This window comes from Exiguobacterium sp. s193 (assembly GCF_018618755.1).
GTDB lineage: Bacteria > Bacillota > Bacilli > Exiguobacteriales > Exiguobacteriaceae > Exiguobacterium_A.
In genome coordinates, this window is sequence record NZ_JACSMR010000004.1 from 1 (window position 1) to 57,671 (window position 57,671).

Consider the following 57,671-nt stretch of genomic DNA (forward strand, 5'->3'; position numbering starts at 1 on the left):
TCTCCATAAAGTGTTTGACTTGCTCGTTTTTGTGACTAAAAGTCACGTTGACGAAGCTTGCGCTTCATTCATTGTTTGTATCCGAAGATACGTTTTTTGCCTCATCGTTCAGTTTTCAAAGTTCGTCGTGTCGTGTTAGCAACTTTAATAGATTAACAGGTTGTTTTGATTATGTCAACCATGTTTTTGAAAAAAATTTTTCAGCCCCAACAAACCGTTTATAAAAGGCGTCTCGCTGGAACATTTATTAATATAACAACAAAATTCGACAAACACAAGCATTATTTTAAAAAAACTTTACAAAGGATTCAAAAACCCTTTGTAAAGCCTTTAAAGTCTTAACATACTGATTGCGGTAAAGACAATGTTTGCCGGTCGTTCCGCCAAACGTTTCATCAGATACGTGTACCAATCGACACCATGCGGCACATAGATGACCACCCGATATCCCTCATCGACTAATTCCTTTTGACGATTCGGCCGCATCCCTTGCAGCATCTGGAACTCGAATTGATCGAATCCGATCCCCTGTTGATGTACAAAACGAATGATTTCTTGGATCATGTCTTCGTCATGTGTCGCCACCTGCGTATAACATCCTTGCAACAGGTTGTGTTTAACCAGTTGTAAATAGGTCGCGTCCACGGTTTCTTTTCGTTCAATATAAATATCTTCCGGACCGGTATACGCTCCCTTGACGACACGAACGGTGGATTGCAAGCGTTCGAGATCAAAACGTGTCCGGTATAAATTGGCTTGCAAGGCAATCCCGACATTTGAGAACCGCTGTCGCAACTGTTCAAAGACTTGGATGATCGTCTCACAAACGGCCTCTTCTTCCATATTAACTGTCACACGCATCCCAAACTGTTCTGCCGTTTCTAAAATTCGGGTCATTTGTGTAACCGCGATCCGCGGATCGAGACGTAATCCGACTGATGTGAGTTTCAGCGAGACTTGACCATTCAGTCCCTCCTCTGAAATTCGATGGATGACTTTAATGCATTCATCAGCGATCGCTGCCGCATCGCGTTCCGATTCAATGAATTCACCCAAACAATCGACCGTTACCGCCCGTCCATCTTCATTAAACGTTCGAACTGTGTCGATGGTTTCTTCCGTCCGTTGCCCACCAACAAAAAACGTTCCACCTAAAGGTAAACCAATCGCTCGTGCTACACGAATGAGGCGTTTATCGACAGCCAGTCGTTCAAATATCGGACCTGTTAGGTTTTTAAGCACGTTCATCACCTCCTGTTTGTTGATTCCCTTCTCTCCATGAAAAAAACGCCTTTCTTCTATATAGAAGAAAGACGTCAGCTTGATACGAAAACTTAGTGTAACCAGATGAAGTATGCCAAGAAACCGAGTGACATGGCGTACATGATTGGATGAACTTCCTTTGCACGTCCTTTTGCGATCATCGTGATTGGGTAGAATAAGAACCCGAACGCGATTCCCGTTGCGATCGAATACGTAAGTGGCATCATGATGACTGTCAAGAATGCCGGAACTGCGTACTCGAACTTCTTCCAATCGATTTGGAGAAGTGAGGATGCCATCAACACACCGACGATGATGAGTGCCGGTGCTGTGACCGGTGCCGTAATCACGGCGAGAAGTGGTGAGAAGAACAAGGCAAGTCCGAAGAATAAGCCGGTTACGATTGCCGTCATTCCTGAACGACCACCTGCTGCGACACCTGCACTTGATTCAATGTATGAAACCGTTGTTGATGTTCCAAGGATTGAACCGGCAACTGTTGCTGTTGAGTCGGCAATCAAGGCGCGTCCTGCACGCGGGACTTTATTTTCTTTAATTAATCCTGCTTGGTTCGCGACGGCGACGAGCGTTCCCGCTGTATCGAAGAAATCAACGAAGAAGAACGTTAAGATGACGACTGCCATCTGGACAGTAAAGATTTCATTGAAGTGAAGGAAAGCTTGTCCGAATGTCGGTGCGATACTCGGTGGAGCTGAAACGATTTCACCAAGGCTTGACGGAACAGGAATCAATCCGAAAATCATTCCCGCGATTGCTGTCAAAATCATTCCGAAGAAGATGGCGCCTTTGATTCCGCGTGTCATTAAGATTGCTGAAACGACTAAACCGAACACGGCAAGCAATGTCGTGCCTTGACCCAAGTTACCAAGTGAGACGAGTGTCGCTTCGTTTGCGACGACGATTCCGCCTGTTTTCAGACCGATGAAGGCAATGAATAAACCGATACCGGCAGCAACTGCCATTTTAAGTGGTTCTGGAATCGCATTGATGATTGTTTCACGAATCCCTGATGCCGTCAGTACCATGAAGACAAGTCCGGATACGAGGACACCGGATAATGCCGTTTCCCACGGGATCCCCATGCCGATGACGACACTGTAGGCAAAGAACGCGTTCAGTCCCATACCGGGTGCGAGAGCGATCGGATAATTCGCGAGTAAGCCCATCGTGACCGAACCGATGATTGCGACGAGTGCGGTTGCTCCGAAGACTGCTCCGGCATCCATTCCTGCGTCCGCTAACGTATTCGGGTTAACGAATAAGATGTACGCCATCGCAAAAAACGTTGTCATACCTGCGATGAACTCTGTCCGCATGTTCGTACCGAGTCCATTGAAGTCGAAGTAACGCGCGATCGCGTTCTCCTTTTGTTTTGGTTGTTGCGGTTTCATCTGTGTGCTCATGGTTGCCTTCTTTCCAAATAAGCCGTCTCAAGAAACGAAAAAAACGGCAGTTACCTAAGCGGTAAAAGCCGTTTCTTTAAGCGCACACCGGAAAATCAGTGCACGCCGTAGTAGGAACCTTTAAGGTGTTCCTGTAGAGACTTCCGGGCCATATCCCCAGAATTATACGGCATTATTTTTTGTTTTTTAGTAGATGATTTAAAATAAGAACAGACACATCGTAGCACGGTCTAAATGCACGGTCAACCATAAAAACGAAATTTAATGTCTTATTTTATCCGAACGTTCGGTTTTGAAAGCGTTACAAAAAACTCTTCTTCCTAATTTCTCAGGAAGAAGAGTCGTAAAATCATTCCCACTCAATCGTTGAAGGTGGTTTCGACGTCACATCGTACAGGACGCGGTTGACGTTCTGAACTTCGTTGACGAAAATGTTGGTAAACCTACCTTTTAACAATAAAACCATTAAGTTTCTATATATACGGACTCCAATTATTCATGTTATTTCTGTACTTCAATAGTATCAGGTCACTTCCATGAAAAGCAATTCATCATCATACAAATCCCAAAACCGATTAACTCTATATCACTTTTATGGGATATAATTACTTATTGAACACAATGTAAAAAGGAGGTACTACAATAAATGAGCAAATCATTATTATCTATTGGAACTTCTTACGGTTGCTTCACTATACAAGCTCACGATAAATACATAGCTGCTGATAATAAAGAAGTTATTAAATATGAATGTCGATGTAAATGCGGCAACATATTTAATCTTAGTGAAGAACGCTTGACGAGAAAAAAGTGGCGTGACTGTTACGGTTTCAAAAGAAATCAGACTTGTTCTTTAAAAGTAGAGCGTGATAACAAAAGAATACAATCATATCCTAGAGTTAAAGGTAAAAATTATGATAATGACTATTCTTATAGTACACATGAATCATTAGATATCTTAGAATGCATAGATGAAAACTTTGAAGGCGAAATCATTGTACATGACAAAAGAAGGAAAGACGGAGGACAGGTAAGACTTTATAAACTTTATCGTTGTCGATGTCACCTTTGTAACAAAGAATTTGAATTTAAATCCTCAGATTTTGAAATAAAAAACGATAGGTATGGACGAAGAGCGGAAGAGGGATACTATTGCGACGCTTTCTGTGACTGCCATATAATTTCTTCATTTCAATGGCGAACTTTAAAAATCCTAACAGAATATAACGTACCTTACAAAGTTGAAGTTTCATTTCAAGATTTATACGGGATAGGGAACAAAAATTTATTACGTTACGATTTTGCAATCCTCAATTCAGATAAAAGTCTAAAATATCTAATTGAATGCCAAGGAGAACAACATTATACACCCGTTTTTGAATTTGGTGGCGTATCTCAACACAAAATTCAAATTAAAAATGATGAATTAAAACGTGAATATGCGAAGATCAACAAAATACCTTTAATCGAAATCCCATTCACATGCAATACCTACTTAAAAGAAGTTGATTACTTAAGGACTGTTGCAGTTATTTAATATGATAAAAAAGCTAAGTAAATTTAAATTAGATAAAGGAGAAAAATTATTTCTATGAACAGTGAAGTACTATTAAATGGATTGTTCGCTTTGTTAGGTGCTGGGATTGGTGGAGGCGCATCGATATGGGCAACTAGAATACAGTTAAAGAAACAAGACGAACAGAATAAGATAAATGATAAAAAAAATGAACAACTAGCTAAAGATGCTAAAGAAGAAAAAAGGGTGCTTACTAAAAATATAATCGAAACATTTTTAATAAATGAAATTAATGATAATTTAGAAAAGATCCTTTGGCTGGAACCATCTCTTATCGAAGGATACGGTAGTCAATCTCATAAAAGTGTAATGACTGGTTTTAAATATGAATCACATGAATTTGAACAAGTAAAACTTAAACTCATGGAGATAACTACAGTCGAAACTTTAACTGTAATAAAAATCTATCAAATGTTTTATATGCTACAAAACACACAAATCGATTCTTCCTTAAGTAGATTTAATGAAAAAGAGTTTAATTATATAGTAGAAGCATACAAATTGGCTGATGATTTTGTATTTACTTACTTCGAAAAAAAGTTAAAGCATTATGGAAATTAAGAAAAAATTTTAGTATTTATCTTCAGTTTTAAATATTTATATTAATTATCACTACTAATAACCGTCTTTAATTTAAGAAGAAACGTAAGTTAAAGACGGTTATTCAATGAAAAAAATATAATATGATTTCACTACATTTTAATTAATAAGTTCAACTTTTATTCATTTTTAATTTCTTAGATAGTTCTTCTATAGTTAATACTTCATTCTTTCTTCTATGAATCATTCTATGACAATTAGAGCATAATGGTACTAAGTCTGTTTTAGGATTTACTTTTATCGCTTTACTTAACGTGCTTAAAGGTTTAATATGATGGATTTCAATGAAGTCTTTTCCATGCTCTCCATACATCATCTCAAAATTAAAATTACACACTTTACAACTTAAACCATGTTCTTGAATAGCAAGCATTCTGTTTCTAGCGTTTCGCTCATAACGTTTTCCATAATATTCTCGAGAACTACCTTCAATACCATAACCTTCTTCTACTTTTTCCGCTTCAATATCTAAATCAATAACTTTACTCAATTCTTCATCTTTAGATAATTTCAATAACTTTATAGAAACTGAATAATCTTGATCGTCGTTTTCTAAGATGTTAATAACCTCGTTAATACTTTTCCCTTTAAAAATCCCTCTATACTCTGCTTTCATACCTAAATAATAAAGAATGTTTGCTGAATTTCTCCCTTTTGTGTTTCCACTTGTAATCCTTAGTATATTTTTATCTAGCCATCTATGTGTTTTAGAATTTATTAAATGTTCATATAAAACTTGCCCTTTAAGTTCATCAGAGTATTTTTTAAACTCCCTATCTCTATTGTTAGGTTTAAGTAATGGCAGATTTATAGAATTTGCAGCTTTACCAAACTCTTTTTCAATGATTTTTATCTCACTTTCAAGAACTTTCATCTTAAATGTTTTTCGAAGTGACGTTCCAAAGTATTCCCTAATGTAATTTTCAAGATTTATGTTCTCATAGGGAATAAACCATCGCGACAGACGATGTTCAGTATCCCCACCATCTGTCTGAGTAATAGCATCTTTATCACCAAACAAAATACCATTCATGTCTTTATAGCCTATAAATTTGCTCGGTGCTATTAAATTATTCTCATGAATGTAATACCACTTTTGAAATCTCGAAAGACTTTTTCTCAATTGATCGTATTTCTGTATATCTGTATCAAATCGATTCATGTTTTTATCAATATCTTCTATAGAATCAACTAAAGAAAAACGAGTATTCAACTCTTCTTTCGAAATATTGTAGTGTGCATACCAAAATCTTCGTAAATAACTACCGTCGTTCTCAGAAAGTAAATATAATAATTTATTTTCTAAGTTCGATGAGATTAGATCATATAAATATTTCTTCTCATTAAAATCTCTTATTTTAATTTTTTGTTCAAGATCAGTTTCAAGAATTTTTATTTTAACGCTCTTTTTATTTTTTAAAATAGAAATCACTTTAGCTCTAGCAAGTATTCCAAAACTATTTTTTGCTTTATCATATGCACCGCATATGAATAACTCATCCTCTACCTCTAAAGACTCATTGTTCTTTTCTTTAACAACCGATAAATCAATTTCTTTATTTTTACTTAAATATCCAAACTCGATAAATCTATTAGAAAGAACCCATACTTTCACAATTTCACTCCTCATCTTTATAGTAATGTATAGTTATTATATCCAATTTATAAAATTATTAGTGAGGTGCTTTCTTTGAATTTAAAGTCATTTAAAGATGATCCACTGTATAGTGACGCGTTACAGTATTGGATCAACATATGGGATTCTATCGCAGACGACATAGAACGAGGAACTTTCGGTATTGAAATAATCAATATTCGCATTGTTTTGTTGGACATAATTAACGAATATACATTAAATAAATTTGAAAGTGATAATAACAGAAAAGTATATATACACTTAATCGAGCGATTTTTAAAGGAAAAACATTTAAAAGTTTATCGAAACGAGCTGCTTATCTTGAAAGGAAAGCTAGAAGAAAAAGACAACGAAGGAACTCACGTAGTAGCTAAAGAGTTATCAAAAAGAATCGCTAAAGAAGTTTTCTCAAACCTATTGTTTGAAGAATTATTAACAATTATTAAGAATAAAAACTTTAGCAAACAAGATAGGATTAAAATCACAAAGCTTACCAAAGATATTATTATCGATTTAATCACTTCTGGTACTCAAATCCAAGACATAAAGAATTTTATTAACGATCTATTCAAAACATATATTGAAGAAGACGGGGAAGAAATACTAATTTTGTTTAAATATGTACCAGAAAGATTGTCATTGAGCGAATCAAAAGAATACATTGATAATCTAGACATAGAAAGTCGTTTGAAAATATTTCAAGAGAATCTGACCCCTAAAAACTATGAATACTTATATGTATTTCCTGTTTGGGGAATGATAGCTCCTCTTACTAAACTAGAAGTAAATAAAGTTTTAGAGTTTTCATTATATGATCCTGATAGAAATCTCATCTTTAAGGATTATGCTTTCGATGAATCATTTAGCTCGACAAACTATTCATCAATCACTCGAGAAGAAAATACAGTATACAAAAGTAGATGTAATGCTTTTATAAAGATAAATGCAACTACTGATAACTTGGCAACAAAAATTGCAAAAGAAAAATTTTCGGAATTGATAGATATTATTAATTACAACTTTGACAATAAACAACATATCATTTTTTCAGATGGTCAGTATTTTGTGCATAGAATGGATAAAAATCATAGTTTGACAGCGCTTAATTTTTCAAATAACAATAAAGAATCGATGAAAAAGTATAGTAGAGACTTTCCCATTTATTGCGACCCTGAAAAATTAACTGACCTCGAAGATTTTTCAACTATTATTAACTCCCTTAAAAAGCGCGATATGTATGTAGAAATGAACTCTATCTTAAGTGTGATAGAGCTAATAGCAAAATCGAGAATGGAATCAGACGAAAATAAACTATTAAACTATTGGATTTGTATCGAAACTCTTTCAACTATTTCAAAAAAAACAAATGAGAATACTTTTAGTTTCATTAAAGAAGCGATATCGAACATATATTTGATAAATGAGCAATTCATGCCAATCAAGAGACTTTACCACTCAATAGACTTTTATCTTAATCCTTTTTTTCACAGCACAAATAAAAATGAGATACCCAATGATTTTCTCGATCAAGTGGGCTTAAATAGAAATCATCACGAGGAATCTTCAGTATCTATTATCCCGTTTTACGAAAGAATGAATGAGCTTCCTTTTGGTATAAAAGACATACAATTGTTAGATATGATTGAAGATACGATTGATTTTTATAAAAGTAATAAAGTAGCTTTAACTCAAATTCAAGATAAGAAAAAAGAAGTTGATTTAACTATTGATTATATATATAAATCAAGAAATCAAATTGTTCACAATGGTTACGTAGCCAAAAATATTGTACCTTATCTCGTTGAATTTGCAGGGGGTTATGCCATATCTCTTTTCCAAACAATTGTATCTGTGTATTCAAGCGGTGACTTCGATTTACAAAATCATTTCATTAAAGAAAAATACAAACGACAATTACTAGAAAAGAAACTTTCTGAAAAGGACTTCTTTAATATCCAATTCGAAGAGTAAGGACATATGCGCTTTGACGTAGGTTTTTTGGCAAGACATATATATATTCACTATCATCTGTCCTGCCAAAAACCTTATTAATTAAAAAAGATTGCTACATACTTTATTTGTCTTAAACAATATCTATTATCAACTCACCATTGATTGGATTAGAAAGATTTTTTGCATAAATAGTATATGACCATTTAAAGCTCTTCCCTATTACATTCTCGCCAAAGAAAACTCTCAAGTCTTCATTAAAAACTTCCATAGGTAATTGATGTTTCAAAGAACCAATATTTTGTTGAACAGTATAGACATCTGATTTTTTTTCAACATGTGGATAGTAGAGTTTCGCAGAATTAAAAGGGTTCGCAGCAATTGAAATTACTTCATTTGGTTTTGGTTTATCAATCAACTCTTCCATAACATCACCAGAATCAATAGGAATTTCAAGCATTATCAAAACGTCTTCTAAGTATTTGTTCCCCCTATTTACCACTGTGAGATTTATCTTTTCAGCTTTTTCCTCGCCCATATAATACCAGTCATGTTGGAGATATTTTTCCTCTATATTTTCTAAATATTTTTTTAGATCTTCCGTACTTCTTTCTTCATAAGGAATATTTCGAAAAGGAGAGTAAATGTTAGGGAACCCACTTGATATTCCTCCAAACGTTTTGTTACGGGTAGTAGATTCAGGATTCGTTCTTTTACTTAAAATAGATTCGATTTCTGCTTTCACTTCTTCCGAAGGGAACTTTGCATTCCTAACACCCTCTATTCTAAGTCTTGAATCAAAATCTTTATCAAAGCCAATTTCAATTTTATCGCCTAAGAAATTATCCAATTTAAATCGCTCTATTTCATCATAATCTCTTCGTATCATACGACTTTGTTGGCTCCCATTTCTAATAAAGCAATCCCCTTTTTTTAAGTTTCCATAGTCTTTCTTCATCATATACGGAGCATTTATACAATTATCTATTTCAATAACACCCAAAAGATTCCCATCAAATTCAAAAGGATAATAAGAGAAATCGATAGTCGGCTCTATATTTTCTCTTATTATTTGTTGAAAAGTTGCTTGGTCTACTATTTCTTCACTTGGAATAGAAAAAAATTCTTTTGTTCCGTCAAGATGATCTTTCACACCAATAACTATATACCGCTTCCCTTCACTTGGTACATTCGCCATCGACATTATATCTTTTATTAATTCTGGATATTTCATTCTATGATATTGCTCTTGTTTAAAATCAAGTTTTGAACCTTCTCGTTCGTATCTTATAAGTCGTTCAATGTTATCCAATGTATTTCCCCCTGAGTCTTTTTATTTATTATAAAAAGATCGCTAATATATTGCTTTTTATACTAACAATTAAAATCACATAATAAAACTTTAATTTTATCCTCTAATTTCTGCTCACGAGCACACGCAGTATTCCAGTTAAATTCATCTCTATAGAGCGGATTCTAAGTACTTTGCGCACGTGAACGAGATTTAAACAAAGAGTGTGGGGATGAGAGTGCTACTCCATATATTTATACTTAAAGTAAAATAATTGGTCAAAAGTACCCCCTCTTAAACCAGAGTACTAATCTAGTAAGCTTTATTCCTTTAACCCTTCTCTCTCAAGCAATCTATAGATCGTACCTGTTCCTACTCTAAACGTCATCCGAATATCGTTGATTGATTTGCCTTGCTTATAGGCAGCAATGATAGCCTTCATTCTCTGTTCTTCTTTTCCACCCTCAATTAATTTTGTTTTTTTACCTCTGTACTTACCTTCACTTTTAGCTATCTCTATCCCTTCTTTTTGACGCTGCTTGATCATTTCCCTCTCAAATTGAGCCAAACCCGAAAAAATCGTGAACAATAATTCACTCATCGGATTATCATCGGACAAATCTAGCCAGCTATCTGTAATAGATTTAAGTTTCGCTCCCTTGACCTTCATTATTTCCACTATGGTTAGAAGATCTTTAGTAGAGCGGGACAATCGACTTATTTCATGCACGATTACTACATCACCTGTATTAAGACTATCTAACATTTCATTTAGTTTTGGACGTTCCATTGAAGCACCGCTAATTTTTTCAATATAAAATTCTGTACATCCGTTATCACTCAAAGACTTCTTTTGTCTTGAAATGTTCTGACCTTCACTACTTACTCTGATATATCCAATAGTTCTCACAATATTAACCTCCAAGGTAGCAGTTATAGTTTAATTTTACTTATTATTAACGGTAACAGTCAAACGGTAAAGAACAGTACGAATAAAACCCTTGGTATTAAAGGGTTTCTATTTTCTAGTATTCGTTACCGTTTAGGTGTAGCCTATCGGTATTTCATATAGTAAATACTTAATTTATTAAAGCTTATTTTTAATTCGCAAGAAGCTAATAAATCTTTTCTATTATTATAAAGAATATCAAGTAATTCTAAAATATCATGATTTAGACCATGGTGTATTTTCCGATGACAGTTTGGACATAAAGATACTATATTTGCTTCTACGTCTAAACTCATTTCGAAGTCTTCACTAAAACTCATAGGAATAAGATGATGTGCTTCCATGTAGTTTTCTTTATACAAATAAGATGTAAATGTTTCGTGATTACTATTTATTTCACATTTGTAATTAGCCAATAATAAAGATCTTGCAGAAACCGATGTATCCCTTCCATAAGCTGATACAGTACTTTTTTTCTTAGATTTTTTAGGCTTCGGCTCGTATACTACCTCATTAAAATTATACTTAATATTTAAAACTTCTTTTTGTATTTCACTTTGAAAGTTAAAATCTTCTTTTTCCTCAGCTATAACTTCTATATTCTTTTCGCTTTTTAATCGAGTTTCACTTATTTTGTTTGTTTTTTTATTTAAAAGCGATAATTTCAGATTTTCTTGAAATAAATTAAACGTATGATTTAGATATTCTAAAAAATACGTTTCTGATGGATCAAATTTTTCCACTTGTTTTCCTACGATTGAAAATATTAACTCGTTTCCATGCGCTACTCTAAAGTGATATCCGTTATGATTAGATGGAAAACTCCATTTTTTATAATACTCTTCACTACTATTTGAATTGCCTACTACCCACGGATCAACTTTACACTTTATATGAATCGCAAATCCCATTCCTCTTTTATCATCTATGCTTAAAATCCTTATCCAAATTGCTGGATTTTCTCTCCAACGTAAATGTTTATACCTCTCGTTATGGTTTTTATCTATTATGTTCGTAGCCTCTGTTCTACTACTAAAATTTCCAGAACCTGAACTAAGTTTAAAATTTTCAGTCAAAAAATGCACTACACTTTGTTTTTTTGATGCAATCAAAATATAATTTCCTTCCATCCTATAACCCCCTAAAAAAAGATAAAAAAGATCACAGATTTAACTATGATCTTTTTTTTATGTTAAAATTCTCGATTAACTTTATGTTTGGTTAAATCTCGAGTTAATCTTTGTGTTTCACCTAAAGTTAATCCAGAATTTTAAAATTCGTATTACTTATTGGTGTCGTTTCGTTGATTTTATCTAACGTGCTTCTTTTACATATTATGTAACCATATCCTTTACCTTCAATTCCAAATGATTCTTTTAACTTTTTATTTAACCTAACACTGTTTAAATCATATCCTTCCATCATTTCCCCTAAAGAATTTTTTAATTGCCTTTCTTTAAAGCTTTTTTGTCCTTGAAAAGATAACTTTACATTCTCTAAAATTTCTTTTTCAGTTACCCAACCTAATTCATTTATTTTCTCTAAAGTAACTTTTACTATGTACGACGTCACATTTTCGTTGAGTAAAGGTATTTCTTTATTTTTATCTTGTGGAAAAACTTTATTAGCTTCTTCAATACCAAAGTTTTTTAAGATACCTTCATAGTTTACAGCTTTCGAAGTCATTTTATTTTTTTTCCATATCTTGCTTCGTCGTTCAAGCTCTTCAAAAAAACATTCATAGTCATCTGATAAATTTAATTCATATGTAGAGTTAATATACTTGTACTTTTTTTCTTTCTGTCTTCTTATTTGTTTTTCTAACAGTTCAGTTGGTACTTCATGTCTTGGAATTTTTCTTATAAGAGAAAAGAGACTAAACATATTCATTTTATTACCCGCAACACTGCGACTATTACTAAAAATTTTAGAAAGTGTATCAACAGAGTAATTAAAAAAGATTTTTTCGTTTTCATATTTGGGTAAATGCAACTTCACTAAATCAAGTAAGGTTACAACATTATCGATTCTATTATGCGGAGCAAAAATCTGATAAAAGTTAGGGTACCTATGTTTTAATTCTTCTGATTTTAATAAACTCTGAAACCCTTCTATTTTTAACCTATGTCTCATCTGAACATCGTTTTCGGTTATTTCAACGTTATATACTTTACTTAAAAATAATAATGCTTCTTTTTCTGATACGCCTGCCAGCTTCATTGTCACTTCAATAATACTCCCTTTAAAAGGCATATCTTTAGAAAAACATTTGTATAGCCAGTGACCATTAGAAGCATCTGATTTAAATATGCTCGCACTGGGTTCACTTTCTTTATGAAGAACATCTAAAAAGTTTCCTTTTTCTAAAACACCTAAAAAAGCTCGCAAATTTTGTTGTTTCAAATAATTTAAAAGTTCTTTTTTAGTGTTCACATTTTTGTTTACAAGTGTACTTCTCAAAATTCTATTTAAAGTTTTGCTATCTCTTTGTTTAATGAGTTGAACATTGCTAACGGATGTATTAGATTTGTCCTTCGCTTCAAAATGTTTCATACGTCTCTTTGTTTTTAGTGTTTTGCAGGTTTTTGGCAAGATATATATATATTCACTATCATCTGTCTTGCCAAAAACCCTTACTTCTTTTTCTATGTAATCATTCACTGTTATTCTATTTTCATAGTTTAATTTAAATTGTTGTTTTCCACCGTAAAACAGTCGTATGCAATCTTTACATGCATTGTCAGCCATAGGATATTTTTTTAACAGTCTTTCTAACAAGCACTCTACTTCGAAATAATTAAACGAAGGTTCATTTAAAATAAATATTACTCTAAACTTGTTTGCTTCGTTTGTATGAGAAAATGTTGTGTAAATGAAAGCAGCACTATCTTTAAATTCATTAATTGCGTCTTTCAATTTCATTCCATTGTCAAAGTCAAGACCAATCACTTGTTGAGAATACCAATGTTCTTTACTACGTTTCACCTGACCATTTACGTTTCGAAAACAAGCAGGTGCAAATGTTTTACCTGCCTCTAGCTCCCTAGCTAGATCCTCAACAGAAATATTCACATCATTCTTTATCAATCTGTTATTCAACTTACCAATTTCTCCACCCTTGGGCTTGGATGAGTATTCATATGTATCTAGCATTAATTCCATAAATTCATTCTACCTCTTTCGATAATCTTTTTTCGCTTCATTTTTTGCTCTCCTTTTTAAAAGTTCTTTTGACAAAATCAAATTTGTATTATATTATTGAATTAGGTATATATAAATACATATAAAAACCTAATAGTTCTATTAATATACCACCTCTATTTATATGTGTCAACAAAATAAATATAAAAAAACCACTTTATGAAAAAGTGGTTTTTTTTACATTTATACCATTCAATGGACTTGTCATGCGTCCGATATTTAAAATATCTTCTTGTTCCAATCCTCTTAAATACTTCGAAGTAATCTGCGTATCAAAATGCCCCATCAATCTACTAAGACTATAAATATCAATTCCGTTTTTTAGCTGTTTTTGCGCATAATAGTGTCTGCAATCGTGTGGACTGCAACGCACTTCTTTCCTGACTCCCACTCTTCTACAATGCTCTTTCAGTATTTGGTTGATCCTCGATCTAGATAACCGTTCAGCGCTTTGATCTAGAAAATAATACTCACCTATCTCATCATCAAGTCTATGGTAAAATCGTTCTTTCTTAATTGCTTCAAACTTGCGCATGTATTTTCGCATGAGCTTCGAAATGTAGATAAGACGTTGTTTCGAACCCTTTCCATGAATAAGAATATGCTTTCTTGAAACATCGTTTGTTTTAATATCACAAAGTTCGCTCACTCGTATTCCACTATCAAATAAAAAAATTAAAATAAGCTTATCTCTAATGTTCGAGTATGTGGCTTCCTCTACATCGTTCAGTATCCGGCTTACTTCTTCGTCATTGAATGTCAAGATCACTTTTTTATCTTCTTTTAAGTTCTTGATTCTACGCATTGGATTTTCGTGCTCGCTTAAATACTCTTCTTCGACCAACGAATTAAAGAATACCCTCAGAGTGGCTATACTGCCGTTTATGGTGCTGTTTATCTCCTTTCCAGTACCTTGACATGTCTGTATAAAACTTTTGATGTGAGCGGGCTTTACACTCTCTAAATCATCAATCTGAAATTCCTGCTCTAAATAGATCCTCCATTTCGTTAATCTAGACATGCATACTTTGATATAAAAATGCTTTTTCCCTTCAATTCTTTGATTTAGCTGAAAATCATCAATCAGTTCAATTAATTTGACCATCAAAAATACTCCCTTCTATTTGCGAAATAACACAAATAAAAGAGAGTATTTTTAGAAGTCAATAGTCGTAGGTGATAGGAATTGAAATCAGCTTATAGCTTCTAAACCATTGGTATATAAGGATTTATAGCCACTTACTAATTTCAAATCTAATTCTTACTCCCACTCAATCGTTGAAGGTGGTTTCGACGTCACATCGTACAGGACGCGGTTAACGTTCTGGACTTCGTTGACGATCCGAACCGAAATCTTCTCGAGCACGTCCCATGGGATGCGTGCCCAGTCCGATGTCATGCCGTCAATCGACGTAACAGCACGGATGCCGACTGCATAGTCGTATGTCCGCTCGTCACCCATGACACCGACTGAACGAAGTGGTGGCAAGACCGTGAAGTACTGCCAGATTTCACGTTCGAGACCGGCTTTTTTGATTTCGTCGCGGAGGATGAAATCTGATTCACGGACGATTTCAAGTTTCTCGTCTGTGATTTCACCGAGGACACGAATTCCGAGACCTGGTCCTGGGAACGGTTGACGCCAGACGATTTCGTCAGACAAACCAAGTTCTTTACCGAGTGCACGGACTTCATCCTTGAACAACGTGTTGATCGGTTCAATCAACTTGAACTGCATGTCTTCCGGTAATCCACCAACATTATGGTGCGATTTGATTGTTTGTGCCGTATCCGTTCCGCTTTCGATGATATCTGTGTACAGCGTTCCTTGGGCCAGGAAGTCCATGTCCGTCAATTTCGACGCTTCTTCGTCGAAGACGTACACGAACTCGTTACCGATGATTTTACGTTTTTGCTCCGGATCCGAAATCCCTTTTAATTTGTTCAGGAAACGGTCCTGCGCGTCGATTTTGATGACGTTCATATGGAAGTGATCGGCAAATGTCTTCATGACACTTTCCGCTTCCCCTTTACGTAACAAACCGTGGTCGACGAACATACATGTCAACTGATCGCCGATTGCTGCGTGAATGAGTGCTGCGACGACGGACGAGTCGACACCGCCTGAAAGCGCACAAAGGACTTTTTTGTCGCCGACTTCTTCTTTAATCTTCGCGATTTCGATTTCGATGAAGTTTTCCATCGACCAGTCGCCTGTACACTGACAGACTTCGAACAGGAAGTTTTTCAAGAGTTCTTTCCCGAACATCGTGTGGTTGACTTCCGGGTGATACTGGACACCATACATTTTCAGCTCTTCGTTTTTGATTGAAGCAATCGGGCAGGAAACGTTTGTCCCATCGACGACGAAACCGTTCGGAACCGTTGTGACGAGATCACTATGGCTCATCCAGACCGTCTGTTCGAGTGGCAAGTTCGCATACATCGGGGACGGATCGTTCAGCGTCAATGTCGCTTTTCCGTACTCGCGGTGTCCGGCACGTTCGACTGTCCCGCCGAAGTGTTGCGACATCAACTGCATGCCGTAACAAATACCGAAGATTGGAATCCCGAGTTCGAAGATTTCCGGATCACAGCGGTACGCGTCTTCTGCGTAGACACTGCGTGGTCCACCGGAGAAGATGATACCGGCCGGTGCGATGTCTTTGATTTCCGCTGCCGTAATCTTGTGCGAATGCAGTTCACTGTAAACTCCGAGATCACGGATGCGTCGTGTGATCAATTGGTTGTACTGCCCTCCAAAATCGAGGACGAGGATCATTTCTTGGTCCAAATGTGCTTCCAAATCTATTCCCGCCTTTCAAGTTTCATGCGTACCCCTATGAAAAAAGCCCACTCTTCCCCCATGGATAAAATGGAAAAAGAGCAGGCCGCTTCACAAAAAAATGTATACGAAGGGTCTGCTCCTTCATAGTCAGGTCGTTTAAGGTGACCCGGTAGAGACTCTCACGCCATATTCGCGAGTATATACAAAGGAGATGCATGTATGATTTACGTTGTTCTCATTGTAACTGTATCAATTCAAAAATATCAACCCTCTACGCGACGAATGATATTTTCGAAATATTCACGTTTCTTCTCGAGCGACAACGTTTCTCCTCCATAAATCATCCGTTCATAGGCATCGGTCAACGGGCGCATCGCATACGTTTCATAATACTCATCGACTTCATGCGCGAGTTCCGCAAGTGTCCGGCCGTCCTTGTAGTGGAAGCCCTGTTTATCGAGACGCCGCAAAAGATAACGGTACATCCGTCGGAACCCTTCCGGCCGGTTGATTTGGCTACGGAAGAACAAAATCGCGAACGTCCGTAGGAGTGGTTTGCGGAATAAATAAAGGAAGGTGAGCGCAAGGACCGTACCGATGATTGGCCAGACAGGAATCGAGCGTTGCGGTGTCTGCTCGGTCGTCGTCGTTTGTGTGTCATCGAGTAGATCTTCCTGCGGACGGTTCGGTGTCGCCGTTTCCGGATTTGATTCCGTGTCGCGTTGTGGATTCGCTTGTTCCGTCTCATTGTTCGTTTCTTGGTTAATCGTGTACTGACCTGAACCATCGAAACTTACCGTCGGTTCGAGCGGGACCCAGCCCGGACCTTCGATGTAGACTTCGACCCAGGAGTGGGCATTTTTATTTCGGACCGTATAACTCGTGACAGCGGCACCGATGACATCCGATTCCCCACCGGTAAAGCCTTTGACCCACCGCGCCGGAAGTCCGGCTGCCCGCAGCAGGACAGTCGCTGAAGTCGAGAAGTTATCACAGTACCCGAGCTTCGTCTCAAATAAAAACTGATCGACGTAATCTTGATTTTCTTTCGGGACTGCAACCTCTTCCGTATTGTATTCAAAGTTTTCTTGTTCGAAGTAGTTTTCGATTGCCTTCGCACGCTCCCACGGTGTCTTTTCATCGGCAACGATTTCCGCCGCCAAGTCGCGGACACGGCGTGGTAAGGTGCGCGGCAATTGAAGATAACGATCCTGTTCCATTTCCGATAACTGGATCGGCTCATCTGTCTGAAGCAACTTTTCCGTGAACAATGGATAGGCGTACTGGATTTGATAGTTTTGCTGACGTGTTGCATCATCGAGATATGAAATTTTTTGGTTTTCCGGGTTGATTAAAAGATTTTGTCGTTGTTCATTCGCCGTCAAGCGCACATTGTCGCCGTTATACGGGACGAACGGCAATTCGCGGGCGAGCTTGAACGTCGCGCTCTCTTCCCGTGTCTTGACGTCTTTTCCGAAGTGCGAGAAGAAGCCGCGTCCATCAATTTCAGGATTCGATTCTGATAAGACCCAGCCTTTTCCGGTATAGATATCTTTCGTCTCGACCCGCCAGTACCGGTTCCCTTCGCTCTCGACCTGGAAGACTTCACGATCATCCATTTGGAATGGACCACCCAGTTGTTCATCACTCGAGCCATAACCGACTTTTTGAATCGTGTTCGAAGGTGTACCGCTTCCTTCAAATCCATCCGTCCAGTCATACCAGCTGTCCTGCCACGTTGCCGTGATGACCGGACTTTGGACGGCTGTTGCGACCGTCGCCCCGACGATGAGCAAGGCACTGATCGGTCGGACGTACGAAGCGACCGGACGTTCATTGATTTCTGTCGCATACAACAAAAAGAGTGCCAAGAGAATCGGATAGAGGATGAATTGATCACCCGAGTAATCGGTCCACGTATCACAATAGGCGATGAAGCCAATCACCCCGAGTGCCAAACCAACGACGAACCCCCGATTCGGAAACGTCCGGCGACCGAGGTAACCAATCAAAAAACTGATTAAACCAATCGATACGGCAAAGGCAGGGCGTCCCGGTAACTCGCCATTGATGACACCTGAGACATCATCCATGATTTCGCCAAGCAGCAACCACGGTGCCTCACCCGGTGTCAAAATGAAATAAAACGACACAAGTAGCGCAAGCAGACTGCCGCTCAAAAACCAACGGCGTTTCAAGTGCGACACTAAAAGTGGTACCAGGAGCATCGGTAAGAACGGAACGATGCTATCGAACGTCGTCAATTCGAGTAACGGCGGCATGAAGCAGGCGAGGAGTGATCCTGCCAGGAGGTTCCACATCAGGCGTCGTATCATCGCCCATCCCTCCTTTCCGGTGTGTAGACATGAACGGTCGCCTCTTGCCTGATTTTAGACATCCAGATTTCATTGTTTGATTCAAGATTCGGGGTGATGAAGAGGACATTTCCACTCAGCCGTAATGCTTTCGAAGAATATTCCCACGACTCGATGAAGGACCGGGTCCGACTCGGTTGTGCCGTCATCAGGTAATGCGTCAACTTCGCCCCTTCGAGTGGTAACGACAGCGATTGGACAGCATGACCGACGAGGTGGATGCGATAGTTCATCCGTCGTTTATTGAGTTGATCAGTCGCATCAGCAAGCATCGAGATGCTGCGCTCGAACTGTGCGTCACCGACCGTTCCCTCGTCAAAGACGATCGTCGTCTCGCGTTCTTGTTCGCGCTCGAACGTCTTCGTCATCAAACCTTGTCGTTTCGCCGTCGCTTTCCAGTCAATCTGGTTCATCCGGTCACCACTGACATATTCCCGGACTCCGACGACAGTAAAGGACGACTGGCGTAAATCGAGCGAAACGGGTGAAATCCCGCCGTCGCCCCGGTCGTCTTCATGAGGCAATTGTGTCGCGAGACGTGCCGGTTCAATCGCAAGATGCGTTTCGATCGGGTACAGTTTTTTTCGCGTGAAGACCCCGAACGGATCCGTGATTTCAATCACGCAACCCGGAATCTGATACAGTCCGCGGCGAATCGACGGGAGGACATATTCAATCTGTTCCGTCTTCCGGTAATGGGCCCGTAACGAACGACGCACGTCCAGTTGTTCCGCGCTCAGTGTTTCCGGGACTTCTTCCGTTACTTCGACGGTTCCGACCAGAAACGGATACTTTCGCCGGACTTTCAAGGTGACCGGGATATCCGTCCCGGCAATCAACATCTTATTTGAGACATCCCGTGTCGCAACAGCTTGCGTGACGGGCCAGATTAAAAAAATCGTCCAGTAGACCGTCAAACCTGCCATGACATAAAACAAGATTGACGCTACATTTCCCCCATCAATCCGGGCATAGAGCCATAATGCCGCGACCAGGATCAGCAAGACGGCATAACGCCAGCCGATTTGCCATCGCTTCATAAAGACTCCACGTCATGTTGGATTGGAACAGCGACTTCTTTTTTCACTTGTTCGAGGATTCGTTCGGCCGACTGCCCATGGTACCGGGCGTCTGCCGTCAAAATTAATCGGTGGGATAAAACCGGCGTCAACAGGTGTTTGACATCATCCGGTAACACGAACGTCCGCCCTTCCATGTATGCCCAGGCTTGTGCCACCTTCATCAAGGCAATCGAGGACCGCGGACTCGCACCGAGATAAAGCATGCTGTGTGTCCGTGTCGCTTGGACGAGGTTGACGATGTACTTTTTGACCGGTTGCGACACATGGACCGCCTTGACTTCTTCTTTCATCCGCAGTAATTCATCACGCCCGATGACGGATTCAAGTGTCTCGATCGGTTCTTCCCGTTCAAACCGGTTCAACAACTTCATTTCCTGATGAAAATCCGGATAGCCCATCTTGACCTTGACTAAAAACCGGTCGAGTTGCGCTTCCGGCAGTGGATAGGTTCCTTCATGTTCAATCGGATTTTGTGTCGCCATGACAAAGAAGGGATTCGGAAGCGTATGGATTTCTCCGTCTACGGTCACGTTCGCTTCCGCCATCCCTTCGAGTAATGCCGATTGTGTTTTCGGAGAGGTCCGGTTGATTTCGTCCGCAAGAACGATATTTCCCATCAATGGACCGGGGCGATATTCAAATTGACTCGTTTTTTGATTATACATGGAAACACCCGTCAAATCGGATGGCAATAAATCAGGTGTGAACTGGACACGTTTGAAAGTAAGACCAATCGAACGGCTGAAGGCACGGACGAGCATCGTTTTCCCAACACCCGGTACGTCTTCAAGCAAGACGTGCCCTCCGGCAAGTAATGCTGCTAACGATTGTGTAATGACATCTTCCTTGCCGACGATTACTTTTTCTACATTATCGATGATCGCTTGGATTTCGCTCGTATATGTTCGCATTGTCAGGCCCCTTGCTCTATAGTAGTTGAATTTTCTGACTCTTTCTATCTTCTCATACCTGCCGTGCCTTTGGAAAGGTATATGAGTCTCTCAGTACGCACAAAAAAGGGGGCGCCGCAGAGCGACTCCCCCTTTGTGTTTCAGGAACGATTACATGCCGTAAACCGTTCTTGATTCGTGCAAGGTGCACGTAAAACACGGGTTCAATCCGTGTCTATTTATTCCGTTCGTCAAGTCCGGTGATCCTCTTCTACTCGAAGCGACATGCGATCGTTCCCTCTACATTGATAATCATTCATGTGCATCACCATCCTTTCATATAATGAATATTACCGAATCTATTCGAAGTTAAACCTACTTTTTTGATTATTTTTTTCGAAAACGATAATAAGTCGTTGCTAAGGCAAGAGCGAGAACTAGTCCTTTAATGATATTCAGTGAGTAATACGGGACAGATAACATGACGAGCCCATTCTCAAGAATCCCGACCAGACAAGCTCCGACTAATGTCCCGAGTGCGTTCGGTTTCCCTTGTCCTGCAAACGACGAACCGATGAAGGCAGCCGCGACCGCCGGCATCAAATAACCGGATCCGGCATTGATTTGAGCAGAGCCGACCTGCGACGCAAGCAGGATTCCCCCGACTGCCGCGAGTATCCCGGCGATTACATAAGCCAGCCCCCGGTAACGCTGCACCGGGATCCCCGTCAAATGTGCTGCTTCCGGGTTTCCACCGATGATATATAAAAAACGCCCGTGCCGCGTATGATTCAAAAACAGATGTGTCACGGCAACGATGACCAACATGATGAAAATGATCCACGGCGCTTGACTGATCGTCAAAAATTTTTCCGGAATCATCCCGACCGTCGGTGTCCCGTCGAGCCGCGGCATCCCGGAACTGATTGAACCGCCGCCGGTATACGTCATCGCCACCCCTTCAAAGATGAACATCGTCGCCAGTGTCGCAAACAAGTCGGGAATCTTAAATTTGACGATTAACAGTACATTGACTAGCGCAACGCTCAAGGCAATTAAAATCGCCAAGCCGATCGACAGACCGAGCGGGAGGCTGTACCAGACAAAAAAGGAGACGACGAGCGAACTGGCAAATGTCGCCGTTGAACCGACCGATAGATCAAAACCATTCACAGTCAGCGAGACGGTCAAACCAGTCGCAATAATCGTTACGATCGAGATGCTCCGTAAAATATTAATCAGGTTCGCACCCTGTAAAAAGCTTGGTGCCGTCACGGCAAAAAAGACGATGAGTGCCAGGATTGCGAGGACGATCCCCCAGTCATTCAAAACGTGTAACAATCGTTTACCCGCCGTTTGCCGGTCCGTTTTTTGTTTCTGTTCCGTACCTGGTTCATGAAGTACTTCATTCATGATGTTGTCCCCCCTGTCGCATACAACAGTAATTGTTCTTCCGTCGTCTCCGAGGTTTTGGTCTCAAGTACGATTTTCCCATCATACATGACATAAATCCGGTCAGTCACCGCCAGCAATTCATCGAATTCACTGGAGGCGTACAGAATCCCCTTTTTTTGCTTGGCCAGTTGATCAATCACGTCAAAAATTTCCCGTTTCGCCCCAACGTCGACACCTTTCGTCGGTTCGTCGAACAGCAAAATCGATGCGTCGGCGAGAAGCCATTTCCCGATTGCGACCTTCTGTTGGTTCCCGCCGGATAAGCCTTCCACGCGTTGCGTTTCATCAATTGTTTTAATCGCCAATCGTTTGATGATAGCGTTGGCGGCAGTCCGTTCCTTTCCGGTCTGGACCCAACCGAACCGATTGACGAATTGTTTGAGGCTTGCCGCGGTCATGTTTTGATATATCGGATCCTTGACAAGGATACCTTCTTTCCGCCGTTCTTCCGGGATCAGACCAATCCCGCATCGGACCGCTTCATGCGGTGACCGGATGGTTGCCGGTTCGCCGCCTATCCGAATCTGTCCCGCCACAGTAGGAGTCGCTCCGAAAATCGTCTTACAGAGCTCGGTTTTTCCCGCTCCGACGAGTCCGGCAATCCCGATCACTTCTCCTGCATGAACCGTCAACGACAGCTGATCTAGCTGCCCAGTGACAGTCACTTGATCGAGTTCGAGCAACGTTTGCCCAACGGTTCGGGTTTGCCGATCCGTCTGTTGTAAACGTCTTCCAAGCATCTGTTCAACGATTTCCTCTTTCCTTTGCCCGGCTAAAGCTTGACGGGCGACCAGCTTCCCGTCACGCATGACGGAAATCGATTCACAAATCGCAAACAGTTCCTGAAGGCGGTGTGAGATAAAAATCACGCCTAATTGTTCGCGTGTCGCGAGTTCCTTGATGATTCGAAACAGATGTTCCGTCTCCCGTTGACTGAGCGGCGCCGTCGGTTCATCGAGGATTAAAAAGCGACTCTCTTGAACGAGTGCCCGGGCGATCAAAACCAATTGCTTGTCGGCAAGACGCAGTTCACTGACCCGTTGCCGGACATCGATGGAAGACTGGAGTTTTCCGAGCGCCTCCAGTGCAATCTGTTCAAATCGGCGTTGCCGGATGACCCCTTTAAGCTGTCCGTTCGTCAACAAATCAAGACAAATGTTTTCTGCGACCGTCAAGTACGAAATCAGTGCCGTATCGACCTCTTGGTAGACGATTTCAATTCCCGCCCGTTTGGCTGCGCGCGGCGAATCGATCGTCAACGGTACACCGTCAAACAAAATCGTTCCATCGTACGCCGCATGTGCTCCCGCCAATACCTTCATCAGCGTCGACTTACCAGCGCCGTTCGCTCCGACAAGGGCATGGATTTCCCCGCGGCGGACGGAAAAGTCAACATTATCGAGCGCTTTGACACCCGGGAACTCAATCGAAATCCCACGCATCTCGAGTCGTTTTTCCGCTTCCAGCTGCATCATTTCGCAGCATTCGCTTTCCGCAGTCTTTCCATCCACGGTTCGTCAAACTTTTCGGATGTACTCCAGCCCTTGATGATCGTATCGAGATTGTACATCGTCGTATCAGCTTTGAGCGCCTTTTGCTCGACTAATTTAGCGTCCAAATCAAAGCTGTCCGGTGTTTTTTCACCTGCCAGTTTTTTCGCGAGCAGGCGCATGTCCGTCTGTCCGATTAAATGCGGATCGACGGCACTCGTCGCCACCCAGTTGCTGCCTTTCTCACGCATCAGGTTGATATCCTGATTGGAGACATCGATTGAAATCAACGGGATTTCCTGACGTTTGTTGTCCTTTAAGGATTTATAGGCGCCTTTCGCGACTTCATCCCATGCTCCCCAAACGGCATCGATGCTCCCTTTCGGATATTTGGCGAGAATCGCGTTCATCTTCGTCGCGATATCGCCCTGGACATCCTGGAAGTTCGTTGGTCCGACCGTTTCAAGCGTCTTAATTTTGCCACCAGCTTCGTACGTCTTATAGATTTCCTGACGGCGATCGAGCGGTGCGAATCCTGGACCGAACCACAACTTGATGACCCGGACCGGTTTATCGTCCTTCACTTTCGTCACTTGATCGAGTGAAAGTTTTGCCAGTTTGTGATCATCCTGGAACGTCTCCGTGATGCCTTTTAACGTCTGATCTTTTTTCTTCGTCACCGTATCAAACGTCACGACCTTAATCCCTTTGTCGATGGCCGGTTTAATCATGTCGTAGGCATAATCCTCTTTTCCGTGCGAGATGATCAGTCCGTCATAATCCTGCTGAACGGCTTGCGCGACCAGTTCCTTGAACTTGACGTCATTCCCTTCCGAAATAAACGTATTGACCTTAAAACCAAGCGCCTCCCCTTCCGACCGGGCACCGTCCAAAAATTGTTTCGTATGATCATCGGACGCCAGATTGCGGATGACGGCAATCTTGATGTCTCCTTGGACACTTTCCGGCACACCGCTGATTTTTTTCGTCGGTGTCGCTTCACTATTGGCGCAAGCAGCCAGCAAGACCGCCGGTGCGAGCAAAAATGCTAATTTTTTCATCTCGATCTCCCCTGTCTGTTTAGATGACCTGTTGTCCGATTGCCTGTTCGATCGTTTCCACGCTCGGCCGTTCAATGACACCGAGTTCCGTGATGATGGCGGTGATGAGCTCGTGCGGTGTCACGTCAAACGCCGGATTAAAGACCGCTACACCCGCTGGCGCCGTCACCTGTCCGGCAAACTGTGTCACTTCACGGGCATCACGTTCCTCAATTTCAATCTCGTCGCCTGATAAACTCGTTAAGTCAAACGTCGACAGCGGTGCCGCGACGTAAAATGGAATCCCGAAGGCACGTGCGAGTAATGCCAGCTGGAACGTCCCGATTTTATTGGCCGTATCCCCGTTACGGGTAATCCGGTCCGCGCCGACGATGATCGCCGTGATCTGCTTTTCCTTGATCGTATGCGCGACCATATTGTCCGTGATCAAGGTGACGTCGATTCCTGCCCGTTGCAGCTCCCACGTCGTCAAGCGTGCGCCCTGTAACAAAGGCCGGGTTTCCGATGCATAGATAGATAACGGGATGCCTTGTTCCTTTGCGAGATAAAACGGGGCCAGTGCCGTCCCGTACGCCGCTGTCGCAATCGATCCGGCGTTACAAATCGTCAACACTCGGTCTCCCGCTTGCAACAATTCCAACGCATGCACACCGATTTGCCGTGACGTCTTGGCATCGGCTTCATAAAGGGCGATTGCTTTTTGTTCCAGACGTTTCGGCAGTTCAGCGAGCGTCGTCGCTGAAACGATGAGCTGGTTCAGTTCGTCAAGCACGTTCCGCAGATTGACGGCGGTCGGTCGGGTTGCGAGTAAATCCGCCGATACCGTCAACAGTTTTTGTTTCACTTCGTCAAGCGATCCCGTCGTCCGGAACGCTTCCTGTACGAGGACGAAACCACCAAACAAACTGATTGCCGGCGCCCCTCGGACACGCAGTTGTTTAATCGCTTCAACCGCCTGTGCCAAATCATGAATGACTTCATACCGTTCTTCTTGAGGAAGACGGGTCTGGTCAAGGATTTTTAAGCACGCCCGCTCATAGATGACACTACGGATAAACTCGCTCATCGGCTCAGTTCCTCCGTTACGTCAAAGTTCCGCAGATCCGTAAACGTCTTACACTCGCCGCGCCGTTTAATCAATACCGTCCCGAGGCGTAGAGCATGACGTTTCCGTTCAAGACGTGTCGCAGCATCTTCAATTTGTTCGAGATCAGCGACAGGTGCCAGACCAATCGTTCGCCGGATCAGTTCGCAACCTGCGAAACCGAGCGCGTCTTGAAGAATCGTACTGAGGACATCATCGACCAGTCCGGGTACCGTCCGGAAGGGTTCGACGGCTTCCCGTTCCCAGAGGGCCGTAAAGGTTGAGGCAAATGTCAGCCAAAACGTATCGATATCCTTCACTCGCGCCTCCCGCAACTCGGCATAGTTCGGATATGCCGCAAAGCAGAGATGGGCGATGAACTGACCGACATCAAACCCGAATGGACCGTAAAAAGCGAACTCCGGATCGATGATTTTTGTTTCGTTCGCTGAAGCAAAAATGCTTCCCGTATGTAAATCCCCGTGCAATAACCCTTCCCCTTTCGTTATGAACAACGTTTCGAGTTTCGCGACTTCCCGTTTCAACTGTTCATCCTGCCAGAGTTGCCGGACGTCTGTTTCCAAGCCACTTTCGATGTTGTTCGTTTCCGCGTCGTAAAATGGATCCGTAAAGATTAACTTTTCCGTGATGTCACATAAGTCCGGATTGTAATAGTCACGTGCGACCTGCTTTTTCCCGACCGGACCGAGCGCAAAATCTGACGTGAAAAATAACGTCCGCGCCAAGTAAGAACCGACATGCTCTGCAAGGAGCGGATACGTTTCGCCGGCGAGCAATCCCATCCGAACGATTTGCAGGTGCGACAAGTCCTCCATCACCGTATACGCTTCTTCATGACTGGCATGAAAGACCCGCGGGACGAACGGAATTGCGTGTTTCGCAAATTCCTTCAGTGCCAACTGTTCAATCCAGGCCCGCTCGAGCGATAGGGGCCAGCTTTCCCCGACGACTTTTGCATAAGGTAACGCCTGCTTCAAGATCAAACATTCTTTCCCTGCCTGAATCCGAAAGACTAAGTTCAAGTTCCCGTCGCCGATTTCTTCTGCCGTCGCTTCTTCCTGCCCGATCAGTCCGAGTTCCCGGACACGTTTAATTGCATCCTGTTCTGTAAATGCTTGATATGCCATCTTGCTTCCCCCTTCATTTCTACACAAAAAAAACGCCGCTTTTCGTCATAGAAAAGAGGCGCGGGGTATCATCCGTCCTCTTATCTCTCAGACGAATGTCTGTTGGATGTAGCACCGTGCCGGATGGTCGGTTGCTGCGGCGTCTTCGGGCCAATTCCCTCTGCCAACTCACGATAAGAGTCATATGTGGTTGTTGTGTTCGATGTTGATTCGAATCTTACGCTCGTCTTGAACAATCTGTCAATTCGATTTTTTAGGGGAACTCCGCCTAAAAAGATGCCATCTATAGAAGGTTATTTTGAAAAAAATAAATTTTCAAAAAATTATTTGACATCACGTCCATCTCATGTGAAAATTGCAATTAGATTTCACAATTTCATCCAATTCTTATCAAGAGCAGACGGAGGGACGAGCCCTATGATGTCGCAGCAACCGACCAGTTGGCACGGTGCTAATTCTTGCAGCTAACACGCTGACAGATAAGAGTCCACGCGCAATTTTTCATGGTCTCTTGTCATTGACGAGGGACCATTTTTGTATTTTTTAACAAGGGAGAGACGACGATCATGGCGTACATTACCGCAACTTACCAACTCGGCGTGACCGATCAGTTACCAAAACGGGCAGAGCAAATCGCCCTCGGTCTGACGGTCGGCTCATGGACCGATTTGAATCACTTGGAACAACAACAGCTTGAATCCTTTAAAGGACAAGTCGTCCATACGGAAGAACATGACGGGAAAGGATATGTCACGATCCGTTATCCGGAACACAACGTCTCACGGGACTTTTCGGCGATTTTGACGACCGTCTTCGGCAAGCTGTCACTCGACGGTCAAATCAAACTGACGGATCTTCAGCTTCCCGCTTCGTTCACACCGGATTTCCCCGGTGCTAAATTCGGCATCGAGGGCGTCCGCCAATTGATCCAAGTCCATGACCGCCCCCTGTTGATGAGCATCTTCAAAGGCGTCATCGGACGGGACCTCGTTTTTTTACGGGAACAACTGGAAGCCCAGCTCGCCGGCGGGATTGATCTCGTCAAGGATGACGAAATCTTATACGACAATCCGCTGACACCGGCACTCGACCGGGCGCGGATCGGACGGGAAGTCCTCGATGCAAACTATGAACGGACCGGTAAACGGGCCCTTTATGCGATTACGTTGAGTGGTCCGGTCTTCCGCTTGAAAGAGCAGGCGAAACGACTGGTCGAAGCCGGAGCGACAGCCCTCCTGCTCAACACGTTTACATACGGGCTTGATGTCTTGCGGGAACTGGCAGCCGACCCGGAAATCCCGGTCCCGATCTTTAATCATCCGGCGTTGAGCGGTGCCTTGATCGCCAGTCCCGAGTACGGGATTGCCGCCCCGGTCCTGCTCGGAACGTTGCCGCGGATTGCCGGTGCCGACTTGACACTGTTCCCGTCGCCGTACGGAAATGTCGCCCTCGCCAAAGACTTGGCCCGCGGGATTGCCGTCGAAGCGACCCGAATCGGTGAGACTAAAACCATTCTCCCGGTCCCGTCCGCCGGAATCCACCCGGGTCTCGTCGCCCAGCTTGTTCGTGATTTCGGCGTCGATTCCGTCATCAATGCCGGGGGCGGTGTCCACGGTCATCCGCAAGGTGCTGCGGCCGGAGTCATCGCTTTCCGCCAGGCACTCGACGCAGCACTGGCCGGCGAATCACTGACAAGTGCCGCCCGCCGGCACGAGGAATTACGTGTCGCCCTCGATGCTTGGGGGATCACGAAATGACAATCCGGATTTTATGTGACTTTGACGGAACGGTAACCGAGCACGATAATATCATCGCCTTGATGCAGGAGTTCGCTCCGCCGGAAAAATTTGAACCGTTAAAACAAGGTGTGCTCGAACGGTCGCTCTCGATTCAGTCCGGCGTCGGACAGATGTTTCAGCTGCTTCCGTCCAGTCAAAAACAGGACTACATTGATTTCTTGATGAAACGGGCGGTCATCCGTCCCGGCTTCGACACCTTGCTCGCCTTTGCCAAATCAAACGAAATTGATTTTTCCATCGTCAGCGGCGGGATCGACTTTTTTGTCCAGCCGATTCTTGCGGATGTACTGACGGACGAAGCGATTTATTGCAACGGCAGTGACTTCAGCCAGGAGACGGTTCGAATCGAATGGCCGCATTCCTGCGACTCAGCCTGTACAAATCAATGCGGTTGTTGCAAAACCTCGATCGCCCGGAAGCTGAAGCAGAACGGTGACACGATCATCGCGATCGGCGACTCCGTAACAGATTTTGAACTGGCTAAGCAGGCGGATCACGTTTATGCACGGGATTATCTGATCACGCTGTGTGAACAGCACGGTATCCCGTATACGCCGTTTGAAAACTTTTATGACATATTGAATCATTTGCAGACAAAGGTGGTGTACACATGACCTTCTTAAAACGATATGAAGAATTACGTGCCGTCAAACAGGAACTTGCAGCACGCGACTGGTTCCCCGGCACAAGCGGCAATCTCGCCATCCGGACGGCCGATCAACCGACTGAATTTCTCGTGACGGCAAGCGGGAAGGACAAACGGCAGGATACACCGGACGACTTCGTCCATGTCGACGCGTCCGGTCAACTGATCGGCGAACAAACGGGCCGTCCGTCTGCCGAAACGTTGCTCCACGTCGAGGTCTTCAACCGAACGACTGCCGGGTGTTCCCTTCACGTCCATACGATTGCCAATAATGTCTTGTCCGAACTTTACGGGGACCGTGGTGAAATTCGCTTTTCCGGTCAAGAAATCATCAAGGCGCTTGGCCGCTGGGAGGAAGATGCAGAAGTCATCGTCCCGATCATTGAGAATCACGCTGATATTCCGACACTCGCTACTGCCTTTTCGAAGCATGTCACGGCCAATCAAGGTGCGGTCCTGATTCGCAATCACGGTATCACCGTGTGGGCACCGACCGCTTTCGAAGCAAAAAAACACTTAGAAGCATACGAATTTTTATTCAACTATACACTTACCCTACATTCTTGCCGACAGGCAATCCATTAAGAGGAGGAAACACGATGGCAACAGTATTTTTCCAACAAACAAACGAACGGTATGTCGACCAACAAGAGGTTTCAACCTTTCTCGCTTCACGCGGTGTCCTATATGAACAGTGGGATGTCTCGAAATTACCAAGCGACCTCGTCGAGAACTTTACCTTAACAGATGACGATAAACAGACAATTTTAACGACATTCGCGGATGAAATCAAAGATGTTTCGGAACGTCGTGGTTACCAGACAGCCGACATCATCGCCCTCTCGGATACGACACCGAATCTCGATGAATTACTCGTCAACTTCCAAAAAGAACACCATCATACTGATGACGAGGTCCGCTTCATCGTCAGTGGTCATGGCGTGTTTGCAATCAAAGACGATGAAGTCGGCTATTACAACATCGAGCTCAATCCCGGTGATTTGATTTCCGTTCCCGTCAATACACGCCACTACTTCACACTCCAGGAAGACCGGAAAGTCGTCGCAATCCGGATTTTCGTCACGACGGACGGTTGGGTGCCGATTTACAAGCGGGACGCCCTGTCTTCAGCAAACTAATTCAATCCGGTCCGGCCCAAATCTTTTAGCAATAGAGGACCTGGGCTTTTTTTGTATTGAAGTGTCGTCTGACAAACACGTTTGAGGAAGGTGCCTGTACGGGAGCATTTCCTATTCTAGAAACATGCCGTTTGTTTCACTCATCTCCGATATAATGAAGAAAAGGACTCGAAAAGGAGCTGACGTGTATGATGATTCGTCTCGTTCAAGAAGCCGACTTACCGGACGTGCTCGCCATTTATAATGAAGGAATTGAAGACCGCATCGCGACGCTCGAGACGGATACGAAGGATTTAGCCTTCATGCAGCAATGGTTCAACGAACGTTCTGAACGACACGCGGGTTACGTCGCCTATGAAGGAACAAAGATTCTTGGCTTCATCTCCCTTGACGCCTACAATCCGCGTCCCGTCTATCAGTCCGTCGGTGAACTGTCCGTCTATATCACACGGACGCACCGTGGGCAAGGAATCGGAAAACGATTACTTGATATCATCGAAGAACATGCAATCCTTCACGGCATGCATAAGCTGATTCTCTTTACGTTCCCTTTCAACCGGATTGGACAAAAACTCTACATCAAAGCAGGATTCCGAATTGTCGGTACCTTTAAAGAACAAGGGATGTTAAACGGGTATTACGTTGATGTCCTGGCGATGGAAAAAATCCTTCCTAAACCGGATTGATGATCGTTTGGATTAAAGGTCCAGCAAGTCGGGAATACTAGACGAGGAAGATTCGTACAAGAAAGGAAGATTGCCTGTGAACATCCAGCAAATTCGAAATGCGACACTCGTCTTGACCTATGCCAACCAAGTTTTTTTAATTGATCCTTTCCTCGGTGAAAAGGGTTCGCTCCCGCCGTTCGACCATACACCGAACACGCACCGAAATCCGCTCGTCGACTTGCCGGTCGATGTCTCGACCTTACTCGACCCGGATGCCGTCTTCGTGACACATCTTCACGCCGATCATTTCGATGATGCTGCCAAACAGCTACTCCCGAAGGCGGTTCCGCTCTATGCCCAAAACGCGACGGACGTTTCTGTCATTCAAGAGGCCGGATTCACGGACGTTCAGTCGTTCGACCAAGGCGTGACACTGCGCGATGTCAAAGTTTACCGCACGAATGGTCAACACGGCGTCGGCGAAATCGGGCAACGGATGGGACACGTATCCGGTCTCGTCTTTACACATCCTGATGAACCGACGCTTTATATCGCCGGTGACACGATTTGGTGCGACGACGTCGATTCTGCAATCGATACGTATGCCCCCGATGTCATCGTCGTCAATAGTGGTGCGGCCCAGTTCCTGACAGGTGAACCGATCACGATGTCGGAACGTGATTTATTAGCGGTCCACAAGGCAGCGGCTGAAGCGACGATTGTCGTCTCACACCTTGAAGCTGTCAACCACTGCCTCCTCCGCCGCGATATGATTGCTGACTTTTTAGCAGCAAATCATCTCTCTGCCCACTTTTTGATTCCGGACGATGGCGAGACGATTTCATTTTAAGCCTCTCCTTCGAGAGTCGTACGAACACAAAAAAAACGGACGTTGTCCACTTCCTTGACAGGAAGAGGCACAGCGTCCGTTTTTTTCACGTTCACGCTTGCGGAATGACAAGACCGAGTAAACGGGCGAAGGCGATAGCCTGGTCTTCCGTCACGATTGCCCCTGTCAAAAAACGTGGATCAATCGTGATCCCCGAGACATCCGCTTGTCGTAAATCAAGTCCTTTTAACGGCGTTTCGACCCACTGACTTTCCATCAATTCAACATCCTCAAACCGTAAATCGATGAGTTTGCCTTCGAAGAATTGTGTCTCCCGCATCGCCGTCTGCTCAAACATCACTTGTCTGAGCGATGTCCGGATCACTTGTAAATAATTCGCCTGGCAGGCTTTTACCGTGACATGATCAAGTGTCGTTTCTTCTAATTGAACCCCTGTCAGGCGACAGTCCTGAAACAGAACACGATGGAAACGACTATCACGGAACTGACAGCCCGTCAAATCACACTGCTCAAACCGGACATTTTCAAAGGATGCACGCTCAAACACGAGACCCGCAAACGATACATTCCGAAAACAGACTTGATTGGCATCGATTCGTTCCGTCAGCTCAATCGGCAACGCTTCTTTTTCATACAGCGCTTGATACAAATACGGATCGTCAATTTCAACTTCTGTAAATGCTTCGGGCGCCAATGTCTTTGGCAATTCCGGCAGATGGATGACCGGTTTTTTCTTCATACTCCCACAACCCCTCTTCTTCTCAGTCCTTAGTGTACCAAACCTGTTGTGCGAAGATTACGCAAGAAGCTGATTTTTTAGCGATACCTCGCTCTAAAAAGTCATGACTGCTACTCACTTTTTCATTTTTTTGATTTGAGACACTTTGAGACCGTGCTATAGTCAAAATAAATAAAATAAGAACATTTGTTCTTAAAGGAGTGATTTTCGTGTCTTCTGATGCGGATTTTCCAAATCAACGTATTTTTTGTATCGATAGCGTCTCTTTTTATGCCAGTTGCGAGTGTCATTATCGAAATTTACCACCGCTCACAACAAAATTAGCCGTCGTTTCCGATTTAAAGCGAGGTGGCTCCGTCATTTTAGCGGCGAGTCCCGCCTTGAAGGCCCTCGGTATCAAAACGGCAAGTCGTCTCTATCAAATCGAACAGCTCCCATATAAGGACCGCAAACAGATTCAGCTCGTCGAACCACGTATGTTATGCTACATGAAAACATCAATCCGTGTCCTTGACGTACTCCATCAATTCGGGCCTCCGGAAGCAATCCGGGTCTATTCGATTGATGAAAGCTTCATTGATATGACGGGCACGGAGCGGCTTTTTGGTGATGATTTTGAAGCAGCCAAACAGATTCAGAACGCGATTTTGGAACAAACCGGAATCCATGTCCGAATCGGGATCGGTCCCAATAATGTCATCGCGAAACTGGCACTTGATTTGCTCGGAAAAAAACAGGGCATTGCGCGTTGTGGTTATGCCGACGTCCCGCGTCTCTTACACGACTTTCCAATCCGCAAGATGTGGGGGATCGGCAACCAAATGGAGCATCACCTGAATCGTTTAGGAATTGAAACGATTGGCGATTTAGCAGACGCACCGTTAGAGATGCTTCACGAACGATTTGGCGTTATCGGCGCCGAGCTCTGGCATCATGCTTGGGGAATCGACCAATCACCGACGACGGTTGATCCGACCGCTTTATTTCGTCCGGCGTCATCCAGACAAAAAACGATTGGTCATGGTGTGACGCTGATGCGTGACTATTACGAATACGACCAGATTCGCCTTGTCTTAAGTGAGCTTGCAAGCGATGTCGCAGCCCGCGTCCGTTTTTCCAATCAACTCGGCTGGACCGTTCACCTCGGTGTCCGTTACTCAAGACATGTCGTCCGGGCAGGATTTTCAAAGCAACTCCGCCTCCCTTATCCGACTTCAGACGAACGGATTATCCTTCGGCACATCCTTCAGCTGTTTGAGCCGAATTGGCTCGAACACGAACCAATTCGCTTTTTGTCTGTTTCGCTCGGTCAGCTCGTCCCGGACCAAGGGGCCCTGCAACTGTCGTTGTTCGAAGACAATGCCCGTGTCTGGAAACGCAAACGTTTATTGAAGGCCATCGATCACGTCAATCTCCGCTACGGAAAAGGAACGATCCGGCTTGCCGTCGCTTTTCTTGATACGAGTGTCGCCAAACGCCGCCTTCGTTTCGTTGGTGGTCATCCGGGGGGTGACGGCGATGACACGTTATCATGACCGGGGCAATTTGAAATGGATTCCGTTTTTGATGCCCGAGTACATCCAGTTGTTACATGACTACTATGTAGAAAGTCATCGTTTGACACTACCGCCAATCGATGCCCAGCTTCAAGAATCATGGCAATTCGTCCTCGAAGAAGCATTAATGGAAGGAAAAGAACTCGAAATCACGTATTATAAGGAAGGAAGCTATCTCACGCTGACTGGATTCATTGAACAAATTAATCGGGAACAGGGCTTATTATACGTCCGCAGTCAAAAATTGACGGAAATTCCGTTGATGCGACTAGTCCGGATTGAAAACGGGTAGGAATGACAGTGGGCTTCATGTATGCACTTATCTTTTGAATCATGAGTTGAAGGAAGGAATGTTCGTATGTTGGAATGGTTTACTTCACTCCCTGTCGTGATCCAGGCGCTACTCGCCGGGATGATGACGTGGGGGTTGACCGCACTCGGTGCGGCGCTTGTTTTTGTCTTTACGACTATCGAAAAAAAGGTCATGAATATGATGCTCGGCTTTGCCGCCGGTGTCATGATTGCAGCATCCTTTTGGTCACTGCTCGCTCCAGCGATTGAATTTACGGAGCAAGATGGTGGGATCGCCTGGTTACCAGCAGCAATCGGTTTTTTAGCAGGTGGTTTCTTCGTCCGCTTGCTCGATTTCGTCACACCCCACTTGCATTTATCCGCTCCTCTCGAAAGCGCGGAAGGTCCGTCGACCGGTCTCAAGAAAACGACGTTACTTTTCTTAGCCATCACGTTGCACAATATCCCGGAAGGTTTGGCAATCGGTGTTGCCTTTGGAGCTGCCGCGCTAAACATGGACGGCGCGACGGTCGTTGGCGCCTTGACGCTCGCACTCGGGATTGGAATTCAAAACATGCCGGAAGGGGCCGCCTTGTCGATTCCCCTCCGTGGCGAAGGTATGTCACGCCGGCGTGCCTTCAATTACGGTCAAATGTCCGCCATCGTCGAACCGATCGCGGCGATGATTGGTGCGGCTGCTGTTTTCTTCATTCAACCGTTACTGCCTTACGCACTCGCCTTTGCAGCCGGGGCCATGATTTTTGTTGTCGTCGAGGAATTGATTCCTGAATCACAAGCTGAAAACGGCTCGGATTTAGCAACACTCGGTTTAATGGTCGGTTTTACCGTCATGATGATTCTTGATGTCGCCTTAGGCTAAAAACAAATGGATTGCACAAAAAAACTCCTTCATCGCCGGTGAAGGAGTTTTCAGATTGATGTTGGAATGACTTTTGAGTCCACACCTTTCAACGTGGACCTTTGGTTATTTTTTGAGGATGCGCATCGCATTTAAAACGGCCAGGACGGTCACACCAACATCCGCAAACACGGCTTCCCACATCGTCGCAAAACCAAATGCACCAAACAGGAGGAACACGGCCTTTACGCCAAGTGCGAAGAAGATATTTTGATAGACGATTTTTCGTGTCGCACGGGCAACCTCAATTGCCTCGGTCAATTGTTTCGGTTCATCTGTCATGAGGACGATATCTGCCGCTTCGATGGCCACGTCACTGCCAAGTCCGCCCATCGCGATTCCGACATCTGCCCGTGTCAGGACGGGTGCATCATTGATGCCGTCGCCAACAAAGGCAACTTTTCCATCCGCTTGTTTCAAAATCAGTTCAAGTTGCTCGACTTTTTGATCGGGCAACAACTCTGCATGGATTTGGTCAATTCCAATCTGACGACCAATCGCTTCTGCCGTTGCCCGGCGGTCTCCTGTTAACATAACCGTTTTCCGCACACCAAGTGTTTTGAGGCGAGCGAGTGCTTCGACGGTACTGACTTTGATGTTGTCGGCAATCCGGATGTATCCGAGATATACGTCATTGCGGGCGACATGGACGTATGTCCCGTCTTTCGCTTGATCAAGCGTCTCATAACCAAGTTCTTTGAACCAACGGGCATTCCCGGCACGAATCGTATCCGTTCCGAAGCGACCGACGACTCCCGATCCTGCGACTTCCTGATATGCTTGAACGGATTCCGTCACTTCACCATAACTTGCATACGTCCGTTGGATGGACTTTGCAATCGGATGATTCGAGTGCTGTTCAACAAGTGTTGCCACTTTCAATAATTCTTCGTCTGAACAAGCAACCGGGCGAAGCTCCGTCACTTCAAAGACCCCTTCTGTCAGTGTTCCTGTTTTATCAAAAACGACCGTGTCCAGCTGTTGTAATGACTCGAGATGATTTCCACCCTTCACGAGAATCCCTCGTTTTGACGCAGCACCAATCCCACTGAAGAAACCGAGCGGAATTGAAATGACGAGCGCACAGGGACAACTGATGACAAGGAACACAAGTGCCCGGTAAATCCAGTCTTCCCATGTCGCGTTTGCTACAAAAAGTGGTGGCAGCACGGCGAGCAATGTCGCAATCCCGACGACCGCCGGTGTGTAGATCCGGGCAAACCGCGTGATGAATTTTTCCGTCGGTGCCTTATGGCGTGAGGCATTTTCAACGAGATCAAGAATTTTCGCGACGGTCGACTCACTGTAGAGACGGTCGACTTGAATCAACAGTCGCCCATCTGTATTGATCGTCCCTGCAAGAATCGCATCGTTCGTGCAGACACGCCGCGGAACCGATTCTCCTGTTAAGGCAACGGTATCGATGAATGCTTCGCCGTCAAGAATCGTCCCGTCGAGCGGAATCTTTTCGCCGGGACGGACTAAAATCCGTTGACCGACTTTTACTTGCATCGGGCTGACCGTTTGTCCGTTCTCAAGCATCGCCGTCTCGGGGCGAATGTCCATCAAGGTTGCAATCGATTTACGCGATTGATCGACTGCCCGGTGCTGGAAGAATTCACCGACTTGATAAAACAGCATGACGGCGACGGCTTCCGGATACTCGCCAATCAAGAAGGCACCAAGCGTCGCGATGACCATCAAGAAATTTTCATCAAATACTTGCCCTTGACGAATATTTCGGATTGCGTTTCGTAACACATCCCAGCCGATTAAGAAGTAGGCCATCGCAAATGAGATAAGTTCAATTGAGCTCGGTAAAAAGAAGGCACTGACAAAGGCGAGAGCCCCGACACTAAATTGGATTTTTTTCACTCGCGTCAAAAACGGACCATGATCATGCACATGATTTTCGTCAGATGGAACATCCCGGGAAACTTGGACGTCCGGCTCTAACTCTTGGACACGCTTGACGACCGCATCATATGTCGCGTCACGCGGCACTTCCCCTTGGTAGGTCACATATAGCTTTTGCCCGGCAAAATCAAGATTCGCTGCTTCGATTCCGTCGACCGTTGCTACACCACGCTCGACCTTCGCCGCACAATTGGCACAATCAATTCCTGAAATCCGTAAGCGTTCTGTTTTCGTTTCCATTCTCCCACCTCATTCAAATGTTCGTTTGATTATAACTTCATCCTACTCTTTTTCTGACCATTCGACAAGGTAAATCGTTATCGGTCTTCCGCCCGATATTGAGATTAGTTCTATCTCGGAAGAATGAAACATGATATGTTTTTAGATAGTAAAATATAGAAGGAGAATATCATGCATATCTTAGAATTACTTAAAGCACTTTTACTTGGTTTCGTCGAAGGGATGACGGAATTCGCTCCTGTCTCTTCAACCGGTCATATGATCATCGTCGACGACATGTGGCTCCAGACAACGGACTTTCTCGGAAAATACTCCGCGAACACATTTAAGATCGTCATCCAGCTCGGATCGATTCTTGCCGTCATCGTCGTCTTTTGGAAACGGTTATTCAGCCTGATCGGTCTCTATAAGATTGAAGGCGAGCACGATGCGACGGGCACACACAAATTAAAGCTGCGTCACGTCTTAATCGGACTGCTTCCTGCTGCTGTCCTCGGTTTATTGTTCGAAGATTTCATTGATGAAAATCTCTTTTCAATCGATACCGTCATCATCGGTCTCGCCGTCGGAGCTGTCTTGATGATCGCAGCGGATAAACTCGGTCCAAAAGAACCGAAAACGACGACGCTCGACCAAATTACTTACCGCCAAGCAGCACTCGTCGGATTGTTCCAATGTATTTCACTTTGGCCAGGGTTTTCACGGTCCGGTTCAACGATTTCCGGAGGGGTCTTCCTCGGGATGAATCACCGGACGGCGGCTGACTTTACATTCATCATGGCCGTACCAATCATGTTCGGAGCAAGTTTCCTTTCGCTCGTCAAGAACTGGGAGTACATCGAAATGGCTCACCTCAATTTTTACATCGTCGGTTTTGTTGCATCGTTCGCGTTTGCGCTACTATCGATTCGTTTCTTCTTGAAACTGATCAATAAAATCAAGCTTGTCCCGTTTGCGATCTATCGCCTTGTCTTAGCTGCGATTCTCGCAATCGTCGTTTACATGTAAGAAACAAAAAAACTATCAGTGATTTACTGATAGTTTTTTGTTTTTTTGAAACTTATTAAAACGGATTAGGGTATATAGTAGTTGAGATACAGAAAAAAAGGAGTGGACGAATAATGGCACGTAGAAATCGTGGAGGTTCTAAATTACCTCTCATCATTGGAATTGCTGTTGTTGTCATCATTGCTTTCTTAGCAATCGGACAATACAACAGTCTCGTAAACGTCGAAGAAGACGTTTCGAACAAGTGGTCACAAGTCGATAACCAAATTAAACGACGGGCGGATCTCATCCCGAACCTTGTCGAGACTGTTAAAGGTGTCGCTGGTCAAGAAGAAAAAGTTTACGGTGATATCGCCGAGGCACAAGCTGGCCTTGCTCGCGCTGCTTCAACGGAACAACGGATTGAAGCCGACCAACAAGTCACATCTTCCCTCCGTGGATTGATTGCCTTACAAACGACGTATCCGGAACTTAAATCAAGCGAACGGTTCCAGTCGTTGATGGACACGCTTGAAGGGACAGAAAACCGTCTCGGTATCGCGCGGAAAGATTACAATGATTCCGTCACAGTCTACAATAAGAAACGTCGTAGTTTCCCGACTTCGCTTTATGCTTCGGCGTTTGGTTTTGATAAAAAACCATACTATGAAATTTCAGAAAGCGACCGCGAAAACCCAACGGTCGATTTCAACAGTGATTCGAAATGATTTGGCGAAGAACGCGTCTCCTTCTGAGTGCGTTCCTCGTTTTCTTCCTTCTGACTCCGACTGCCGAAGCCGTATCAGAACGCACGGGCGCAGCTTTCTTCATCCAAGATGATGCACAGTTGCTGACCGCGTCGGAAGAAGCGGAACTTGCTCGTCTTGGTCAGGAACTCGAACAATATACGACTGCACAAGTCGTTTTAAAAACTGTCCCTGACTTAAAAGGACAAGACTTGAGTACGTATGCGAACGAAACCTTCCGTGCCCAAGGAATTGGGCAAGAAGGAAAAGATAACGGTGTCATGGTGGTCGTGGCGCCAAACGAAAAAAGCCGCAATTTCCGGATCGAGGTTGGTTACAAGCTTGAGGGTGTCCTGACCGACATCACGGCAGGTCGGATCCTCGATCAATACGCCGTTCCCTATCGCGACGAAGGTGATTACGGAAAAGCAGCTTCAGAAACCTATAAAGCCGTCATCAGTGTTGTCTCGAAGGAACAGTCACTCGAATCGCAAGATCCGAAACAAACGTCTTCTGAAGACGGGCTGAGTCTTTGGGTCAAACTCGTCATCGGTGCAGGCCTTGTCCTGTTATTGTTCTTGGATATGAAATTTACAGGTGGCATGTTCTTCTTCGCGATCATCAACATCCTGTCAGCCGTTATGCGTGGCGGCGGTGGTGGCGGTGGCGGAAGTCGTGGGGGCGGCGGTAGTTCCGGCGGCGGCGGGGCAGAAAGGTAGGAGCAAATAATGAACGGATTTTACATGGTTCTGATTTTTTACGGCATGATGACCGTCGTTGGCTTCTTTTCGATGTGGTCCGATAAACGTCGTGCGAAACAACATGCACAACGGACGCCGGAAGCTACGTTGCTTTGGATTGCCTTTCTCGGAGGTGCCCTCGGTTCATTACTCGGAATGCAGCTCGCGCGTCATAAAACACGCAAACCGAAGTTCCAGTTACTTGTCCCGCTTGCACTGTTACTACACGCCACGGGATGGATTTTGTTCATGACCGCATGATCATTTGAAATGTTGCTTCAACCATCCGATAAAGAAGATAGAGGATTCGATTTTGTTCGAATCCTCTATCTTTTTTTAGTTTGGTCAATAGAACACTAAATGTTTGAATCCAAGTTACATTTCCATTATCTTTGGGTAAAGTATTTAACCAATTTAATAAATACATCTTTTCAGGTGTATCTTCTACGAAAGGTGGAAAATCATTTTATGTGGCATCCTTGCGCTGAATGTACAACAACAATCCGTTTTATCGAGGCTGGCTCCCTACATATCCAGTCGAACATTCCTCAAGTTTATTCGTATACATCGTTCGACCAACTCGAGTCATTGCTTGAAGCAACTCTACAGAAACAGGATGTGCCTGTCTCATGTCGCCGGGACGGCTCCCGCTTCGTCACTCCGTCTCTTCTTGCTTCTGCCCTACTTGAGCAATTACGTCATCGCCAGGCCATCGAATTCATTCAAACAGGTGACATGACGAGTCACCTCCAGCCAATTTACGATATCCAGGATAATACGCTGTTCGCAAATGAGGCACTCCTTCGCGCCGCCGATCAAAATGTCCCGATGTCGCCCGGTATCCTCTTCTCGACCGCCTCGAAGATGGGACTTCACTCGAGACTTGACCAGCGCGCACGCGAAGAAGCGATTCGCGCGACACATCATCTCGGAGGAACAGAAAAAACGTTCATCAACTTCCTTCCTTCAACGATTTATAACCCGGAATACTGCCTTCGTCATACGTTCGAAATCGTTGAACGGTACGGAGTCGACCCGAGTCGTCTTGTGTTCGAAGTCGTGGAAACGGAAAAAATCGAAGACGTCAATCACTTGAAACACGTATTTGACCAGTATAAAAAACAAGGGATTCAAGTCGCACTTGACGATGTCGGTGCGGGCTTCTCGACGCTCGATATGTTGACGTTACTGCAGCCCGACTATATTAAAATCGACCGGTCTTTCATCTCGAACTGTGATACAGTCGCGGAAAATGAAGCTTTCTTACGGAAAGCTCGCCATCTGACAAAAGAAATGGGTATCAAAATCTTAGCAGAAGGCATTGAGCGGCAAGAAGAACTCGACCTTTGCCGTCAACTTGGTTTTGATTTTGGTCAAGGATACCTGCTTGGGCGCCCTGCCCCGTACACACAATTTGCCAAAGCACAATAAAAAGAAAACAGCCCCCTCGTTTTTATTGGGGGCTGTTTCAGTTTGTAGACAAACTTTTATGAAGTGTGAACATGTTATAACGAGAGGCAATCCGGTCGCGCTTCCCTGTCTCGCCTCGTCTTCAAAGCGGCAATCGTCCGCGCCGCTACAGCAAAGCTGCAGGGTCGCGACGGATTGCGCTCTAAACCGTCTGCCATCCCGGCTTTGCGTCACGACGTTACCTAAAAAGCGTCGCGTTTCGTTGACTCCTACGGGGAAAAGTGCGTTTTTAACGCACTTTTAGAGGCAGGCAAGACCCTGCTTCTTGTCCGTGAGGATCAAGGAGCAACGGCTTGCGCCTCGCCCGAGGAAAGCAACGAAAAAAGACGCTTAATCTCTCGATAACACTTTGTCTAAAGTCTGAACAGCCCCCGATAAAAACCAGGGGGCTGTTTTTTCATGAGGTTGTGATACTCTCGACATCATTTTGCGTGAGCACGTCCAGTAGACGTGCTGGTGATAAATCCGTCTCAATCAACTGACATAATGGCTCTTGTCCGATTTGTACTGCAAACTGACTAAGCTCTGATGTTGTCAGTCCTAAATCAAGACTCGTGATTGGCTGTCCGTTTTTTTGCAAGTACATCCGCAACTCGTCGTATGCTTCACTCTCTCCTAACAACTTCTCCTGAATCAAGAGACCATATCCAACCTTACTTCCATGCAAAATCGAATGGGTGGATGCAAAAGGCGACATCGCATTGTGGACACCATGACCAATCGCCCCTCGCGTCGCATCGTCACCAAATCCGCCGACACTCCCCGCTAACGGAATGATGGTTTCCACCAAGTGTTCGATGCTAGGGGAATATTCATGGAAACGTTCTTGACTGATCGGTGTCTTTAAAATCAAGTCTTTGCACTGCTCGGCAACCCGTAACGCCATTTCGATGATTGGATTTGCTACTGTGACTCCACTTAACGCACGTGCCTCATACCATTTGGCAAGGGTGTCCACGAGACCCGCAACAAAATAATCGTAGGGACTTGCCGACAGAATCCGATGATCGAGTAAAAGTGCCTCGATGACGACCGGTATCGTATCAAAACGAAGGTACTGTCCTTGTGCGTCGTACATGACGCTAAGTGGCGTCCACGGGGCACAATTCGAAACAATCGTCGGGATAGCGATTAACGGTCGATTTAAACGAACGGCAACTTGTTTCGCCGTATCAATCAGGGAACCTCCCCCGAGTGCGATGAGGACGTCATACTCCCCACACGCCTCCGTTAACTGGGCAACTTGCTCGTCCGTGCAATGTCCTTGAAATCGGATTTTCGGAAGCGCAGGCAAGTAGGACGCTGATGCCTGTAATGCTTTTTCTCCATGCAGAAGGATTGCACGTCGCCCATCGAGTAAAGGCATCAGATGCTCAACGGCCTCTTTCTCATGTATGTATTGCAGCACTGCCTGACGAATCATCTGAATCCCTCCCATATTTTGTTATTGCTCAGTATACGCATCACCGCCCTTCGTTTCAACCCTTCATTTCATTCGATTTTCATGGCGGACAGGCGTACACTAAGTAAGAGAAGAGGATGTAACGAAGGAGGAAGTGAATCCATGCAACAGGTCACACTAAATAACGGTCTACAGATGCCGCAACTCGGCTACGGTGTCTTCAAAGTTCCGGAAGAAGAAGTCTATCAAGCAGTCCTTGAAGCATTACATGCTGGGTATCGTTCCATCGATACGGCAATGATTTATGAAAATGAAGCAGGCGTCGGACGTGCATTACGCGATTCCGGTATCCCGCGTGATGAGATCTTTTTGACGACAAAAGTGTGGAATGCCGATCAAGGGTATGCAGAAACGCTCGCTGCCTTTGAAACAAGCGTCACTAAACTCGGCGTCGATTACGTCGATTTATATCTCATTCATTGGCCGATGCCAAATGACAATCGTTATGTCGAAACGTGGCAGGCACTCGAAGAACTTTACAAACAGGGAAAAACAAAAGCAATCGGTGTCTCGAACTTCCACATCCCCCACTTAAAACGGATTTTGGAAGAAGGAACGATTGTCCCTGTCGTCAATCAGATTGAGTTGCATCCCTTCTTAAATCAGGAAGAGATTCGCCTGTTTTGTAAGGAGCACGGGATTGTGGTCGAAGCATGGAGCCCGCTCATGAAGGGACGAGATGCGTTGACGGATCCGGTCATCACGCAGATTGCAGCTTCTAAAAACAAAACGCCAGCCCAAGTCATTCTGCGCTGGCATCTTCAACACGATGTCATTGCGATTCCGAAGTCTGTGACGCCAAGTCGAATTCGTGAAAATTTAGCAGTCTTCGACTTTGAGCTTTCAGCAGATGAGATGCAACAAATCGATGCGTTGAATCAAAATCAACGGACCGGTTCGAACCCGGACGAGATGCATAAAAAATAATCAAAAAGGGAGGCGCCGTTTTCGGCACCTCCCTTTTAATCACTTCTTCAAGAGCGGATCAGCGATCGAGATTGTTTCCGTGATCCTGCTTGGCCACATCATCCGATTGATCCGTCGACTGTCGTTTCCGTTCGTCCTCTTGTTCGGAGTCAAGTCGTTTAAAATCATCATCTCGGCGCATCGCGATATCCGGCTTGCGGTCTTCTTCTACCTTCGCACGATTGATGGCCTGCTCATCTTGCGGCATCTTATCCGTTCCGGCACGGTGTAAATCGACTTCAGCATGTTCTTCTTTTGAATCGCGGTCGACGTCGAGAGCATTTCCTGTGCCAAGTTGCGCATTCGAATTCGAGTCACTCGATGTGTGCGTTTCATCATAGCTTCCGTAACGGACTTTCACGTCTTCATGCGTATTGTCCGTATTGAGATGGGGGTCGAACTGGATGTCTTGTACTTCAAGCAACAATACGAATCCGCCACCCTCGACTTCCGTCTTACGTTCTTCTACTTCTTCCGTCGATAAGTCGAGTGATTCGAATAATTGATCGACTTCTTGATCGCGCCCTTTGTTGCCACGGATTCGATCCATCCATGATGGTTTTGTCGCAGCGATTTCTGCATCCATTTGACTGCGGACGAGTTCGATATCTGATTTTTCTTTGACGATGACATAAAAATCTTCTTCACGGTGTCCCTGAATATGCAGTTCGTCCATTTTCGAGATTAATTCCTCTTCCGAATAGTACGTACCGATGTATTGTTTGGTTTTCACACGAATCTCCCCTTATGTCCGTTTTTTGTTGTATAACGTATCCTTATAAGGAGTATTTCCTAATTCCGTCTAAAATATGCCAACAAGTCGGTTCTTCCCCGAAAAAATAATCTAATTGATATGTTTATTCGCCGATCAGCTTTAATCCAACGGTCGAACTCAAGATTAGACCGATGCAGAGCACACGTTTCCAGTCTTTCGCTTCATGATAGAAAATCATACTGAGCACCGTTCCGCCCGCGGCACCAATTCCTGTCCAAACGGCATAAGCCGTTCCCATCGGTAACCCTTTCATCGCGAGTGTCAGAAAAACAAAACTCAAGCCGAACCCAGCAAACATCAATAAACCATTCTTGATCGTCTTATTTTGATTAAACGTATTGATGAAGACAACACCTAACATTTCAAACAATCCGGCAATGACAACAAATAGCCAGCTCATGCTTCCGCCTCCCCACTCACTAATTTCAATCCGATGACACCTAATAGGAGAATACCAATCAATCCGAGCTTCATCACGGAAGCCTCCTGATCAAACAAGACAATATCTAAGATGACCGTTCCGACCGTCCCAAGGCCGACGAATACGGCATACACCGTTCCGACCGGCAGATGATTACTCGCCTTAATAAGGACGGTAAAGCTGATGATGATGCTGATGATCGTACCAATCCACTCGAGTGCGCTGTCGGCATGTTTTAACCCTACGACCCAAGATACTTCAAAAAACGAGGCCACTACTATACCTAACCAATATTTCGTCATATTCTTTCCTCCTTCATCCATCCTAAAACTACAAAAAGCCCGGAAGCAGGCGTCTAAACGCTCTACTCCCGGGCTTTTATCCCTCCGTTGCATGAGGTATACTCATGTGCCTCCCTCGGTCCAAGACTACGTCACCGTACGGAACCCTAGAGGCTAATTGATTCATTCGATGTCTTCACCCTAGCACGCGGGATTTTACGTGTCAAACAGGAGAATCGACATCTTTTAGCCAATATATAGTAGTGAATCAACTAAAGAGGAGGATCTCATCATGCGCTATAAAATCAATGATCAACTTCGGATTCGACGTTTCACACCTGAAGATTTGGAGGCCGTCCACTCATACGCTTCCCAACCAATTGTCAGTCAATATCAATCATGGGGTCCGAATTCTGAAAGTGACACGAAACAATTTTTACATGACGCGCTCGAAAGTGAACTTGAAAGTCCACGCCGCCGGTATGTATTTGCCGTGACTTTCCCGGATGATCATGTCATCGGAGCCGGAGAACTCATCATTACAGATATCGAACATAAAATCGCTGAGATTGGATATATCTTATCCCCTGACGAATGGGGAAATGGGTATGCGACATCGATCGCGACGTTTTTACTTGAATTCGGATTCGAGAAATTAAATCTCCACCGGATTACGGCAACATGTGATCCACGGAACGTCGCTTCTGAACGTGTCCTTCAAAAAGTCCGGATGACACGCGAAGGTTTGTTACGCGAAACGGTTTATCTAGAAGACCATTGGCGGGATTCCCTGCTTTACGCCATGCTCGACTGGGAATGGCAAATCGATCATGAAGAAGAATGACCACCCTTCCTTTAACGTGCCCGGATGGATTTCAAGAGAAATCCGTCCGGCTTTTTTTGTATATCCATTACCTTTGTAACGTGTTCCCATTTTTTAGTTCATTTTTACTATTTCTGATATCACGCTCTTTTTCCAAAAAGAAAGTGCTAAACTTATCTTTAACTACACTAAATTACAATATTCATGATTGGAGCGTACTGAATGAAATCTTATAAACACTGGTTCACAAGCATCACGGCATCCGTCATGTTGCTCGGCTCTCTCCCTTTACAAGGTCTTGCGACGAATCCGCCGACTGAAGTAGCAGAACAAGCGGAACAAGCAACAGGAACGAAGTACACGGTCTCTGCAACAGCTGTTTTTGAAACGGCTGACGAAACAACCCTCGTCGAGACATTACCGATAGCGACAGCTGTCGAGACGTTTGGTACAGACGGCCTCTTTACACGGATTTCACGTGATGGTGTATACCAGTTCGTCAAGACGACTGAACTAGCGGAGCAACCGACCTATCCAAAAGTTGACTCACAATACATAGCAACATTGACGCCGTCGTATGCGACGGCTTCGACCGAAACACCAACCGGCAAATCGATTGCTCAAAATACGTTAGTCGATACGCATGGGACGTCAGGTGCGTTCACTCGGATTAAACAAGGAGACAGCTATGTCTTCGTCTTAAGCAAATCCTTAAGTAAGACACCGGTTTATGAAGAAACGGGCAATCAATTTGCCCAGCAACAAACGGCAATTTATTCGGATGCCGATGCGGCAAGTAAACCACTCGGAAGTTATCCCTTAAATGCCGCCGTCAAAACGTATGGTACATCAGGCACATTCACCCGCGTCCAGTTCAATGGTGTGTACGGCTTCGTTCTTACCAAACACCTTGGCTTAAAGAAAGTCGAATCATATCCTCTGACTGGAACAAAATATGCACAGAAAAAAACATCGATTTACGAAGCGGCTGCAACCGGTCCCGTTCTCGGAACGTTAGCGTTCAACCAATCCGTCGAGATTTATGGAACGTCCGGGCTTTATTCCCGCGTCCGGATCAATGATACATACGGATACGTATTGACGGCACACCTCGGTGACTCCGTCGTCTATGCCAAGACGGACCGTCTCTACATTCAACAAACAACGCCGATCCAGACCGAACCAAACAGCTCAAGCACGGTCCTGAAAAATCATCAGACGAACACGCTCTTAACGGTTTACGGGACGAGCGGCGCCTACAGCCGGATCATCTTCCGCGGCGAATATGCCTACGTCCTGACGAGTTCACTTGCAAAGTCGAAAGTCTACGCGAAAACGGACCGTCTTTACATTCAACAAACGACACCGATTCAAGCCGAACCGAACAGCTCGAGCACGGTCCTTAAAAATCATAAGAAGAACACACGCTTGACGATTTACGGGACGAGTGGTGCCTACAGCCGAATCATCTTCCGCGGCGAATATGCCTACGTCCTGACGAGTTCACTCGACGCTACGAAAGCAGGGATTTACGCGACGACGGGAACACGTTACGTGACGGAAGACAAAGTAGTCGTCCATCCGAAAGCCAGTCTTAGCGGGAACATCGGGACATTAAAAAAAGGAGCGCTCATCACGACGTACGGAAAAAGCGGTTACTATACGCGGGTTAAAGTCGGTTCACGCTTCGGATTCGTTGATTCGAGTCGTCTCGGATTAAATAAGCCGACAGCTAAAGCAAAAGTCGGGACCGTCTTTTATGTCCACTTCAATCAGACCCCGCTCTTTTCTGCTGACGTCGCCTACAGTCGCCCGGCGAGTCACTTAAGCAAGGGAACAAAATTGATCGGATTAAAATCGATTGATGATGATTTCTGGCAAGTCCGCCTGCCGAATGGTCAAACGGGTTATGTCCTCAACCCTTATATCGGAACGAGTAAACCAGACATGCGGTATAACGAACAAGCCATCAACCGTTCAAAGGTCTATACGGTCAAAACTACGACCTCGTTTTTTGACACACCCACTAGTCCAAAAGGTGCCGGTCTGGTCGAACAAGGCAAGCGGGTATACCCGCGCTACCGTGTCGGCAACTTCTACGTCATCCAGTCGGGCTGGACACCCGTCTATATTCCGGTGACAGCACTTGCTGTGACAAGTGAGACAAAAGTAAACAAAAAAAATAACTCACGTGGCGAAAAATTGATTCAGGCAGCTGTCGCGCATATCGGGACTCCCTACACTTGGGGCTCACAAAACGTGGAAAATGGTGGATTTGATTGCTCCGGTCTGATCCATTATGCGACGAACCAAGCCGGAAAATACGGCGGGCGGACCAACGTCCGCGGCTACTGGTACGGAGCATTCTTTACGAATCAGCGAACAAGTATCGGTTCCGGAAAACGCTCGGATATCGTGTTCTTCGAAAATACGTATACGGACGGTCCCTCGCATATTGGGATCATGTTAGATAGTAAACACTTCATCCATGCAGGGGGATCACAACTGCAAATCAGTTCGATTTATGAGCCGCGCTGGCGTGAACATTTCCTCGGTTTCAAATCGATGTAACAAGCGAGCGCAAAAAAACGGACCTTCCCTAACACTCGGGAGGTCCGCTTCTTTTAGCTAAAATTAAAATGTCATTTCAGCGTATTTCGTGACTTGGCGATCGATTAAGTACAATTCGATTTGCTCACGATATGCTTTATAGTGGTCCGAAGCGATATGTGCTTCTAACGCCTCTTCATCCTGATAGACTTCATACAGCATGAATTGATGTTCATCTTCAATTGATTGATGTAAGCTATAACGCAAGCATCCCGGTTCGTTTTGTGACGCTTTATAGACTGTACTTAAGATTGGAAAGACTTGATCGGCTAAACCTGCTTTAACTGTAATGACCGCATTGACGATAATTTCTCCCATGACTGAATTCCTCCTCATTATTCGTTACTTCTATCTGTACCCGTTTTACGGAAAGTCATACCTCAAAAATCGGAAAGGATGATTATGATGCAACAGCAACTCTTCACTCAACTCGATCAACTCGAACAAGAAATCATTGAGCGGCGTCGTGATTTTCACCGCCACCCGGAACTGTCTTTCCAAGAAGTCCGGACACCAAACGCCATCGCCTCATTTTATGAAGCACTCGGTTTACCGTACCGTAAAAACGTCGGCGGTACCGGAATCGTTGCAACGCTCCAAGGAAAATATCCGGGGAAAACCATTGCAATCCGGGCTGATTTTGATGCGCTGCCTCTACAAGAGCAAACGGACCTCACCTTCCGTTCAATTCATCCAGGCGTCATGCATGCGTGCGGACATGACGGACATACGGCGATTACACTTGGTCTTGCCTCGGCCTTTACGGCAATCCAAGAAGAACTCCAGGGAACAATCGTGTTCATCCATCAGCACGGGGAAGAAGTTTTCCCGGGTGGCGCCATTCAAATGATTGAAGACGGATGTCTCGACGGAGTCGATGCGATTTTCGGTACGCATCTCGAAAATGATTTGCCTGTTGGAACAATCGGTTATCATGCGGGACATACCCTTTGCGCCATCGATGAATTCGAAATCGTCGTCCACGGACAAGGCGGTCATGCGCAAGCGCCACATAAGACACAAGATGCGCTCGTCGCCGGAGCGCAACTCGTCTGTAATCTCCAGCACCTCGTCAGCCGTCGGGTCGATCCCTTTTCACCCGCCATCGTTGCAATCGGTTCGTTCCATGCCGGGACGGCTCCGAACATCGTCACCGGTGAAGCACGAATCGTCGGTGAAATCCGGACATTTGACGAAACACTGCGGCACCAGTTACGCCAGGAAGTCGATTTAGTTGCCCGGACGACGTGTGCCGGAATCGGTGCCAGCTATTCCATCGACTTTACGACCGGTTATCCGTCTCTGTGGAACCATCCGGCAGAAACGAGCCTTGTCAAAGAGGCAACGGCATTTTTAGGTGAGGCCCACGTCAAAGAACTTAAACCGATGATGGCAGCAGACGATTTTGCGTACTACTTAGAGCGCGTACCGGGAAGCTACTTCTTTACCGGCTCTGCCAAAACGGACGGAAGTTCGATTTATCCCCAGCATCACCCGAAATATGAAATCGATGAACAGGCACTGCTCATCGGCGCAAAAGCTTTAGGCGCAACCGTCCTTCATGCTTTACAATCTTAAGGATTGACTTTCACGTTTTAGAGATGCTATCATCACATCAATGATAACGAATTTAATCAACTTCATATAACACTTATCAAGAGTGGACTGAGAGATCTGGATCGATGACGTCCCAGCAACCTGCCTTCAGTGGCAAGGTGCTACGACCAGCAAAGCGCAAGCTTTGGTTGATAAAAAGCGACGACTCCTTTTGCAACCAAGCAAAGGAGTCGTTTTCGTTTTCTCGCTGTCAGAGCACGAATCATTACAGGGCGAAAAACGCCGGCGGAAAGGACGAGATACGATGGAAAAAGCAACATTCGCAGGAGGCTGTTTCTGGTGCATGGTGACACCCTTCGAGGAATTACCGGGGATTCATGGAATTGTTTCCGGTTATACGGGAGGACAAATCGAAAATCCGACATACGAACAAGTAAAAACAGGTACGACCGGTCATTCGGAGGTCGTCGAGATTACATTTGATCCGGCGTTATTCTCATATGAGCGGTTACTTGAACTCTATTGGCCGCAAACGGATCCGACAGACGCGGGCGGACAGTTCCAGGACCGTGGCACACAATACGCTCCTGCCATCTTTTATCATACGGAAGAGCAGCGCCTTGCTGCGATTGCTTCACGTGATGCGCTTGCTGCGAGCAATCGCTTTAAGCAGCCGATTGTCACTCGGATTGAAGCGGCACAAGCCTTCTATCCGGCAGAAGACTATCATCAAAACTTCCATAAAAAGAATCCCGAGCACTACAAAAAAGACCGTAAGGCATCAGGCCGCGATGCCTTCATCGATGTCGCCTGGAAAGAAGAAGTCTCTGTCTAAACTAAAAAAAGCCCGCTCTTCACGTGGGCTTTTTTGTTTGCAAATAAACGCTTATGAAGCGTGCATATGCTATAACGAAAGACAATCAGTTCGCGCTTCCCTGTCTCGCCTCGTCTTCAAAGCGATTCGAGACGGATTGCGCTCTAAAGCTACTCTATGATTTTTCTCTGCGGTATACCCTGAAAGCTTCGTTTTTCGTTGACTCCTACGGGAAAAAGCGCGTGAACACGCGCTGCCAAGAGGCTGGCAAGACCCTGCTCGTTGTCCGTGAGGATCAAGGAGCAACGGCTTGCGCCTCGCCCGAGGAAAGCAACGAAAAAGGGAGAAGCTTCCCCCACCCCACGTTCCTTTGTCTGCATGCTTATGTAGTCAAAAGTTTTCAATTGTCTTTTCGATAAGGTAGCCTAAAAGGTTTTGATTTCTGTCGACTCTAGTTATTCATCGCATTCATCAGTGTATTTTTATGCTGATGCGCTAACTTAATCAATTCAAAATCCCCCGTACTCATTTTGGCTTTGAGGGTTTCAACTTCCTCCCACGCTAACTCATACTGTTTTTTATCAATGATTCCTTGAGATAGAGCATCTTCCAGTTCGTCAGCATCCATTACGTATACGTCTCCTGACGGCAACAGAACGATGTCTAAAAATAAGTCCTCCCACCACGGACTTCCATTACTGAAACCATTCTGCAAACAAATATCTATATACCACTGCACGATATTTCCATCAGCATCAAACATTATCGTAACAGCATGGTGTGCATTTGACGGGAACTGCTGAAGCCACATATAACCATTATCCAAAATACAGACCTGTTTTCCCCCATAACGAACGTTTAAGGGATGTGATACTTGAATCGCATGCAATAATGTCGCATGCCCCTTAAACTCTTCCGTCTCGATTAACGACTGTACGTAGGACCTCTTGCTGATCCGCTTCCAATCCGAACGTTTTCCATCTTTCCGCTTCAACATCTTCAGTCGCCCCATTCAACCATTACGATACCTTTTCCGACAACTCATCCGAAGCTTCGATTTCTACGACTTGATATCGTTTCAACACAAAGATACCGGCTAACATCACAAGCAATCCAGCGACTTGTCCGAACGAAAGCTCAAGCTTCGGTAAACCGAACCAACCGAATAAATCGACACATAATGCAAAACTCAGTTGCGAAATCAAGACGACCGAAATCGCAATCGATGGACCGAGCAGCTGAATCCCGCGCATCACACAAAATACGACTCCGACTCCGACCAGACCACCAAATAAATACAGCGGTTCGACCGTTTGAATGTTCGAGAGTGTGCCACCCCGAAATACGAGTAACGCGAGCAGTGAACCAACGAACCCGACAAAAAAGACGAGGGTCGTCGTCGCCCATGCTCCGAACGCATGACTCATCCGGGCATTCAATACCGTCTGTAAACTAATCATCATTCCTGCCGTAATCGCACAAAACATACCTAGTCCCACGCTATCCCCTCCTTATTCGTAACTGTTGCCATTCGCTTTTTCTTTAATCCGCTCTACATCTAAAATAATGATTTTACCGCGTCGTCTCGCTAAGATTTCTTCGTCACAAAGTGTTGAGATGATGCGGTTTAAATGACGGTAACTCGTCCCGAGCCAATCGGCGACGTCATGGAGATTCGACGTTCGCATCTCTTGATAAAACAGACTGTCGGAAACATCCGAGGTAATCGATAACAAATATCCGGCAAACCGTTCTTCGACCGAGTAGAGGACGTGGAACGATGCTGATTTTGAGTCCGCATACCACTTGGTCGTAATGACCCGCAGTAAAAATTGTAAAAAGGTATTCGTCGTATTGTGCTCACGTAAGATCGCATACGGAATGCTGAGTGCCACGACGTCCGTAATCACCTCGATGGTATTCAAGACTTCCCGTTCATTGATGTATTCCGCGTCCCCAATCACCGTCATCGCCTTTTTGAAGCGTAAAATCCGTTGTTTCCCTTCAGCCGATGCTGCAGAGATTTTAATTTTCCCTTCGACGATGAAATACATCCGGTCAATCGGTTCACCGGTCACACATAATAATTCCCCTTCCGAAAACGTCTCAATCCGTAAATAAGATTTACTGGTCTCCGTAAAAATATTCGCTAAGTCGTATTGTTTTAAGTAAGTCTCAATCGTCTGCATAGGTCCTCCTTTTAGGACAATGAAAAAATCGCGACTCCGGCAAGCATTAAACTGATCCCAATCCATTGTCCGCGATTACTCCTTTTTTTGATGACAACAAACCAACCGTTCAAATCAATTACGAATGCACATAAAATTTGTGCGACGAGCAACAAACACATCGCCCACGTCATGCCAAGTAACTGAATCGACGTCAGTTCGGTCACGACGACGAGTACTCCAAGCAATCCACCACTGGCGTAGAGGAGCGGAAGCTGCCGAAAGCCGCCGATTGTTCGGTCGCGGACCACACTATAAATCGCTAAACACCCCATCAATCCGACAAAATGAACGATTGTCACCGAAAACCACGGACCAATGGCATCTCCTAAACGGGCATTAAAAATTCCCTGCAACGCAATGAACAGTCCGCTCATTAATGCGAATATAACTCCCTGCACTTCAAAGGACCTCCTTTTGTTTCTTCTGTTATGAGTAGACACTATTTTCACCTCGTCTGAAAAGGACAAATGTCCCGTTTTAAAAAATTGTATTAAAAAAAAGACGGATGGCCCGTCTTCAGTGTGTAGATAATCGATTAAGAGGAGTAAACATGCGATATCGGGATGCAATCCGTTCGTGCTTCCCCGTCTCGCCTCGTCTTCAAAGCGGTAGTACCTAAAAAGCGTCATGTTTCGTTGACTCCTACGGGAAAAAGTGCGTTTTTAACGCACGTTCAGAGGCAGGCAAGACCCTGCTCGTTGTCCGTGAGGACCAAGGAGCAACGGCTTGCGCCTCGCCCGAGGAAAGCAACGAATAATGACGCTTAGTCTCCGATTGCACATTGTCTACAGTCCAAAGACGGATGGCCCGTCTTCCCAGGAACAATCCACCTTACTGATCCATTACATGTAATCCGCCCGCACCCGTTCAATTTGCTCAAATGCCTCCCGCTGCATCCGTTCGAATAATTCGGAAACGGTCGGAATATCTGCAACCAGACCGGACACGAGGCCGGCATTGACATACCCGTTGACCTCGTCACCATCGATCGCCCCCGTCACGTGATACGCTTCTGTCGTCTTCGCGTTAAACTCGTCAAGCGAAGAAACACCTTGTAGTGCCGTGACGTACGGTCCATTTAACACACGCCGGACACGACCGACGGAACGCCCGATGATTCGTGTCTCAAGATCCGTCGCCCCCACGAGATGGTTCTTGTAGTTCGGATGAACGACTGCTTCTTGCGTCGCAATCAGCCGCGTACCGAGTTGAACACCGACTGCACCAAGCATCCAAGCGGCTGCAAGTCCACGACCGTCTCCAATTCCACCGGCCGCGACGACCGGAAGTCTGACGTGATCGACGATTTGCGGAACCAGTGTCAGCGTCGTCAGCTCGAGTGGAGAATTAATTCCTGCCGCTTCCATACCTTCCGCGACAAGCAAATCGACCCCGGCCGCTTCTGCCTTCAGCGCATGTTTGACCGACGCGACGACCGCAATCGTCGTAATACCGGCGGACCGTAACTGTTTCATGTAAGGTGCTGGATTTCCGGCGGATAGGGAGACGACCGGAATCTGTTCCGACACCGCTAATTCAATCAAGGCTTCCGTATGTGGGGAGACACCAATCGCAATGTTCAAGGCAAACGGGCGCGTTGTTAATTGACGGGTCTGTTCAATCAACTGGCGGATTTCTTCCGGCGCACGTGTCCCACAACCGAGTGTACCTAAACCACCGGCATTCGAGACGGCTGCCGTTAAGGCGGCATGACTGACATTTCCCATTCCGCCTTGGATGATCGGAACGCGGATTTGCAATAACTCATCTAATCGAGACATCGTCTTCCTCCAATCTGTTATGTAAGAATGGTATACTAAGTAAGACTGAATTGAAATTCATTAATCGGAAAAGAGGGGTTTTTTATGAACATTCCATATCGTGATACGGCACCCAGACTTGCGGAGACCGTCTTCGTTGCGCCGGGAGCATTCTTAATCGGCGACGTGACGATCGGTGAAGAATCAACGGTTTGGTTCAACGCCGTATTACGCGGGGATGAAGGACCGATTACAATCGGGAAGCGTTGCAGTATCCAGGACAACGCGACGATTCATTTATACGAAGGGGCACCTGTCATCGTCGAAGATGAAGTGACGGTCGGACATAATGCGATTCTCCACGGCTGTCGCATCGGCCGCAGATCCATCGTCGGAATGGGGGCGACGGTCCTTGATCATGCCGAAATCGGTGAAGAATGTATCATCGGTGCCAATACGTTGATTCCCCCGGGCAAGAAGTTCCCACCCCGCTCTTTGATTGTCGGGTCACCCGGAAAAGTCGTCCGTCAACTGACACCGGCCGATCTCGAGATGATTCAGGAATCAATTGACTCGTATGTCGATAAAGGCTATGCCTTTCGGGAACAGCTCGGACAGACACACGAAAAGTGAACTTCCAGCGGACCAGAGTTCACCTGTAAAAGATTCATTTCTCAATCGACGCTGCGGAAAAGCGCAAGAAGACTTGCGCTTACGACCGCTCCGCAAACAACGGATGTTCCGACGCATCGTAGTCGGAACTTTTTTGTGTCACGTCGTGTGTCTCTTTAAAGATCGACTCAAAAAATCGGCTGGCTGGTGCCGCAAGCAGACGGTAGTATTGTTCGAATAATACAGCCGCATGATGACCGTTCCAGGCATCAGGAAGTAACTCTTGCGGCAGGCCAGGATCCGTAAACAAAAACTTCCGATACTCATGGACGAGCTTCGTCCGCTCGACAAAACACTGTTCCTCATCCATTTCTCCGAGTTGGATTTGACTTTGGTGGACGATGTAGCGCCGACTGTACTCGACGATGAATGCTTCGTACCGCGCTTGTAACTCGTCGAGCGGAAAAGCACGTTCGACGAGCGATTGATCTTGTTGCGGTCCGTGGTATTCGCCGACGAAAAAATCAACATACTCCGTAATCTGATAGGTCTCAATCAAACGGGTCGCCTCTTTTTCGAGCGGGTTTGGAGAAATCCAGACCCCGTTCGATAAGTTACCAAAACCACTCCACGTCAGTTCCTTCCGCAGTTCATCCCGAATCTGACGTTTTTCCTCGGGAATCGTATACATCAACGTCCGCCATTTGCCATCCCAGACGTGTGGCGTCGACTTGTAAATCCGCCGCGCCGCCTCTTCCATCCGTTCGACCCCACGGTCCGTCAGCGAATAAAAACTTTTTGTCCCTTGTTTTTCTGAAATCAGCCATCCTTGTTTGACCATTCGGGAAACGGCAACGCGAACGGCTTGTTCGTTATGTCCGAACTCTTTCAACAGCCGAATCAGACTTCCCACCCAAACCTGATTCCCGTAGTGCCGGATATAATCGCCATAAATCGTAAAAATCATCGATTGGGTATTCGCACTCATGTCATTCACTCTCTCTTTGATATAACGTTTTTTTGTGTACCGTTAGTATACGTGTTATTTCAGGTGGCGACCATCCTCATTTCCCTCGAAACTGTGGTGTTCGTTTCTCGGCAAAGGCGCGGAGTGCTTCGAGCCGGTCTTCGGTCGGAATGACTGCCTCATAAGCTTCCGTTTCAAGCCGTAAGCCTTCAGCGAGCGACACATCCATTCCGCCGTCAATCGCTTGTTTCGCCTGACGAATGGCAATCGGACCATTCCGGAGCATCGCTTCTGCAAGTTCAAAGCAAGCCGGTAATAACTCGTTACGTGTCGCAACGACTTGCGAGACAAGACCATATCGTTCTGCCGTCTCGGCATCAATTTTTTTCGCCGTAAAGATCAATTCTTTCGCCCGTGTCTCC

Annotated in this window: 54 protein-coding genes, 1 pseudogene and 6 riboswitches (1 of these 61 running past the window's edge); of the genes and pseudogenes, 23 read left to right on the forward strand and 32 right to left on the reverse strand. The window is 45.1% G+C overall.

The genetic code is table 11. From position 1 onward, the window contains the following. Positions 1–330 precede the first annotated feature (330 nt). From KNQ04_RS07290 to KNQ04_RS15745, 3 genes and pseudogenes are all read right to left on the reverse strand, one after another. Positions 331–1,242, reverse strand: coding sequence for a proline dehydrogenase family protein (locus tag KNQ04_RS07290; RefSeq protein ID WP_214848737.1), 912 nt, complete (start codon positions 1,240–1,242; stop codon positions 331–333). A 92-nt stretch (positions 1,243–1,334) separates the two neighbouring features. Further along, a complete protein-coding gene (locus KNQ04_RS07295) occupies positions 1,335–2,687 on the reverse strand; it encodes an NCS2 family permease (RefSeq protein ID WP_251136932.1) in 1,353 nt (450 codons plus the stop codon). Between the two features lie 88 nt (positions 2,688–2,775). Then, a riboswitch (purine riboswitch) is annotated at positions 2,776–2,877 on the reverse strand. A 159-nt stretch (positions 2,878–3,036) separates the two neighbouring features. Beyond that, positions 3,037–3,123, reverse strand: a pseudogene (locus tag KNQ04_RS15745) (GMP synthase (glutamine-hydrolyzing)); the annotation flags it as partial. 210 nt (positions 3,124–3,333) lie between these two features. Between KNQ04_RS15745 and KNQ04_RS07305 the strand changes: the two are divergent. Together KNQ04_RS07305 and KNQ04_RS07310 are read left to right on the forward strand one after the other, a co-directional pair. Continuing rightward, on the forward strand, positions 3,334–4,224 hold the full coding sequence (locus KNQ04_RS07305; RefSeq protein WP_214848740.1) for a hypothetical protein: 891 nt from the start codon (positions 3,334–3,336) through the stop codon (positions 4,222–4,224). A 54-nt stretch (positions 4,225–4,278) separates the two neighbouring features. Continuing rightward, positions 4,279–4,824, forward strand: a complete 546-nt coding sequence (locus tag KNQ04_RS07310; RefSeq protein ID WP_214848743.1) for a hypothetical protein — start codon at positions 4,279–4,281, stop codon at positions 4,822–4,824. 151 nt (positions 4,825–4,975) lie between these two features. On the opposite strand, the gene KNQ04_RS15825 is transcribed toward KNQ04_RS07310, so the two are convergent. Next, positions 4,976–6,478 carry an HNH endonuclease gene (locus tag KNQ04_RS15825; protein WP_214848761.1) on the reverse strand — a complete coding sequence of 501 codons (1,503 nt, stop codon included), beginning with the start codon at positions 6,476–6,478 and terminating at the stop codon, positions 4,976–4,978. Positions 6,479–6,544: 66 nt separating this feature from the next. On the opposite strand from KNQ04_RS15825, the gene KNQ04_RS07320 reads away from it, so the two are divergent. Next, positions 6,545–8,470 (forward strand): hypothetical protein, encoded by a 1,926-nt coding sequence (locus tag KNQ04_RS07320; protein ID WP_483299242.1) that lies wholly within the window; start codon positions 6,545–6,547, stop codon positions 8,468–8,470. A 112-nt stretch (positions 8,471–8,582) separates the two neighbouring features. Here KNQ04_RS07320 and KNQ04_RS07325 read toward each other — a convergent pair whose 3' ends face one another. The 14 genes from KNQ04_RS07325 to mtnK all read right to left on the reverse strand — a co-directional run bounded on the left by KNQ04_RS07325 (position 8,583) and on the right by mtnK (position 27,263). Beyond that, positions 8,583–9,761, reverse strand: coding sequence for an ATP-binding protein (locus tag KNQ04_RS07325; protein WP_214848766.1), 1,179 nt, complete (start codon positions 9,759–9,761; stop codon positions 8,583–8,585). Between the two features lie 301 nt (positions 9,762–10,062). Beyond that, positions 10,063–10,650, reverse strand: a complete 588-nt coding sequence (locus tag KNQ04_RS07330) for a recombinase family protein (RefSeq protein ID WP_214848768.1) — start codon at positions 10,648–10,650, stop codon at positions 10,063–10,065. A 143-nt stretch (positions 10,651–10,793) separates the two neighbouring features. Next, a complete protein-coding gene (locus tag KNQ04_RS07335) occupies positions 10,794–11,819 on the reverse strand; it encodes an HNH endonuclease (protein WP_214848776.1) in 1,026 nt (341 codons plus the stop codon). Positions 11,820–11,946: 127 nt separating this feature from the next. Then, a complete protein-coding gene (locus KNQ04_RS07340) occupies positions 11,947–13,851 on the reverse strand; it encodes a hypothetical protein (RefSeq protein WP_214848778.1) in 1,905 nt (634 codons plus the stop codon). 196 nt (positions 13,852–14,047) lie between these two features. Continuing rightward, positions 14,048–14,995 (reverse strand): tyrosine-type recombinase/integrase, encoded by a 948-nt coding sequence (locus tag KNQ04_RS07345; protein ID WP_214848781.1) that lies wholly within the window; start codon positions 14,993–14,995, stop codon positions 14,048–14,050. Between the two features lie 156 nt (positions 14,996–15,151). Continuing rightward, positions 15,152–16,672, reverse strand: coding sequence for a glutamine-hydrolyzing GMP synthase (gene guaA, locus KNQ04_RS07350; RefSeq protein WP_214849215.1), 1,521 nt, complete (start codon positions 16,670–16,672; stop codon positions 15,152–15,154). A 130-nt stretch (positions 16,673–16,802) separates the two neighbouring features. Beyond that, positions 16,803–16,904, reverse strand: a riboswitch (purine riboswitch). Between the two features lie 37 nt (positions 16,905–16,941). Beyond that, the gene (locus tag KNQ04_RS07355; RefSeq protein ID WP_214848784.1) at positions 16,942–19,014 is read right to left on the reverse strand and encodes a transglutaminaseTgpA domain-containing protein; all 2,073 of its coding nucleotides are present in this window, start codon (positions 19,012–19,014) and stop codon (positions 16,942–16,944) included. Beyond that, positions 19,011–20,093 (reverse strand): DUF58 domain-containing protein, encoded by a 1,083-nt coding sequence (locus tag KNQ04_RS07360; protein WP_214848787.1) that lies wholly within the window; start codon positions 20,091–20,093, stop codon positions 19,011–19,013. The genes KNQ04_RS07355 and KNQ04_RS07360 overlap by 4 nt, the downstream gene beginning before the upstream one ends. Further along, positions 20,090–21,046 carry an AAA family ATPase gene (locus KNQ04_RS07365; RefSeq protein ID WP_214848799.1) on the reverse strand — a complete coding sequence of 319 codons (957 nt, stop codon included), beginning with the start codon at positions 21,044–21,046 and terminating at the stop codon, positions 20,090–20,092. The genes KNQ04_RS07360 and KNQ04_RS07365 overlap by 4 nt, the downstream gene beginning before the upstream one ends. Positions 21,047–21,412: 366 nt before the next feature. Beyond that, positions 21,413–22,438 carry an ABC transporter permease gene (locus KNQ04_RS07370; protein ID WP_214848802.1) on the reverse strand — a complete coding sequence of 342 codons (1,026 nt, stop codon included), beginning with the start codon at positions 22,436–22,438 and terminating at the stop codon, positions 21,413–21,415. Further along, a complete protein-coding gene (locus KNQ04_RS07375; RefSeq protein ID WP_251136933.1) occupies positions 22,435–23,955 on the reverse strand; it encodes a sugar ABC transporter ATP-binding protein in 1,521 nt (506 codons plus the stop codon). Before KNQ04_RS07375 ends, KNQ04_RS07370 begins: the two co-directional genes overlap by 4 nt. Further along, entirely contained in the window at positions 23,952–25,031 is a 1,080-nt protein-coding gene (locus KNQ04_RS07380) for a sugar ABC transporter substrate-binding protein (protein WP_214848804.1), read from the reverse strand. The genes KNQ04_RS07375 and KNQ04_RS07380 overlap by 4 nt, the downstream gene beginning before the upstream one ends. Before the next feature lie 19 nt (positions 25,032–25,050). Continuing rightward, complete coding sequence (gene mtnA / locus KNQ04_RS07385) at positions 25,051–26,097, reverse strand: S-methyl-5-thioribose-1-phosphate isomerase (RefSeq protein WP_214848807.1); 1,047 nt, start codon at positions 26,095–26,097, stop codon at positions 25,051–25,053. Beyond that, the gene (gene mtnK, locus KNQ04_RS07390) at positions 26,094–27,263 is read right to left on the reverse strand and encodes an S-methyl-5-thioribose kinase (RefSeq protein ID WP_214848810.1); all 1,170 of its coding nucleotides are present in this window, start codon (positions 27,261–27,263) and stop codon (positions 26,094–26,096) included. Before mtnK ends, mtnA begins: the two co-directional genes overlap by 4 nt. A gap of 77 nt (positions 27,264–27,340) precedes the next feature. Continuing rightward, a riboswitch (SAM riboswitch) is annotated at positions 27,341–27,443 on the reverse strand. 204 nt (positions 27,444–27,647) lie between these two features. After that, positions 27,648–27,749: riboswitch (SAM riboswitch) on the forward strand. 80 nt (positions 27,750–27,829) lie between these two features. On the opposite strand from mtnK, the gene KNQ04_RS07395 reads away from it, so the two are divergent. The 6 genes from KNQ04_RS07395 (at position 27,830) to KNQ04_RS07420 (ending at position 32,365) form a co-directional block, all read left to right on the forward strand. Then, positions 27,830–29,020 (forward strand): 2,3-diketo-5-methylthiopentyl-1-phosphate enolase, encoded by a 1,191-nt coding sequence (locus KNQ04_RS07395; RefSeq protein WP_214848811.1) that lies wholly within the window; start codon positions 27,830–27,832, stop codon positions 29,018–29,020. Further along, the gene (locus KNQ04_RS07400; RefSeq protein WP_214848813.1) at positions 29,017–29,676 is read left to right on the forward strand and encodes a 2-hydroxy-3-keto-5-methylthiopentenyl-1-phosphate phosphatase; all 660 of its coding nucleotides are present in this window, start codon (positions 29,017–29,019) and stop codon (positions 29,674–29,676) included. The genes KNQ04_RS07395 and KNQ04_RS07400 overlap by 4 nt, the downstream gene beginning before the upstream one ends. Then, positions 29,673–30,293 carry a methylthioribulose 1-phosphate dehydratase gene (locus tag KNQ04_RS07405; RefSeq protein WP_214848815.1) on the forward strand — a complete coding sequence of 207 codons (621 nt, stop codon included), beginning with the start codon at positions 29,673–29,675 and terminating at the stop codon, positions 30,291–30,293. Before KNQ04_RS07400 ends, KNQ04_RS07405 begins: the two co-directional genes overlap by 4 nt. A 14-nt stretch (positions 30,294–30,307) precedes the next feature. Further along, a complete protein-coding gene (locus KNQ04_RS07410; RefSeq protein WP_214848817.1) occupies positions 30,308–30,847 on the forward strand; it encodes a 1,2-dihydroxy-3-keto-5-methylthiopentene dioxygenase in 540 nt (179 codons plus the stop codon). A 188-nt stretch (positions 30,848–31,035) separates the two neighbouring features. After that, positions 31,036–31,533 (forward strand): arsinothricin resistance N-acetyltransferase ArsN1 family A, encoded by a 498-nt coding sequence (locus KNQ04_RS07415; RefSeq protein ID WP_214848818.1) that lies wholly within the window; start codon positions 31,036–31,038, stop codon positions 31,531–31,533. Positions 31,534–31,609: 76 nt separating this feature from the next. Further along, positions 31,610–32,365 (forward strand): MBL fold metallo-hydrolase, encoded by a 756-nt coding sequence (locus KNQ04_RS07420; RefSeq protein ID WP_214848820.1) that lies wholly within the window; start codon positions 31,610–31,612, stop codon positions 32,363–32,365. Positions 32,366–32,456: 91 nt separating this feature from the next. On the opposite strand, the gene KNQ04_RS07425 is transcribed toward KNQ04_RS07420, so the two are convergent. Continuing rightward, entirely contained in the window at positions 32,457–33,104 is a 648-nt protein-coding gene (locus KNQ04_RS07425; protein WP_159172799.1) for a pentapeptide repeat-containing protein, read from the reverse strand. Positions 33,105–33,313: 209 nt separating this feature from the next. On the opposite strand from KNQ04_RS07425, the gene KNQ04_RS15830 reads away from it, so the two are divergent. The 3 genes from KNQ04_RS15830 to KNQ04_RS07440 all read left to right on the forward strand — a co-directional run bounded on the left by KNQ04_RS15830 (position 33,314) and on the right by KNQ04_RS07440 (position 35,831). Then, positions 33,314–34,639, forward strand: a complete 1,326-nt coding sequence (locus KNQ04_RS15830) for a Y-family DNA polymerase (protein ID WP_214848822.1) — start codon at positions 33,314–33,316, stop codon at positions 34,637–34,639. Continuing rightward, positions 34,623–34,952 (forward strand): YolD-like family protein, encoded by a 330-nt coding sequence (locus tag KNQ04_RS07435; protein ID WP_159172801.1) that lies wholly within the window; start codon positions 34,623–34,625, stop codon positions 34,950–34,952. The genes KNQ04_RS15830 and KNQ04_RS07435 overlap by 17 nt, the downstream gene beginning before the upstream one ends. 66 nt (positions 34,953–35,018) lie before the next feature. Further along, positions 35,019–35,831, forward strand: coding sequence for a ZIP family metal transporter (locus tag KNQ04_RS07440; protein ID WP_159172802.1), 813 nt, complete (start codon positions 35,019–35,021; stop codon positions 35,829–35,831). A gap of 105 nt (positions 35,832–35,936) precedes the next feature. Here the strand turns inward: KNQ04_RS07440 and KNQ04_RS07445 are convergent, their stop codons facing one another. Beyond that, positions 35,937–38,027 carry a heavy metal translocating P-type ATPase gene (locus KNQ04_RS07445; protein ID WP_214848824.1) on the reverse strand — a complete coding sequence of 697 codons (2,091 nt, stop codon included), beginning with the start codon at positions 38,025–38,027 and terminating at the stop codon, positions 35,937–35,939. A 171-nt stretch (positions 38,028–38,198) separates the two neighbouring features. On the opposite strand from KNQ04_RS07445, the gene KNQ04_RS07450 reads away from it, so the two are divergent. The 5 genes from KNQ04_RS07450 to KNQ04_RS07470 all read left to right on the forward strand — a co-directional run bounded on the left by KNQ04_RS07450 (position 38,199) and on the right by KNQ04_RS07470 (position 41,931). Then, a complete protein-coding gene (locus KNQ04_RS07450; RefSeq protein ID WP_214848826.1) occupies positions 38,199–39,035 on the forward strand; it encodes an undecaprenyl-diphosphate phosphatase in 837 nt (278 codons plus the stop codon). A gap of 113 nt (positions 39,036–39,148) precedes the next feature. Then, on the forward strand, positions 39,149–39,742 hold the full coding sequence (locus tag KNQ04_RS07455; protein WP_214848828.1) for a LemA family protein: 594 nt from the start codon (positions 39,149–39,151) through the stop codon (positions 39,740–39,742). Next, positions 39,739–40,479 (forward strand): TPM domain-containing protein, encoded by a 741-nt coding sequence (locus KNQ04_RS07460; RefSeq protein ID WP_214848829.1) that lies wholly within the window; start codon positions 39,739–39,741, stop codon positions 40,477–40,479. The genes KNQ04_RS07455 and KNQ04_RS07460 overlap by 4 nt, the downstream gene beginning before the upstream one ends. Positions 40,480–40,488: 9 nt before the next feature. Beyond that, complete coding sequence (locus KNQ04_RS07465; protein WP_483299243.1) at positions 40,489–40,761, forward strand: DUF1294 domain-containing protein; 273 nt, start codon at positions 40,489–40,491, stop codon at positions 40,759–40,761. Positions 40,762–40,968: 207 nt separating this feature from the next. Beyond that, positions 40,969–41,931 carry an EAL domain-containing protein gene (locus KNQ04_RS07470; RefSeq protein WP_214848831.1) on the forward strand — a complete coding sequence of 321 codons (963 nt, stop codon included), beginning with the start codon at positions 40,969–40,971 and terminating at the stop codon, positions 41,929–41,931. A 436-nt stretch (positions 41,932–42,367) separates the two neighbouring features. On the opposite strand, the gene KNQ04_RS07475 is transcribed toward KNQ04_RS07470, so the two are convergent. Further along, positions 42,368–43,393, reverse strand: a complete 1,026-nt coding sequence (locus KNQ04_RS07475) for an iron-containing alcohol dehydrogenase family protein (RefSeq protein WP_214848842.1) — start codon at positions 43,391–43,393, stop codon at positions 42,368–42,370. Positions 43,394–43,534: 141 nt separating this feature from the next. On the opposite strand from KNQ04_RS07475, the gene KNQ04_RS07480 reads away from it, so the two are divergent. Beyond that, complete coding sequence (locus KNQ04_RS07480; protein WP_214848845.1) at positions 43,535–44,359, forward strand: aldo/keto reductase; 825 nt, start codon at positions 43,535–43,537, stop codon at positions 44,357–44,359. A 58-nt stretch (positions 44,360–44,417) separates the two neighbouring features. Here the strand turns inward: KNQ04_RS07480 and KNQ04_RS07485 are convergent, their stop codons facing one another. The 3 genes from KNQ04_RS07485 to KNQ04_RS07495 form a co-directional block, all read right to left on the reverse strand. Next, on the reverse strand, positions 44,418–45,131 hold the full coding sequence (locus tag KNQ04_RS07485; protein WP_214848849.1) for a general stress protein: 714 nt from the start codon (positions 45,129–45,131) through the stop codon (positions 44,418–44,420). Positions 45,132–45,255: 124 nt separating this feature from the next. Then, complete coding sequence (locus KNQ04_RS07490) at positions 45,256–45,573, reverse strand: DMT family transporter (RefSeq protein ID WP_214848852.1); 318 nt, start codon at positions 45,571–45,573, stop codon at positions 45,256–45,258. Continuing rightward, positions 45,570–45,896, reverse strand: coding sequence for a DMT family transporter (locus KNQ04_RS07495; protein ID WP_214848854.1), 327 nt, complete (start codon positions 45,894–45,896; stop codon positions 45,570–45,572). The genes KNQ04_RS07490 and KNQ04_RS07495 overlap by 4 nt, the downstream gene beginning before the upstream one ends. A 63-nt stretch (positions 45,897–45,959) precedes the next feature. Further along, positions 45,960–46,057: riboswitch (guanidine-I (ykkC/yxkD leader) on the reverse strand. Positions 46,058–46,167: 110 nt separating this feature from the next. Between KNQ04_RS07495 and KNQ04_RS07500 the strand changes: the two genes are divergently transcribed. Further along, a complete protein-coding gene (locus tag KNQ04_RS07500; RefSeq protein ID WP_214848857.1) occupies positions 46,168–46,719 on the forward strand; it encodes a GNAT family N-acetyltransferase in 552 nt (183 codons plus the stop codon). A gap of 201 nt (positions 46,720–46,920) precedes the next feature. After that, positions 46,921–49,269, forward strand: a complete 2,349-nt coding sequence (locus KNQ04_RS07505) for an SH3 domain-containing C40 family peptidase (RefSeq protein WP_251136935.1) — start codon at positions 46,921–46,923, stop codon at positions 49,267–49,269. 63 nt (positions 49,270–49,332) lie between these two features. On the opposite strand, the gene KNQ04_RS07510 is transcribed toward KNQ04_RS07505, so the two are convergent. Beyond that, the gene (locus KNQ04_RS07510; RefSeq protein ID WP_029332555.1) at positions 49,333–49,626 is read right to left on the reverse strand and encodes a putative quinol monooxygenase; all 294 of its coding nucleotides are present in this window, start codon (positions 49,624–49,626) and stop codon (positions 49,333–49,335) included. A gap of 87 nt (positions 49,627–49,713) precedes the next feature. Here KNQ04_RS07510 and KNQ04_RS07515 point away from each other — a divergent pair, with 87 nt between their 5' ends. Together KNQ04_RS07515 and msrA are read left to right on the forward strand one after the other, a co-directional pair. After that, positions 49,714–50,886 carry a M20 metallopeptidase family protein gene (locus tag KNQ04_RS07515; protein ID WP_214848860.1) on the forward strand — a complete coding sequence of 391 codons (1,173 nt, stop codon included), beginning with the start codon at positions 49,714–49,716 and terminating at the stop codon, positions 50,884–50,886. Between the two features lie 70 nt (positions 50,887–50,956). Beyond that, a riboswitch (SAM riboswitch) is annotated at positions 50,957–51,063 on the forward strand. 106 nt (positions 51,064–51,169) lie between these two features. Beyond that, the gene (gene msrA / locus KNQ04_RS07520) at positions 51,170–51,700 is read left to right on the forward strand and encodes a peptide-methionine (S)-S-oxide reductase MsrA (protein WP_214848862.1); all 531 of its coding nucleotides are present in this window, start codon (positions 51,170–51,172) and stop codon (positions 51,698–51,700) included. Positions 51,701–52,130: 430 nt separating this feature from the next. Here msrA and KNQ04_RS07525 read toward each other — a convergent pair whose 3' ends face one another. From KNQ04_RS07525 to KNQ04_RS07545, 5 genes are all read right to left on the reverse strand, one after another. After that, positions 52,131–52,676, reverse strand: a complete 546-nt coding sequence (locus KNQ04_RS07525; protein ID WP_251136936.1) for a ribonuclease FAU-1 family protein — start codon at positions 52,674–52,676, stop codon at positions 52,131–52,133. A gap of 22 nt (positions 52,677–52,698) precedes the next feature. Then, complete coding sequence (locus tag KNQ04_RS07530) at positions 52,699–53,178, reverse strand: DMT family transporter (protein WP_214848867.1); 480 nt, start codon at positions 53,176–53,178, stop codon at positions 52,699–52,701. A 12-nt stretch (positions 53,179–53,190) separates the two neighbouring features. Next, positions 53,191–53,868, reverse strand: coding sequence for a Crp/Fnr family transcriptional regulator (locus KNQ04_RS07535; protein WP_214848868.1), 678 nt, complete (start codon positions 53,866–53,868; stop codon positions 53,191–53,193). A gap of 11 nt (positions 53,869–53,879) precedes the next feature. Further along, positions 53,880–54,308, reverse strand: a complete 429-nt coding sequence (locus KNQ04_RS15750) for a DMT family transporter (protein WP_214848871.1) — start codon at positions 54,306–54,308, stop codon at positions 53,880–53,882. A 444-nt stretch (positions 54,309–54,752) separates the two neighbouring features. Next, positions 54,753–55,691, reverse strand: coding sequence for an NAD(P)H-dependent flavin oxidoreductase (locus tag KNQ04_RS07545; protein ID WP_214848882.1), 939 nt, complete (start codon positions 55,689–55,691; stop codon positions 54,753–54,755). A gap of 84 nt (positions 55,692–55,775) precedes the next feature. Between KNQ04_RS07545 and KNQ04_RS07550 the strand changes: the two genes are divergently transcribed. Beyond that, positions 55,776–56,303: a gamma carbonic anhydrase family protein gene (locus tag KNQ04_RS07550; RefSeq protein ID WP_214848884.1), complete on the forward strand. Its 528-nt coding sequence runs from the start codon at positions 55,776–55,778 to the stop codon at positions 56,301–56,303. A gap of 79 nt (positions 56,304–56,382) precedes the next feature. Here KNQ04_RS07550 and paaX read toward each other — a convergent pair whose 3' ends face one another. Together paaX and KNQ04_RS07560 are read right to left on the reverse strand one after the other, a co-directional pair. Continuing rightward, complete coding sequence (gene paaX / locus KNQ04_RS07555) at positions 56,383–57,270, reverse strand: phenylacetic acid degradation operon negative regulatory protein PaaX (RefSeq protein ID WP_214848891.1); 888 nt, start codon at positions 57,268–57,270, stop codon at positions 56,383–56,385. Between the two features lie 76 nt (positions 57,271–57,346). Beyond that, a protein-coding gene (locus KNQ04_RS07560; RefSeq protein WP_214848893.1) for an enoyl-CoA hydratase-related protein crosses the window boundary here: on the reverse strand, positions 57,347–57,671 show its final stretch. Its footprint extends 446 nt past the window's final position; 325 of the gene's 771 nt are visible here — the last part of the coding sequence; its start codon lies beyond the right edge, outside the window; it ends in the stop codon at positions 57,347–57,349.

What these genes read in the sequence shown, in the direction of transcription:
- KNQ04_RS07295 (WP_251136932.1), bottom strand. Translation starts at nt 2,687, where the DNA reads ATGAGCACACAGATGAAACCGCAACAACCAAAACAAAAGGAGAACGCG.
- KNQ04_RS07305 (WP_214848740.1), top strand. Translation starts at nt 3,334, where the DNA reads ATGAGCAAATCATTATTATCTATTGGAACTTCTTACGGTTGCTTCACT.
- KNQ04_RS07310 (WP_214848743.1), top strand. Translation starts at nt 4,279, where the DNA reads ATGAACAGTGAAGTACTATTAAATGGATTGTTCGCTTTGTTAGGTGCT.
- KNQ04_RS07335 (WP_214848776.1), bottom strand. Translation starts at nt 11,819, where the DNA reads ATGGAAGGAAATTATATTTTGATTGCATCAAAAAAACAAAGTGTAGTG.
- KNQ04_RS07340 (WP_214848778.1), bottom strand. Translation starts at nt 13,851, where the DNA reads ATGGAATTAATGCTAGATACATATGAATACTCATCCAAGCCCAAGGGT.
- KNQ04_RS07345 (WP_214848781.1), bottom strand. Translation starts at nt 14,995, where the DNA reads ATGGTCAAATTAATTGAACTGATTGATGATTTTCAGCTAAATCAAAGA.
- guaA (WP_214849215.1), bottom strand. Translation starts at nt 16,672, where the DNA reads ATGATCCTCGTCCTCGATTTTGGAGGGCAGTACAACCAATTGATCACA.
- KNQ04_RS07355 (WP_214848784.1), bottom strand. Translation starts at nt 19,014, where the DNA reads ATGATACGACGCCTGATGTGGAACCTCCTGGCAGGATCACTCCTCGCC.
- KNQ04_RS07360 (WP_214848787.1), bottom strand. Translation starts at nt 20,093, where the DNA reads ATGAAGCGATGGCAAATCGGCTGGCGTTATGCCGTCTTGCTGATCCTG.
- KNQ04_RS07365 (WP_214848799.1), bottom strand. Translation starts at nt 21,046, where the DNA reads ATGCGAACATATACGAGCGAAATCCAAGCGATCATCGATAATGTAGAA.
- KNQ04_RS07370 (WP_214848802.1), bottom strand. Translation starts at nt 22,438, where the DNA reads ATGAATGAAGTACTTCATGAACCAGGTACGGAACAGAAACAAAAAACG.
- KNQ04_RS07375 (WP_251136933.1), bottom strand. Translation starts at nt 23,955, where the DNA reads ATGATGCAGCTGGAAGCGGAAAAACGACTCGAGATGCGTGGGATTTCG.
- KNQ04_RS07380 (WP_214848804.1), bottom strand. Translation starts at nt 25,031, where the DNA reads ATGAAAAAATTAGCATTTTTGCTCGCACCGGCGGTCTTGCTGGCTGCT.
- mtnA (WP_214848807.1), bottom strand. Translation starts at nt 26,097, where the DNA reads ATGAGCGAGTTTATCCGTAGTGTCATCTATGAGCGGGCGTGCTTAAAA.
- mtnK (WP_214848810.1), bottom strand. Translation starts at nt 27,263, where the DNA reads ATGGCATATCAAGCATTTACAGAACAGGATGCAATTAAACGTGTCCGG.
- KNQ04_RS07395 (WP_214848811.1), top strand. Translation starts at nt 27,830, where the DNA reads ATGGCGTACATTACCGCAACTTACCAACTCGGCGTGACCGATCAGTTA.
- KNQ04_RS07400 (WP_214848813.1), top strand. Translation starts at nt 29,017, where the DNA reads ATGACAATCCGGATTTTATGTGACTTTGACGGAACGGTAACCGAGCAC.
- KNQ04_RS07405 (WP_214848815.1), top strand. Translation starts at nt 29,673, where the DNA reads ATGACCTTCTTAAAACGATATGAAGAATTACGTGCCGTCAAACAGGAA.
- KNQ04_RS07410 (WP_214848817.1), top strand. Translation starts at nt 30,308, where the DNA reads ATGGCAACAGTATTTTTCCAACAAACAAACGAACGGTATGTCGACCAA.
- KNQ04_RS07415 (WP_214848818.1), top strand. Translation starts at nt 31,036, where the DNA reads ATGATGATTCGTCTCGTTCAAGAAGCCGACTTACCGGACGTGCTCGCC.
- KNQ04_RS07425 (WP_159172799.1), bottom strand. Translation starts at nt 33,104, where the DNA reads ATGAAGAAAAAACCGGTCATCCATCTGCCGGAATTGCCAAAGACATTG.
- KNQ04_RS07435 (WP_159172801.1), top strand. Translation starts at nt 34,623, where the DNA reads ATGACACGTTATCATGACCGGGGCAATTTGAAATGGATTCCGTTTTTG.
- KNQ04_RS07440 (WP_159172802.1), top strand. Translation starts at nt 35,019, where the DNA reads ATGTTGGAATGGTTTACTTCACTCCCTGTCGTGATCCAGGCGCTACTC.
- KNQ04_RS07445 (WP_214848824.1), bottom strand. Translation starts at nt 38,027, where the DNA reads ATGGAAACGAAAACAGAACGCTTACGGATTTCAGGAATTGATTGTGCC.
- KNQ04_RS07450 (WP_214848826.1), top strand. Translation starts at nt 38,199, where the DNA reads ATGCATATCTTAGAATTACTTAAAGCACTTTTACTTGGTTTCGTCGAA.
- KNQ04_RS07455 (WP_214848828.1), top strand. Translation starts at nt 39,149, where the DNA reads ATGGCACGTAGAAATCGTGGAGGTTCTAAATTACCTCTCATCATTGGA.
- KNQ04_RS07460 (WP_214848829.1), top strand. Translation starts at nt 39,739, where the DNA reads ATGATTTGGCGAAGAACGCGTCTCCTTCTGAGTGCGTTCCTCGTTTTC.
- KNQ04_RS07465 (WP_483299243.1), top strand. Translation starts at nt 40,489, where the DNA reads ATGAACGGATTTTACATGGTTCTGATTTTTTACGGCATGATGACCGTC.
- KNQ04_RS07470 (WP_214848831.1), top strand. Translation starts at nt 40,969, where the DNA reads ATGTGGCATCCTTGCGCTGAATGTACAACAACAATCCGTTTTATCGAG.
- KNQ04_RS07475 (WP_214848842.1), bottom strand. Translation starts at nt 43,393, where the DNA reads ATGATTCGTCAGGCAGTGCTGCAATACATACATGAGAAAGAGGCCGTT.
- KNQ04_RS07480 (WP_214848845.1), top strand. Translation starts at nt 43,535, where the DNA reads ATGCAACAGGTCACACTAAATAACGGTCTACAGATGCCGCAACTCGGC.
- KNQ04_RS07490 (WP_214848852.1), bottom strand. Translation starts at nt 45,573, where the DNA reads ATGAGCTGGCTATTTGTTGTCATTGCCGGATTGTTTGAAATGTTAGGT.
- KNQ04_RS07495 (WP_214848854.1), bottom strand. Translation starts at nt 45,896, where the DNA reads ATGACGAAATATTGGTTAGGTATAGTAGTGGCCTCGTTTTTTGAAGTA.
- KNQ04_RS07500 (WP_214848857.1), top strand. Translation starts at nt 46,168, where the DNA reads ATGCGCTATAAAATCAATGATCAACTTCGGATTCGACGTTTCACACCT.
- KNQ04_RS07505 (WP_251136935.1), top strand. Translation starts at nt 46,921, where the DNA reads ATGAAATCTTATAAACACTGGTTCACAAGCATCACGGCATCCGTCATG.
- KNQ04_RS07510 (WP_029332555.1), bottom strand. Translation starts at nt 49,626, where the DNA reads ATGGGAGAAATTATCGTCAATGCGGTCATTACAGTTAAAGCAGGTTTA.
- KNQ04_RS07515 (WP_214848860.1), top strand. Translation starts at nt 49,714, where the DNA reads ATGCAACAGCAACTCTTCACTCAACTCGATCAACTCGAACAAGAAATC.
- msrA (WP_214848862.1), top strand. Translation starts at nt 51,170, where the DNA reads ATGGAAAAAGCAACATTCGCAGGAGGCTGTTTCTGGTGCATGGTGACA.
- KNQ04_RS07525 (WP_251136936.1), bottom strand. Translation starts at nt 52,676, where the DNA reads ATGTTGAAGCGGAAAGATGGAAAACGTTCGGATTGGAAGCGGATCAGC.
- KNQ04_RS07535 (WP_214848868.1), bottom strand. Translation starts at nt 53,868, where the DNA reads ATGCAGACGATTGAGACTTACTTAAAACAATACGACTTAGCGAATATT.
- KNQ04_RS07545 (WP_214848882.1), bottom strand. Translation starts at nt 55,691, where the DNA reads ATGTCTCGATTAGATGAGTTATTGCAAATCCGCGTTCCGATCATCCAA.
- KNQ04_RS07550 (WP_214848884.1), top strand. Translation starts at nt 55,776, where the DNA reads ATGAACATTCCATATCGTGATACGGCACCCAGACTTGCGGAGACCGTC.
- paaX (WP_214848891.1), bottom strand. Translation starts at nt 57,270, where the DNA reads ATGAGTGCGAATACCCAATCGATGATTTTTACGATTTATGGCGATTAT.